The 49,484-nt window shown below is 64.5% G+C and carries 45 protein-coding genes and 1 pseudogene (1 of these 46 only partly in view); 18 read left to right on the plus strand and 28 right to left on the minus strand.

The features are described 5' to 3' along the window. The 5 genes from AC56LW_RS21815 to rsmB all read right to left on the minus strand — a co-directional run. Positions 1-143, minus strand: partial view of a GTPase gene (locus AC56LW_RS21815; protein ID WP_499637548.1) — the 5' portion only. 307 nt of this gene lie to the left of the window's left edge; only the first 143 of its 450 coding nucleotides appear in the window; its start codon is at positions 141-143; its stop codon lies beyond the left edge, outside the window. Beyond that, the gene (locus AC56LW_RS21820) at positions 143-913 is read right to left on the minus strand and encodes a response regulator (protein ID WP_332532548.1); all 771 of its coding nucleotides are present in this window, start codon (positions 911-913) and stop codon (positions 143-145) included. Before AC56LW_RS21820 ends, AC56LW_RS21815 begins: the two co-directional genes overlap by 1 nt. Before the next feature lie 196 nt (positions 914-1,109). Further along, positions 1,110-3,425 carry a sensor histidine kinase gene (locus AC56LW_RS21825; RefSeq protein ID WP_499637551.1) on the minus strand — a complete coding sequence of 772 codons (2,316 nt, stop codon included), beginning with the start codon at positions 3,423-3,425 and terminating at the stop codon, positions 1,110-1,112. Continuing rightward, positions 3,415-3,990: a DUF4390 domain-containing protein gene (locus AC56LW_RS21830; protein ID WP_332532547.1), complete on the minus strand. Its 576-nt coding sequence runs from the start codon at positions 3,988-3,990 to the stop codon at positions 3,415-3,417. The genes AC56LW_RS21825 and AC56LW_RS21830 overlap by 11 nt, the downstream gene beginning before the upstream one ends. Before the next feature lie 43 nt (positions 3,991-4,033). Further along, positions 4,034-5,623 (minus strand): 16S rRNA (cytosine(967)-C(5))-methyltransferase RsmB, encoded by a 1,590-nt coding sequence (rsmB, locus tag AC56LW_RS21835; RefSeq protein WP_499637554.1) that lies wholly within the window; start codon positions 5,621-5,623, stop codon positions 4,034-4,036. Between the two features lie 209 nt (positions 5,624-5,832). Between rsmB and argS the strand changes: the two genes are divergently transcribed. The 7 genes from argS (at position 5,833) to AC56LW_RS21870 (ending at position 12,259) form a co-directional block, all read left to right on the plus strand. Continuing rightward, on the plus strand, positions 5,833-7,545 hold the full coding sequence (gene argS, locus AC56LW_RS21840; RefSeq protein ID WP_499637557.1) for an arginine--tRNA ligase: 1,713 nt from the start codon (positions 5,833-5,835) through the stop codon (positions 7,543-7,545). A gap of 33 nt (positions 7,546-7,578) precedes the next feature. Next, a complete protein-coding gene (locus AC56LW_RS21845) occupies positions 7,579-8,259 on the plus strand; it encodes an SPOR domain-containing protein (protein ID WP_499637560.1) in 681 nt (226 codons plus the stop codon). A 6-nt stretch (positions 8,260-8,265) separates the two neighbouring features. Then, positions 8,266-9,051 carry an SDR family oxidoreductase gene (locus AC56LW_RS21850; protein ID WP_499637563.1) on the plus strand — a complete coding sequence of 262 codons (786 nt, stop codon included), beginning with the start codon at positions 8,266-8,268 and terminating at the stop codon, positions 9,049-9,051. Continuing rightward, positions 9,048-9,812: a biotin--[acetyl-CoA-carboxylase] ligase gene (locus AC56LW_RS21855; RefSeq protein WP_332532542.1), complete on the plus strand. Its 765-nt coding sequence runs from the start codon at positions 9,048-9,050 to the stop codon at positions 9,810-9,812. Before AC56LW_RS21850 ends, AC56LW_RS21855 begins: the two co-directional genes overlap by 4 nt. Continuing rightward, positions 9,809-10,546, plus strand: coding sequence for a type III pantothenate kinase (locus AC56LW_RS21860; protein WP_499637566.1), 738 nt, complete (start codon positions 9,809-9,811; stop codon positions 10,544-10,546). Before AC56LW_RS21855 ends, AC56LW_RS21860 begins: the two co-directional genes overlap by 4 nt. Then, on the plus strand, positions 10,540-11,277 hold the full coding sequence (locus AC56LW_RS21865; protein WP_499637569.1) for an SPOR domain-containing protein: 738 nt from the start codon (positions 10,540-10,542) through the stop codon (positions 11,275-11,277). Before AC56LW_RS21860 ends, AC56LW_RS21865 begins: the two co-directional genes overlap by 7 nt. Positions 11,278-11,482: 205 nt before the next feature. Then, the gene (locus AC56LW_RS21870; protein WP_499637572.1) at positions 11,483-12,259 is read left to right on the plus strand and encodes a PEP-CTERM sorting domain-containing protein; all 777 of its coding nucleotides are present in this window, start codon (positions 11,483-11,485) and stop codon (positions 12,257-12,259) included. Positions 12,260-12,286: 27 nt separating this feature from the next. On the opposite strand, the gene AC56LW_RS21875 is transcribed toward AC56LW_RS21870, so the two are convergent. The 6 genes from AC56LW_RS21875 to AC56LW_RS21900 form a co-directional block, all read right to left on the minus strand. Next, a complete protein-coding gene (locus AC56LW_RS21875; RefSeq protein ID WP_499637575.1) occupies positions 12,287-13,315 on the minus strand; it encodes a septal ring lytic transglycosylase RlpA family protein in 1,029 nt (342 codons plus the stop codon). Positions 13,316-13,333: 18 nt separating this feature from the next. Next, on the minus strand, positions 13,334-14,452 hold the full coding sequence (gene rodA, locus AC56LW_RS21880; protein WP_499637578.1) for a rod shape-determining protein RodA: 1,119 nt from the start codon (positions 14,450-14,452) through the stop codon (positions 13,334-13,336). Between the two features lie 3 nt (positions 14,453-14,455). After that, the gene (mrdA, locus tag AC56LW_RS21885) at positions 14,456-16,456 is read right to left on the minus strand and encodes a penicillin-binding protein 2 (protein ID WP_499637581.1); all 2,001 of its coding nucleotides are present in this window, start codon (positions 16,454-16,456) and stop codon (positions 14,456-14,458) included. A gap of 25 nt (positions 16,457-16,481) precedes the next feature. Continuing rightward, the gene (gene mreD, locus AC56LW_RS21890; protein WP_183556682.1) at positions 16,482-17,000 is read right to left on the minus strand and encodes a rod shape-determining protein MreD; all 519 of its coding nucleotides are present in this window, start codon (positions 16,998-17,000) and stop codon (positions 16,482-16,484) included. A 6-nt stretch (positions 17,001-17,006) separates the two neighbouring features. Next, entirely contained in the window at positions 17,007-18,086 is a 1,080-nt protein-coding gene (mreC, locus tag AC56LW_RS21895; RefSeq protein ID WP_499637584.1) for a rod shape-determining protein MreC, read from the minus strand. A gap of 99 nt (positions 18,087-18,185) precedes the next feature. Further along, positions 18,186-19,229, minus strand: a complete 1,044-nt coding sequence (locus AC56LW_RS21900) for a rod shape-determining protein (RefSeq protein ID WP_183556678.1) — start codon at positions 19,227-19,229, stop codon at positions 18,186-18,188. Positions 19,230-19,546: 317 nt separating this feature from the next. Between AC56LW_RS21900 and gatC the strand changes: the two genes are divergently transcribed. From gatC to gatB, 3 genes are read left to right on the plus strand one after another with little or no spacing between them, the layout of a single operon-like run. Beyond that, a complete protein-coding gene (gene gatC / locus AC56LW_RS21905) occupies positions 19,547-19,846 on the plus strand; it encodes an Asp-tRNA(Asn)/Glu-tRNA(Gln) amidotransferase subunit GatC (protein ID WP_499637587.1) in 300 nt (99 codons plus the stop codon). 49 nt (positions 19,847-19,895) lie between these two features. Further along, positions 19,896-21,371 carry an Asp-tRNA(Asn)/Glu-tRNA(Gln) amidotransferase subunit GatA gene (gene gatA / locus AC56LW_RS21910; protein ID WP_499637590.1) on the plus strand — a complete coding sequence of 492 codons (1,476 nt, stop codon included), beginning with the start codon at positions 19,896-19,898 and terminating at the stop codon, positions 21,369-21,371. Between the two features lie 32 nt (positions 21,372-21,403). After that, positions 21,404-22,864: an Asp-tRNA(Asn)/Glu-tRNA(Gln) amidotransferase subunit GatB gene (gene gatB / locus AC56LW_RS21915; RefSeq protein WP_183556672.1), complete on the plus strand. Its 1,461-nt coding sequence runs from the start codon at positions 21,404-21,406 to the stop codon at positions 22,862-22,864. 470 nt (positions 22,865-23,334) lie between these two features. Here gatB and pyrE read toward each other — a convergent pair whose 3' ends face one another. Genes pyrE through AC56LW_RS21930 form a run of 3 tightly spaced genes read right to left on the minus strand, consistent with a single transcriptional unit; the run spans position 23,335 to position 25,999 of the window. After that, positions 23,335-24,006, minus strand: coding sequence for an orotate phosphoribosyltransferase (gene pyrE / locus AC56LW_RS21920; protein WP_183556670.1), 672 nt, complete (start codon positions 24,004-24,006; stop codon positions 23,335-23,337). 32 nt (positions 24,007-24,038) lie between these two features. Continuing rightward, the gene (locus tag AC56LW_RS21925) at positions 24,039-25,058 is read right to left on the minus strand and encodes a hybrid sensor histidine kinase/response regulator (protein WP_499637593.1); all 1,020 of its coding nucleotides are present in this window, start codon (positions 25,056-25,058) and stop codon (positions 24,039-24,041) included. Further along, on the minus strand, positions 25,058-25,999 hold the full coding sequence (locus AC56LW_RS21930) for a PAS domain-containing protein (protein WP_499637596.1): 942 nt from the start codon (positions 25,997-25,999) through the stop codon (positions 25,058-25,060). Before AC56LW_RS21930 ends, AC56LW_RS21925 begins: the two co-directional genes overlap by 1 nt. Before the next feature lie 201 nt (positions 26,000-26,200). On the opposite strand from AC56LW_RS21930, the gene AC56LW_RS21935 reads away from it, so the two are divergent. Beyond that, positions 26,201-26,971, plus strand: a complete 771-nt coding sequence (locus tag AC56LW_RS21935) for an exodeoxyribonuclease III (protein ID WP_499637599.1) — start codon at positions 26,201-26,203, stop codon at positions 26,969-26,971. On the opposite strand, the gene AC56LW_RS21940 is transcribed toward AC56LW_RS21935, so the two are convergent. The 12 genes from AC56LW_RS21940 to AC56LW_RS21995 form a co-directional block, all read right to left on the minus strand. Further along, positions 26,972-27,910, minus strand: coding sequence for a pseudouridine synthase (locus AC56LW_RS21940; protein ID WP_499637602.1), 939 nt, complete (start codon positions 27,908-27,910; stop codon positions 26,972-26,974). 7 nt (positions 27,911-27,917) lie between these two features. Next, on the minus strand, positions 27,918-28,799 hold the full coding sequence (locus AC56LW_RS21945) for a M48 family metallopeptidase (RefSeq protein WP_332532529.1): 882 nt from the start codon (positions 28,797-28,799) through the stop codon (positions 27,918-27,920). A 148-nt stretch (positions 28,800-28,947) separates the two neighbouring features. Then, complete coding sequence (gene metW, locus AC56LW_RS21950; protein ID WP_332532528.1) at positions 28,948-29,565, minus strand: methionine biosynthesis protein MetW; 618 nt, start codon at positions 29,563-29,565, stop codon at positions 28,948-28,950. Next, entirely contained in the window at positions 29,562-30,731 is a 1,170-nt protein-coding gene (gene metX / locus AC56LW_RS21955; protein ID WP_499637605.1) for a homoserine O-succinyltransferase MetX, read from the minus strand. Before metX ends, metW begins: the two co-directional genes overlap by 4 nt. Positions 30,732-30,798: 67 nt before the next feature. Further along, positions 30,799-32,553 (minus strand): phosphoenolpyruvate--protein phosphotransferase, encoded by a 1,755-nt coding sequence (gene ptsP, locus AC56LW_RS21960; protein WP_332532526.1) that lies wholly within the window; start codon positions 32,551-32,553, stop codon positions 30,799-30,801. Between the two features lie 41 nt (positions 32,554-32,594). Beyond that, positions 32,595-32,864, minus strand: a complete 270-nt coding sequence (locus AC56LW_RS21965) for an HPr family phosphocarrier protein (protein ID WP_183556652.1) — start codon at positions 32,862-32,864, stop codon at positions 32,595-32,597. An 87-nt stretch (positions 32,865-32,951) separates the two neighbouring features. Beyond that, positions 32,952-33,353 carry a PTS sugar transporter subunit IIA gene (locus tag AC56LW_RS21970; RefSeq protein ID WP_183556650.1) on the minus strand — a complete coding sequence of 134 codons (402 nt, stop codon included), beginning with the start codon at positions 33,351-33,353 and terminating at the stop codon, positions 32,952-32,954. 4 nt (positions 33,354-33,357) lie between these two features. Next, positions 33,358-34,302 (minus strand): glutathione synthase, encoded by a 945-nt coding sequence (gene gshB / locus AC56LW_RS21975; RefSeq protein WP_183556648.1) that lies wholly within the window; start codon positions 34,300-34,302, stop codon positions 33,358-33,360. A gap of 88 nt (positions 34,303-34,390) precedes the next feature. Beyond that, the gene (gene gshA, locus AC56LW_RS21980; protein WP_332532525.1) at positions 34,391-35,692 is read right to left on the minus strand and encodes a glutamate--cysteine ligase; all 1,302 of its coding nucleotides are present in this window, start codon (positions 35,690-35,692) and stop codon (positions 34,391-34,393) included. A gap of 161 nt (positions 35,693-35,853) precedes the next feature. Next, on the minus strand, positions 35,854-37,254 hold the full coding sequence (locus tag AC56LW_RS21985; RefSeq protein WP_183556644.1) for an ammonium transporter: 1,401 nt from the start codon (positions 37,252-37,254) through the stop codon (positions 35,854-35,856). Between the two features lie 14 nt (positions 37,255-37,268). Further along, on the minus strand, positions 37,269-37,607 hold the full coding sequence (gene glnK / locus AC56LW_RS21990; protein ID WP_137171558.1) for a P-II family nitrogen regulator: 339 nt from the start codon (positions 37,605-37,607) through the stop codon (positions 37,269-37,271). Between the two features lie 19 nt (positions 37,608-37,626). Beyond that, positions 37,627-38,361 carry a TorF family putative porin gene (locus AC56LW_RS21995; RefSeq protein ID WP_332532523.1) on the minus strand — a complete coding sequence of 245 codons (735 nt, stop codon included), beginning with the start codon at positions 38,359-38,361 and terminating at the stop codon, positions 37,627-37,629. Between the two features lie 261 nt (positions 38,362-38,622). On the opposite strand from AC56LW_RS21995, the pseudogene AC56LW_RS22000 reads away from it, so the two are divergent. Both AC56LW_RS22000 and AC56LW_RS22005 read left to right on the plus strand, forming a co-directional pair. Next, positions 38,623-38,856, plus strand: a pseudogene (locus AC56LW_RS22000) (accessory factor UbiK family protein); the annotation flags it as partial. Positions 38,857-39,154: 298 nt separating this feature from the next. Further along, entirely contained in the window at positions 39,155-39,673 is a 519-nt protein-coding gene (locus AC56LW_RS22005; protein WP_499637610.1) for a DUF1579 family protein, read from the plus strand. A 31-nt stretch (positions 39,674-39,704) separates the two neighbouring features. Here the strand turns inward: AC56LW_RS22005 and AC56LW_RS22010 are convergent, their stop codons facing one another. Beyond that, on the minus strand, positions 39,705-43,286 hold the full coding sequence (locus AC56LW_RS22010) for an ABC transporter permease/M1 family aminopeptidase (RefSeq protein WP_499637612.1): 3,582 nt from the start codon (positions 43,284-43,286) through the stop codon (positions 39,705-39,707). 9 nt (positions 43,287-43,295) lie between these two features. Further along, on the minus strand, positions 43,296-44,222 hold the full coding sequence (locus AC56LW_RS22015) for an ABC transporter ATP-binding protein (protein ID WP_499637615.1): 927 nt from the start codon (positions 44,220-44,222) through the stop codon (positions 43,296-43,298). Between the two features lie 235 nt (positions 44,223-44,457). On the opposite strand from AC56LW_RS22015, the gene AC56LW_RS22020 reads away from it, so the two are divergent. From AC56LW_RS22020 to AC56LW_RS22040, 5 genes are all read left to right on the plus strand, one after another. Next, on the plus strand, positions 44,458-45,999 hold the full coding sequence (locus AC56LW_RS22020) for a YifB family Mg chelatase-like AAA ATPase (RefSeq protein ID WP_499637618.1): 1,542 nt from the start codon (positions 44,458-44,460) through the stop codon (positions 45,997-45,999). Between the two features lie 40 nt (positions 46,000-46,039). Further along, positions 46,040-46,546 (plus strand): hypothetical protein, encoded by a 507-nt coding sequence (locus tag AC56LW_RS22025; RefSeq protein ID WP_499637621.1) that lies wholly within the window; start codon positions 46,040-46,042, stop codon positions 46,544-46,546. A gap of 8 nt (positions 46,547-46,554) precedes the next feature. Further along, positions 46,555-47,289: an ABC transporter ATP-binding protein gene (locus tag AC56LW_RS22030; protein WP_332532517.1), complete on the plus strand. Its 735-nt coding sequence runs from the start codon at positions 46,555-46,557 to the stop codon at positions 47,287-47,289. Continuing rightward, the gene (locus tag AC56LW_RS22035) at positions 47,286-48,839 is read left to right on the plus strand and encodes a putative ABC transporter permease subunit (protein ID WP_499637624.1); all 1,554 of its coding nucleotides are present in this window, start codon (positions 47,286-47,288) and stop codon (positions 48,837-48,839) included. Before AC56LW_RS22030 ends, AC56LW_RS22035 begins: the two co-directional genes overlap by 4 nt. A gap of 111 nt (positions 48,840-48,950) precedes the next feature. Then, positions 48,951-49,250 (plus strand): DUF1840 family protein, encoded by a 300-nt coding sequence (locus AC56LW_RS22040; RefSeq protein ID WP_499637627.1) that lies wholly within the window; start codon positions 48,951-48,953, stop codon positions 49,248-49,250. Positions 49,251-49,484: the final 234 nt, after the last annotated feature.

Raw genomic sequence — 49,484 nt, forward strand, 5'->3', positions numbered from 1 at the left:
GTCGCTCCGCCAGCAGCGAGGCTGCTGACGGACGCAGGAGATGAAAACGCTGCATCGAATGGCGTGGCCAACAGCGCCGCAATAGCCGCTTCGCGCGCCGCCGCCGTCGAACCGGTAACGAGACTGGTGGCCGCGCGGGCCATCAGCCCCCTTTCTTGGCCAGCTTGCCCGGCTCGACGCCCAGCTGCTTGAGCTTGCGGTACAAGTGGGTGCGCTCCAGGCCCGTCTTTTCGGCCACGCGCGTCATGCTGCCGCCTTCACGGCCCAGGTGGTGCTCGAAGTACATGCGCTCGAACGCATCGCGTGCTTCGCGCAGCGGCAGGTCGAACGACAGCGTGTAGCCGGTGCCCTCGCCCTGCGACATCGCATGCACCATGCGCGCGCCGTTGCCAAGGGCCGCGCCGGCGCCCGGCTGCGTATTGGCCGACGCGAACATCGGCGCCGATGGCGAGGTCGATGCGGATGCCGCGCCACCGCCGTCAAGCGCCATGCTCGGCACGCTCGGTGCGATCGGCCGCGGTGGCGCCATCGGCGCACGCGCGACTTCCTGCGCGCGGCTCAGGCCCTGCTGCACGGCCTTGAGCAGCTTTTGCAGTGCGATCGGTTTCTCGAGGAAGTTCAGCGCACCGATGCGCGTCGCTTCGACTGCGGTGTCGATGGTCGCGTGACCCGACATCATGATGACCGGCATGGTCAACAGGCCGTCGCGCTGCCATTCCTTGAGCAGCGTGACGCCATCGGTGTCAGGCATCCAGATATCGAGCAGCACGAGATCCGGGGCGCCGGCCGCGCGCGCCTCACGCGCTTGCTGCGCGTTTTCGGCCAGGGTGATGGCATGACCTTCGTCACCGAGAATCTCGGAGAGCAGCTCCCGGATTCCCATTTCATCGTCAACTACCAGTATGTTCGCCATCTCTTCTACCTTCCTGATCTTCTACCCGACGTGTGTGCAATTTTATAAGTTTTTTGCACTGAAGGGGAGTTCGAAAAACCATTACGAGCGGAGCCACGATCGGCCGGAAAAACGCACTGTACTGACAAACGCGGCGCAGTGTACTGCCGCGCGGTGCGATTGGCAGGGCAACACGCAGCCGCTTGTTCAGTTGTCCTTAAGCCAAGCTTGCTTCGGGAGCTAACTTTAACAGTAAAATCGACACTGCTGCGCCAGTTCCATCGCTGCGGTTTCCGACATCGATCCGGCCACCGTGTTCATCGATGATTTTCTTGACCATCGGAAGGCCAAGCCCCGTGCCGCGCGCCTTGGTCGTCACGTATGGCTCGAACGCGCGCGCCAGGATGCGGGGCGCGAAACCGGGCCCGTTGTCGACGATCGCCAGGCGCACCGCAGTGCCGGCCAGGCCGCCGGCGCCCGTGTACTGGATCGCCTCGGTCGTGATGTCCACGCGTGGCGCCGGTGCGTCCGGCCCGCGCTCGACCAGCGCATCCTGCGCGTTCTGGACCAGGTTGTGAATCACCTGACGCAGCTGGGTCGCGTCGCCCATCACGCGCGGCAGGTCCGGCGCGAGGTTCGCATGAATGATGTCGCTGCCGTCGTCGGCCAGGTACAGGCTGAGGATTTCGGCGATCAGTCCATTCAGGTCGAGCTGGTCGAGCATCGCCGGCGGCGTGCGTGCATAGTCGCGGAAGTCGTCGACCATGCGCTTCATTGCATCGACCTGGTTGACGATCGTGGTCGTGCCACGCTGGAGCAGGTCGGCCTGCGCTTGCGGCAGGTGTTCGGCCAGCTTCATCTGCATGCGCTCGGCCGCCAGCTGGATCGGCGTGAGCGGGTTCTTGATTTCGTGCGCCAGGCGGCGCGCCACCTCGCCCCAGGCCACCGAGCGCTGGGCCGTGATCACGTCCGAGATATCGTCGAACACGACGATGAAGCCGCTGTCGGCGCCCACCGGCAGGCGCGAGCCGCGCGCCAGCAGCACGATGTCGTGCTCCTGTTCGTCGGCCGCGCCGGTCTTGCGCTGGGCGTCGCGCGGGATCTCGATCTGCTGCTGCCAGTGCGCGCGCTTGCGGCGCTCGGCCGCCACGTGGGCGCTTTGCGCCGAGAACGAGCGCGTGACCGTGTTCGAAAAATGCTCAAGGCCGGGGATGCGGTTCAGCGGCCCGGCCATCGCGCCCGGCTCCACCTGCAGGATGCGGTACGCCGCGTCGTTCGAATTGACCACCACGCCTTCGGCATCGAGCACGATCACGCCGGCCGACATGTTTGCCAGCACCGATTCCAGGTGAGCCTTGGCGCTTTGCAGCGCGGCGCGGTTGCGCTCCACGGCGCTCCTGGCCTCGAACAGCTGGCCCGTCATCGCATTGAAGGATCTGGTCAAGGTGCCCAGTTCATCGTTGGTCTCGACGATCGGGCGCGGCGACAGGTCGCCCTCGGCCACCGCCTGCGTGCCTTCGGCCAGCACCAGCAGTGGCTGCGCCAGATTGCCGGCGATGAGGAAGGCACTGCCGATCGCCCCGAAGATCGCCAGCAGCAGCGTCAGGGTCAGGGTCACGATGTACATCTTGCGCAGGCCCGTGCGCGCTTCGAGGCGCAGCCGGTATTCGGTGGAGGCCGAGCGCAGCACCTCGGCGTTCGACGCCAGGCCGACCGGGACTGCCTGCAGCAGTTGCAGGTAGCGCTGCTGCACGCCGGGCGGTTCGGGCACGGCCATCACCACGCGCAGACGCAGGCCGGTCACGGCGTCAAGCGCATTCGAGGCGCCGTCTGTGGCCTCGTCGCCCGCATCGGCTGGGCCGACACCGCCCTCGGCCTGGGCATACCCGCCCGGCATCCCGGCGCTGCGCAGCATGCGTTCATTGGGTGCGTCGGCCGCCAGATTGGCGCCGCGGTCTTCGGTAGCAGCCGACAGCACGGCGCCGTTGGCGTCGACCAGCATCACGCTTTGCAGACCGCTGGTGTCATGCAGCAGGCGCGCCAGCACGGGTTGCGCGGTCATGTCGCTCTGCCCTGCCAGCGTGGCGGCAGCGGTCTGCGCGGTGGCGCCCAGTTCGGACAGCGATTCGTCGAGCGCGGCGCGGCCCAGGTTCAGGCCCGATTCGATGGCCGATTCGATCTTGACGTCGAACCACGAGTCAATCGAGTGCGACACGAACTGCACCGACACGATGAAGATCACGAGACCAGGCAGGATGCCGATGCCGGCAAACAGCAGCACCAGCCGGGCCATCAGGCGCGAGCCGAACTTGCCGGCCTTGTAGCGGGAATACAGGCGCCCCAGCGCCACGACCACGACGATCAGAAGCAGGAACGCCATCGCAGCGGTCAGACCCAGGAGCCAGCTGTAGTAGCGGCCGAAGAAGCCGGAATTGTCGGATGCGCCAGCCAGCAGGAACAGCAGGATCGAGACGATGGCGCCGCCAACGATCAGCGCGTAGCGCACCCCACCGCTGATCACTTCACTCCGCACGGTAGGTGAACGTCTTGCGGCTGGAGGTCAGGCGCCAGTCCGAGTCGTTGAAGGCATTGACCTGCAACGGCTTTTGCAGGTACTCGCGGTCCATGAACATGCGCAGCGAAACTTCATAGACTTCGCCGGTCTTGAGCGCGCCCTTGGGCGCGATCAGCCAGCGCGTCGGGCGCCGGATCATGAACATCGCGTCTTCAAAGGTCTGGAAGCGCTCCTGGAACGAGCCCACCACGACCACGTAATACTGGCGCGTGAGCACGTCGTACGAAATGCGGATGGTGCGTTTTAATGAGACGGCCTTTTCGTCGCGCCAGTACCAGCGCGGGCGCGTGAGTTCGATCTCGGTCGTGAAGTGCAGCTGGACCCCATGCTGGATCGCGTCCTTCAGGCCGTGATTCAGCTCGAAGTTGTAGGCCGTGTTGAGGCGGTAGCCATCGTCGCTTGCTTCGATGGTTGCGCGGGTGATTTCGATGTCGTCGGCCGCCTGCGCCGGCGTGCCCATGGCAACGCACGCGATCGCCAGCAGCAACTGACAGGCGAGAAGGCGGAAAAATCGTAACGTCACGGGGGAGCCGGGGCCTTAAATAATGCGCGTAGTGAAAAGAACTTCACGCCGCTTTCTTCTGGAACAGGGCGTAGAACAAACCGTCATGATCCTGTCCGGCGCCACCGACGGGCAGCAGTTGGCCCGGCGCATCGAGGCGGACCGCGTCGTGGCGGGCCGCGAAGGCAGCCGCCTGCGCCTCCGATTCCTGGGGCCAGAGCGAACATGTCACGAATAGCAATTTACCATTCGGCAGCAGCATCTGCCAAAGGTTGTCGAGTATTTTGGCGGAAAGTGTTGCAAGTTGGGATGTATCCGACTTGCGGCGCAACCAGCGGATATCCGGGTGACGGCGCACGATGCCCGACGCCGTGCACGGCACGTCGGCCAGGATGCGGTCGAATTGACGGCCATCCCACCAGTCCATTGCGCCGGCATCAGCCGTGACGAGCTGCGCGGCCAGGCCCAGGCGGCCGAGGTTGTCGCCCACGCGACCGAGGCGCAGCGCATCGGTGTCGACGGCCGTGAGTTCGACATCCGCCGTCTCGAGGATATGGCCGCTCTTGCCGCCAGGGGCTGCGCACGCGTCGAGCACGCGCATGCCGTCCTGCAGGTCGAGCAGCGGCGCGGCCAGCTGGGCCCCGGCATCCTGCACCGACACCACGCCTTCGGCAAAGCCGGGAATCTGACTCACATTGATCGCCTGCGCCAGGCGCACCGCGTACGGGCCCACCTGCTCGGCGTCCAGGCCCGCATCCTGCAGCGACTGCAGGTAGGCCGCGACATCCTGCCGGCGGCGGTTCACGCGCAGCGTCAGTGGCGGATGCGCGTTGCCGGCAGCAAGCACGGCTTCCCAGTCACGCGGGTAGGCGGCGCGCGCCGTGTCGATCCACCACTGCGGATAATTCCAGCGCGCCAGCGGCGTGCGCAGCGCTTCGTCGACGAGCGATTCACGCTCGCGCAGGAAGCGGCGCAGCACCGCATTGACCATCGCCTTGGCATGCGCAAAATCGGGATGCGCCGCCGCGCCAGTGACGGCCTGGTCGACCACGGTGAACGCTTCGTACGGCGCCGGGGTGCCCTCGGGCGGGTCGAGCAGCGACAGCGCCGCGCACAGCAGAGCGCCCAGCATCGGCGGCTCGGGCGCCTTGCTCGTCATCAGGCCCAGCAGCGTTTCGCTGCGGCCCAGCTGGCGCATCGTGCGGTAGGCGATGTCCTGGATCGCGCCGCGCGTTTGCGGCGTGACGTCGTAGGCGCCGAACACGATCGACAGCGCCTGCGGCAGCGCCATGCCGCCCTGCACGCGGGCGACGGCGCTGGCTGCGCCCAGCAGCGCCAGCGCCAGCGAGTCGGATTTCAGGTCGGGCTTGTAGTCGCGCTGCGGCGCCACCTTCACTTCATGACTGGCGCGCAGGCGCGGCTCTTCACGCGGCGCGCGCACGACATGGTGCTTCAACTGATAGCCGGACGCCGATGCCGGCTGGGCCGGTGCGCGTTCGCCTTGCGCCTGACTGCCCTGCCCTTGTCCCTGTGCGCGTGGTTGCGCGCGCTCGGCGGCCTGGGCCGGCTTGCGGCCTGCTGCGCCGGCGCCGCGCCGGTCGGACGCCGGCTTGGCCTTGGGTTTCAGGGAGAGCGTTGGACGCTTGTCAGTCATGGCGAATAAAATGTTGCGAAAATGGGCTCCCATTGTAACGGTTATGCCTTTGAAGACGCTTAATATAGTGGCCGATGTGGTTATCCTGATGGTGGGTGCCACACTGGCCACTGGCGCCGCAGCCCGCCAAAGCGGCCCGTCAAGCTAGTATAATGTGCACTGTTTGCCTGACCTCCAGGCGCCGCCTCATTACATTTTCGACCATTCCCATGCTCGCCCAACAAAAACAACAAATCGTTGCCCTGTTCCAGGCCGCCCTCGCGCCGATCGTCGCCGGTACCGATCTCACCCCGAACGTGGTGCTCGAACGGCCGCGCGATCCATCGCATGGCGACATCGCCTGCAATATCGCGATGCAGCTGGCCAAGCCACTCAAGACCAACCCGCGCGAACTGGCCACGCGCCTGGTCGCCGCACTGCTGGCCGAACCTGGCGCGCAGGGGCTGATCGACGCGGCCGACATCGCCGGCCCCGGCTTCATCAACCTGCGCGTGGCCGCCAGCGCCAAGCAATCGGTCGCACGCAGCGTGCTCGAACAGGGCGCGGCATTCGGCAGCGGCGCCAGCGGCGCCGGTCACCACGTGATCATCGAATTCGTCTCGGCCAACCCGACCGGCCCGCTGCACGTCGGCCACGGCCGCCAGGCCGCGCTGGGCGACGCGATGGCCTCGCTGTTCCTGTCGCAGGGCCATGACGTCACGCGCGAGTTCTATTACAACGACGCGGGCGTGCAGATCGCCACGCTGGCCAACTCGGTGCAGGCGCGCGCGCGCGGCTTCAAGCCCGGCGACGCCGAATGGCCCGAATCCGCCTACAACGGCGACTACATCGCCGAAATCGCCGCCGACTTCCTGGCCAAAAAAACCGTCTCGGCCAGCGATGGCGAACCGGCCACCGCCAGCGGCGACGTGAACGATCTCGAATCGATCCGCCGCTTCGCCGTCACCTACCTGCGCAATGAGCAGGACCAGGATCTGCAGGCCTTTGGCGTCAAGTTCGACAACTACTACCTCGAGTCGTCGCTGTACGCCGACGGCAAGGTCGACACCGCCGTCAAGACGCTGGTCGACTCGGGCAAGACCTATGAAGACGGCGGCGCGCTGTGGCTCAAGACCACCGACTACGGCGACGACAAGGACCGCGTGATGCGCAAGTCCGACGGCACTTATACGTACTTCGTGCCGGACGTCGCGTACCACATCCAGAAATTCCGCCGCGGCTTCGACCAGGCGATCAATATCCAGGGCAGTGACCACCACGGCACGATCGCGCGCGTGCGCGCCGGCCTGCAGGCCGTGGACATCGGCATCCCGCAAGGCTATCCCGACTACGTGCTGCACAAGATGGTCACCGTGATGAAGGACGGCGAAGAGGTCAAGATTTCCAAGCGCGCCGGTTCGTACGTCACCGTGCGCGACCTGATCGACTGGTCGGGCGCAGGTGACGTCACGCGTGGCCGCGACGCCGTGCGCTTCTTCCTCATCTCGCGCAAGGCTGACACCGAGTTCGTGTTCGACGTGAACGTCGCGCTCGAAACGAGCGACGAGAACCCGGTGTACTACGTCCAGTACGCCCATGCGCGCATCTGTTCGGCGCTGGCCAACTGGGGCGGCGATGTCGCTTCGCTCGCCGGCGTCGACCTGTCGCCGCTCACTTCGCCGAAGGAATTCGAACTGCTGGCCAAGCTGGCGTCGTACCCTGAAGTGCTCGAGCGCGCCTTGGCCGAACTGGGCCCGCACCAGGTCGCGTTCTACCTGCGCGAACTGGCCGGCGACCTGCACAGCTACTACTTCGCGCACAAGTGGCTGCTGGACGACGACGAGCCGCTCAAGCTGGCCCGCCTCGCGCTGGCCGCGGCCACGCGCCAGGTGCTGCGCAACGGCCTCGCGCTGATCGGCGTGTCGGCGCCGGACAAAATGTAATCACTGCATCCCACTGCCCAACCAGAAAGCGTCATGACCGCCATTCGATCCTTCTCGCCCCTCCGCCAGCGCGGCAGCACCCTGACGGGCATCATCATCGGCCTGATCATCGGGTTGGGCATCGCAGTGGCGGTCGCACTCGTGATCACCAAGGGCGCATCGCCCTTCACTGACCGCTCCAACAAGATGGGGCGCCCGGCCGACCTCGAGCCGAGCCAGGCCAACGATCCGAACAAGCCGCTGTACGGCACCCGCACACCGGTGCGCGAGACGCCCAAGCCGGCGCCAAGTGCACCAGCTGCCGCACCGTCAGTGCCGGCCGCACCTGCCGCGCCAGCTGCAGCGCCCGCAGACGCCGATCCACTGGGCGCCGCGATCGCCGGCATGCAGGCGCCGCGCCGCGCGCCGACGCCGGCGCCATCGCAGGCACCCGTCAACACGGTCGCCGCAGCGCCGGCGGCAGCCGCCGTCACCGACGGCTACATCTATTACCTGCAAGCGGGTGCATTCCGCGAAATGTCGGACGCTGAAAACACCCGCGCCAAGCTGGCCCTGCTGGGCTTCGAGGCCGCGATCACCGACCGCACGACCGACAGCGGCGTGCTGCACCGTGTGCGCGTTGGCCCGTTCACGCAGGTCGAAGCCGTCAACCGCGCACGCGCCAAACTGCTCGACAGCGGCATCGACGTCGCCATCGTGCGCAACCAGCGCTGATCCGGCATGTCGCTGCCGGCGAAGCGCGTCTTCATCACCGGCGCCTCGAGCGGCATCGGCGCCGCGCTGGCGCGCGAATATGCCGCGCGCGGCGCGACGTTGGGCCTGCTCGGCCGGCGGCGCGACGCGCTCGACCAACTGCGTCAATCGCTCCTTGATTCATCGCGCCACCAGGTATATGCAGTCGACGTGCTCGATCGCGCGGCCCTCGCCGCTGCAGCGCAGGATTTCATCGCCGTAAACGGCGGCGCCGACATCGTCATCGCCTGCGCCGGCATCTCGCAGGGCACACTGACCGAACAGGCCGACGACCTGGCCGTGTTCGACGCCGTCTTCGCCACCAATGTGAATGCCACGGTGGCGACGTTCGCGCCGTTCATCGCCCCCATGAAAACCCAGTCAAGCCCATGCCGCCTGGTCGGCATCGGCAGCGTGGCCGGCATTCGCGGCATGCGCGGCGCCGGCGCCTACTGCGCCAGCAAGGCCGCGCTGCACAGCTATTGTGAAGCGCTGCGCGTCGAACTGCGCCCGTCGAACATTCGCGTGGTGACCATCGCGCCCGGCTACATCGATACCCCCATGACCCGCGCCAACCGCTTTCCCATGCCCTTTTTGATGCCCCCCGAACGCTTTGCCACGCGGGCTGTCGCTGCAATCGCACGCGGTGACAGTTACCGCGTGCTGCCGTGGCAGATGGGCGTCGTCGCCAAGCTGCTGCGCCTGATGCCCAACGCCCTCTTTGATCGTCTCTTTGCGCGCGCGCCGACCAAGCCGCGCCGGGAGCAACCATGAACGCCGCCGCCATTGCCGCCCTGTCACGCGCAGGCGTCGCCGTTGAAGTCGTGGCGCAGACCGGGTCGACCAACGCCGACCTGCTCGCGCGCGCCGGCACACTCGCCGCCCCGCTGCTGCTGGTGGCCGAACACCAAAGCGCCGGCCGCGGGCGCGCCGGGCGCAGCTGGCTGTCGTCGCCCGAAGGCTCGCTGACGTTTTCGCTGGCCTGGCGCTTCGACGGCGGGCCACAGGCACTGCTTGGCCTGCCGCTGGCGGTGGGCGTGGCGCTGGCCGACACGCTTGGCACGCTGGGCCAGCAGGTACAGCTGAAGTGGCCGAACGATGTCCTCAAGGATGGCGACAAATTGGCCGGCATCCTGATCGAAACCCAGTCCGCCCCTGGCGGCGGCACCTGGTGCGTGATCGGCATTGGCCTGAACCTGTTGATGCCCGACACAATGGAAGCGCAGCTGGGCCGCAGCGCGGCCGGCATGCCATGGCTGGCGCGCATGGACCGTGACGCGTTGATGGCGGCGCTCCTGGATGGCCTGGCCGACTGCCTGCGCGAATTTACCGCACGCGGGTTTGCCGCCTTCAGCGCGCGCTGGAACCTGCGCCATGCGTGGCAGGGCGAGACCGTCGTTCTGCTTGATGGCGGTGTCGTGCTGCATGAAGGCCGCGCGGCCGGTGTCGACGATAGCGGGCGCTTGCTGCTCGATACGGCCGAAGGCCGCATCACTGTGATGGCCGGCGACGTCTCGCTGCGGGTAAAAGCATGATGCTGCTGATCGATGCCGGCAATACCCGCGTCAAGTGGGCGCTGGCAGACGCCGGCGCGGCGCCTGGCGCCTGGTCGGGCACTGGTGCAGTAACGCATGCCGGGCTGGATGCATTGGCGTCCGACTGGGCCGGCGTCACGCGCGTGCTGGTCTCGAACGTGGCGGGTCCCGCGCTGGCCGCACGCATCGCCGCCCTGCTGCCGGCGCATGCGCAGGTCGAGTGGTTCGCGTCCACGCCGCAGCGCGCAGGCGTCACCAACGGCTACCGCGAGCCGGCGCGGCTCGGGTGCGATCGCTTTGCCGCCGCCATCGGCGCGCGCGCACTGGTGCCCGGCCAAAACCTGATCGTAGCCACCTGCGGCACCGCAACCACGGTCGACGCGGTACGCGCCGACGGCCACTTCATCGGCGGCATGATCCTGCCCGGCCTGGCCTTGATGGCCGCGAGCCTGGCGCGCAACACGGCGCAACTGCCGCAGGTCGATGCCGGCGCACTGCCGCCGCTGTTTGGCGACAACACGCATGATGCGATCCTGTCCGGCCTGCTCTCGGCGCAGGCGGGCGCGATCGAGCGCGCGGTGGCCGGACTGGGTGGCGCCATTTGCATCATCTCGGGCGGCGCCGCACCCCATATCGCGCCGGCCCTCAAGGTTGGGCACCAGGTGGTCGATAACATCGTACTGGTCGGCCTGCATGCAGCAGCCGCCGGCTCGACGGGAGATATGCAGTGCTGAAATTCGTGTTCTGGGCGCTGCTGGGCGCCAATGGGGTATTGCTGGCGTATGGCCAGGGCCTGCTTGGGCAGCCGGCCGATGCGGCGCGCGAGCCGGCGCGCCTGAAGAATCAACTCTCGCCCGAACGCATGCAGCAGCTCACGCCAACGCAAGCCAGGCAGGCGGCGGCGAGCGCCGCATCGGCGCCGCAAGCCGAGGTGGCCGCGCCCCTGCCCGAGCCAGCGCCCGCGCCCGCGCCAGCACTAGTGCCAGTTGCGCGGGATCTGGTCGCCTGCGTGCAGGCCGGCCCGTTCAGCACGGCCGATGCGCGCCGCTTCGAGGCCCGTGTCGCACGGCTTGGCCTGGCGCCGCGCCAGTCGCGCATCGAGATACCGTTCCAGGAAGTGACGAGCCGTCTCGTCTATCTGCCACCGAACGGCGGCCGCGAAGGCGCCCAGCGCCGCGTCGCCGAGTTGAAGGAACGCGGGGTGACCAACTTCTTCATCATGCAAAACGACACGTCGCCACTACGCTATGCGATTTCGCTCGGTGTGTTCAAGTCGGACGGTGCGGCGCAAAAGCTCGTGGCCGACCTGCAGCGCCAGGGCGTGCGCGGCGTGCGCATCTTGCCGCGCGGACCGCAAGTGACGCGCGCCGGCTACCAGTATCGCCAGATCGATGCTGCCGAGCGCGACCGCTTGACTGGCATTGCCGACAACTACAACGGCGTTACCCTCACTCGCTGTAGCTGAATCGTACTGCCGCCCATCGATGGCGCACCTGCGGGTGCGCTTTTTTTCGTCCATCCGTGTTGCGCAGACACTAAAAAGTGTCGAATTTCTTTACACTAAGTTTCTTTAAGAAAATAAGATTGTTTATAATCAATGAGTTGCCTTGCTGGCATGATGATTGCTATATAAAAATTATTGTTTCTTAAATTAAAACTTCGAACTTGCCATGAAAAAACTGATCACCACCGCTTTGCTGACCACCCTGTGCACCATCTCCGCTGCAGCATTGGCTACCCCAATCGCCATGACCGGCGCGTTCGCGTCGAGCGACCTGGCAAATAACAACTACAGCGCCGTGTTCAGTGGCAAATCGTTCCTGCCGACCGACTACACAGTCAACAGCCTGGCGTACTCGTTCTCGTTCCGTGATGATGGAAACGATATGTTCACGACGTCGGCTCCGGTCTCTACCGGCAGCAGCATGACGGGCTGGCGGCCCCATACCGCGGTGAGCTTTGCACGTTATCTGACAAAATACGCGACGGTAGAACGCACGAGCCAGCAGGAAAGCGCTGCGCTGTCGATCGGCGACGTCGTTCTCGGCACGGGCAGCACTGCACTGACCGAATCGAGCAAGACCACGTCCAGCCCACTTCATGCCAAGTATGAAGGCAAGGGTTGCTTCTACCACCACTGCTACGCCTTTTATACGAAGAGCTGGACCGACACCACGACCATCACCCGCGACTACACCGGCGCTTTCACGATCAGCGGCATTATCTCGAACCAGTCGATCATCGACGAACTGCTGCGCAGCGACCAGTTGACGCTGAACCTGAAAGTCGCGGGCGACCTGATTCTGACCAACTCGCAGCTGCTGCTGGATTACACGGAAGTCGTGGCAGCCGCTGAAGTGCCGGAGCCATCGAGCATCCTGCTGGCGCTCGCCGGTCTGGCCGGTCTGGGCGCCGTGCGTCGCCGCAGCAAGCGCGCGGCTGCATAAGACAGTTCGCAAAGAGGCGGCGAGACGTCAGCGCCGCACGACGATCGGCTTCAACCCCAACGAAGCCGGTAGTGCGTCCATCGCCTCGACCGCCTCGGCACGCGTCGGATACGGCCCGCCGTACAGGCGATTGAATGCCCCCACCTTCACCACTTCGAGCCTGCCCACGTCCACGCCGGCGCGGGTGATCTGGCCGCTGATCGCCTCGGCGGTACCAGTGCGGCCATACGCGCCAAGCTGGATGTAATACTCGCCAGTAGCGGCGCGCGCCGCCGCCGCCGCCGGTGTTGCCGGCTCCACCAGGCGCACGACGGCGCCGCTGTCCGACTGCACCCGGTCTTCGAGCATCAGCGCGGCGATGTCGGGCGGCGCCGATTGCGCCTGCGATGTCGCTTCACGCCGCGCGGCGGCAATCTGCGCGGGATTGACGATCGGGTCGCCGGGGAACAGGCGCTCGATCTCGACCTCGTGGCTACCGTTACCGAGCAGGCCCAGTTTCAGCGCGGCCGTGTACGACACATCGATGATGCGCGTGGAATGGAACGGGCCGCGATCGTTGATGCGCACGACCACCGACTGGCCGCTTTCCAGGCTGGTCACGCGCACGTACGACGGAATCGGCAGCGTCGGGTGCGCCCCCGTCATCTTGTACATGTCGTAGAGCTCACCGGAGGCCGTGCGCTGGCCATGGAATTTCTTGCCATACCAGGTGCTGATGCCGCGCTGGGTCAACCGTTCATCGTTGCCCAGTGGCGTGTAGGTCTTGCCCAGCACCGTGTAGGGACGGCTGGTGAACTTGTTGAACGGTTCGGCCACGACGACCGCGTCGGGCGTCTCGAGCAGGCCGTCGGGCGGATTCTCGCCCGGGCCGTCGTCCTTGTAGTAGCCGCCCCGCCCTGAATTGGCGGGCGGCAGCTTGGGCGCGGGGCCGTGCTTGGCGGTGGGCTTGTGCGGCCACGGGAATGGCGACAAGCGCTTGTGTTCACCGGTACTGCTGCACGCCGTGACAAGAAAGGCAACCGCTACGACCGCCGGGATGTTTTTGCGAACGCCCATTGGCAGTCCTCCTGCTAGTTAAGTCTTCACCAGTTTACGGTGTCTTTGAATACTCATCAATATGCCGGCGCCAAGGCCGAGTGTGATAAAGGCAGTGCCGCCATAGCTCATGAAGGGCAGCGGCACCCCGACCACGGGCAGGATGCCCGCCACCATGCCCATGTTGACAAAGGCATAGGTAAAGAAAATCATCGAGATCGACCCGGCCAGCAGGCGCCCGAAGGTATTGGCTGCATTAGCCGCGATCATCAGGCCGCGCCCGATCAGGAGCAGGTACACGAACAGCAGGAACAGGTTGCCGATCAGGCCGAATTCTTCCGAATACACCGAGAACACGAAGTCGGTGGTCCGCTCGGGCACGAATTCCAGGTAACCCTGCGTGCCCTTCATATAGCCTTTGCCGCTCACGCCACCGGAGCCGATCGCAATGATCGACTGGATGATGTGGAAGCCCTTGCCCAGCGGGTCGGAAGTGGGATCGATCAGCGTCATCACCCGCTCGCGCTGGTAGTCGTGCATCATCGACCAGCCCACCGGCAGGCCGGCCAGCCCCAGTACCGACACGGCGGCGATGGCCTTCCACGACAGGCCGGCCAGGAAGATCACGTACAGGCCCGACGATGCCACCAGCAGCGACGTGCCCAGGTCGGGCTGCTTCATGATGAACGCCACCGGGATCATCAGGAGCGCCCCGGCGACCAGGTAATTCTTCCAGCTCGCGACCTGCGCCCGGGTCTGGAAATACCAGGCCAGCATCAGGGGCACGCCGATCTTCATGATCTCGGACGGCTGGATGTCGATCACGCCGATGTGCAGCCAGCGCCGCGCGCCCTTCTTGATCAGGCCAAACATGGCCACTGCAAGCAGCAGCGCCACGCCGATGGTATAGATCGGCACGGCCAGACGCATCAGCGTTTGCGGCGCGATGTTCGCGGCGATCCACATCACGGCAAACGACAGCAGGAAGTTACGGATCTGGTGCTCGACCCGGTCCGGGAAGTCAGCGCCGGCCGACGACATGGTGATCATGCTGATCGTGACCAGGACCGCCAGGATCAGCGTCAGCGGCAAGTCGAACACCGTGAAATAGGGGCGCAGGCGCCGCCGCAGCGAACGCCGTTCTGGGATATGGGCCATGGTTTACTCGGTTCGGGTGACGGCGGACACGCTGGCCGTCTGGAGCGGTGCGGTCACGGGCGCTGGTGCTGGTGCTGGTGCTGGTGCTGGCGCTGGCGCGGTCTTCTTGACGGTGACGGGGCGCTCGGCCTTTTTTGGTTCAGGCGGCGGCGCCGGGCGCTTGCCCAGGATGGCGTAATCGAGCACCTTGCGCGCGATCGGCGCGGCCACGGCGCCGCCAAAGCCGGCATTTTCAACGACCATCGCCAGCGCGATGCGCGGCTGCTCGGCCGGCGCAAACACGGTAAACAGCGCATTGTCGCGGTGGCGTTCATCGATCGCGTTGGCATTGTATTTCTTGCCGCGCAGGCCGATCACCTGGGCGGTGCCGGTCTTGCCGCCAGCCGTGTACAGGGCGCCGGCAAAGGCTTTCTGGCCGGTGCCTTCGCGGATCACGCCCGCCATCGCATCCTTGATGAAGGCGATGTGCTCGGGCTTCATGGCCAGGCGCCGGGTTTCCTTCGGCACGGTCAGCGTGCGCTCGCGCGTGGCGCCATCCTCGATCATCTTGACCAGGTGCGGCTTCATCACCACGCCATTGTTGGCCAGGATCGCGGTGGCGTGCGCCAGTTGCAGCATCGTGTAGTTGTTGAAGCCCTGGCCGATCGAGACCGAAATGGTGTCGCCGCCGACCCACTTCTGGGCTGCAGGACTGCGCTTGAAGCGCTCGGCCTTCCACTCCTTCGAGGGCAGCACGCCCGTCTTTTCGTAATCGAGGTCGATCCCGGTCGGCTGGCCAAAGCCGAATTCGCGCATGAACTTCGAGATGTTATCGATGCCCATCTCGTTGGACAGCTGATAGTAATAGGTGTCGCACGAGTGGGCGATCGAGTGGTACATATTGACGATGCCATGGCCGCCCGGCTTGTCATCGTTGAAGCGGTGCCCGCCCAGCATGAAGAAACCGGGGTCGCGGATCGCATCCTGCGGCCGGCGGAACCCCAGCTCGAGCGCTGCCAGCGACATGAACGGCTTGAAGGTTGACCCGGGCGGATAGGTGCCCGACAGCGGCCGGTTCATCAAAGGCTTGTCGAGCGAGGTATTGAGTTCGTTCCAGCTCTGGGTATCGATGCCGTCGACGAACAGGTTCGGATCGAAGCCGGGGCGCGACACATAGGCCAGCACGTCGCCGGTGGCCGGTTCGATCGCCACCAGGGCGCCGCGCTGGTCACCAAACGCTTCTTCGGCGATCTTTTGCAGTTCGATGTCGATCGACAGGATCAGGTTACTGCCTGGCGTTGGCGCCGTGCGGCGCAGCGTGCGGATGGCGCGCCCGCCAGCGGAGCGCTCGACCTGCTCGTAGCCGGTCTGGCCGTGCAGCTGGCGCTCGTAGCGCTTCTCCACACCTTCCTTGCCCATGTGGTCGGTGCCGTTGTAATTGGCAGCATCGTCGCTCTCTTCCAGCGCGTCGGCTTCCTTCTGGTTGATGCGGCCGATATAGCCGATCACGTGCGAGGCCACCTCGCCCATCGGATACTGGCGAAACAGGCGCGCCTGCACTTCGACGCCGGGAAAGCGGAAGCGCTGGGCCGTGAAGCGCGCCACTTCGTCATCGGTCAGGCGCGTGCGCAGCGGAACGCTGGCAAAGCTGCGCGACTCTTCCAGCAAGCGCTTGAAGCGGCGCCGGTCGCGCGGCTCGATCTGCACCAGCTTGGCCAGTTCGTCGATCACCGATTCCATGTTCGCCTGCAGCTTGGACGGTGTCAGTTCGAGCGTGTAGGCCGAATAATTGCGCGCCAGGACCACGCCGTTGCGGTCGACGATCAGGCCGCGGTTAGGCACGATCGGCACCAGCGCGATGCGGTTGTCCTCGGCCTGGGCGGCGTACTGGTCGTGGTGCAGCACCTGCAGCCACACGACACGCGCGACCAGCAGGCCAAAGCAAATGAAAACCAGGCCGATCAGCACCGTCAGGCGCATCCGGAACTGGTGGATCTCGCGATCGCTGTCTTTGAATTCGGTCATGCGCTTATGGGTCGATTCAGGTCGGTCAGATCGGACGGGTGTGGTCGCGGTCGACCGCGCGGCGCTGGGGCGCCAGCAGCAGCCAGGTGATCACGGGCCACAGGATTACCGCCACCACGCTCTCGATGAACTGCAGCAGGCCCGGAAAGCGCCCGGAGACGATGAAATGCACGATCAGCTGGATCGCCTGCGCCATCAGGAGCAGCGGGAACACGTGCATGGCCTGGGTGAGCGTCGGGAACCACAGCACCCGGCGGTGGATCATGATGGCGAAGTACGACAGCAGCGTATAGGCCAGCGCGTTTTCGCCCAGGAGGCTCGCATCGTGCACGTCCATCAGGAGGCCCATGCAAAAGGCGACGCCGATGCCGACCTTGCGCGGCTGGTGGATGCCCCAGAAGACCAGCACCAGTGCGACGAAGTCGGGCGCGCCGAGCCAGCGGCCCCACGGCATCAGGTTGAGCATGAAGGCGCACACCAGGCTGAACGTGATGAACAGCGGGCTGACGGGCAGCAGGATGTAATGCGGGCGGTTACCTGGCATGGTGGCTTATCGGGTTGGGGTCGGTGCGGCCGGCGTCGGTGCGGCCGGCGTCGATGCGGCCGGCACCGGTGCAGTACCTGGCGCGGCGCCCGGGGTGACCGGCGCCGCCGGCGCAACCGGCGACTGCACCGCGGTTGGCGCACCAGCCGCCGGCAATGGCGACGCGGGCAACGGCGGCGTCGGCACCGGCGCCATTGCCGGCAGCTTGCGGCGGTTGCCGGTTGGCGGCGTTTCCTGCGGCGGACGCGCGGGCAAGGCGTGGTTCGACATGATCACGAGCACCTGGCGATTGCGGTCGATGCCGGCCAGCGGCAGGCCGACCACGCGGCCGAACGAACCGGTCGCTTTTTCGACCTGCGTCACACGCGCCACGGCCAGGCCGGCCGGATACATGCCGTCCAGGCCCGACGTGACCAGCACGTCGCCAACCTGGATGTCGGCATCCTGGGCCACGAAGCGCAGGTCGAGCTGGCCGGAGTGACCGCGGCCGTAGACGATGCTGCGCAAGCCGCTGCGCAGCACCTGGACGGGAATGGCCTGGTCCTTGTCGGTCAGCAGCGTGACTTCGGACGTGAACGGGAACACGCGCGTGACCTGGCCGACCACGCCGGCATGGTCGATCACCGGCAGGCCGGGCGTGACGTCGTCGCGCGAGCCGCGGTTGATGACGATGCGGCGCGTCGACGGATCGCGCGCGTCGTACAGGATTTCGGCCATCTGCGATTGCACGGGCAGTTGCTGCTTGCCGTCCATCAGGCGCCGCAGGTGGATGTTCTCGGCCATCTGGAACTGCGCCTGCTGCAGCAGGCGGGACTGGGCCAGCTCCTGGTTCTTCAGCGCCTGGACCTGTTTTTGCAGCGTGGAGACCGACGAGAAATAGACGCCCATATTGCCCACTGCATCGCGTGGCAGCATGGCGGCCATCTGCATCGGATACAGCACGGTGGCGGCGACCGTACGCACGCCGGCAAGAAGCCCCATGCGGGCATCGACCACCAGCAGAACGATCGCGATCAGCGCGAACACCGTCACCTTGACACGCGCGGGCGCGCCTTGTTTGAACAGCGGCGGAGGACTATATTCCATGAGCTCTGGTGGTGGTAACGCGGGAGTTCATATCAAGACGGGCAGATGCGCGCAGCTTGTGACCGCACGCCCTGCCCGTCCTGGAAGACCACGTGCGGCTTATTCGTACGAGAAGATGGAACCGAGTTTGTCCATCCGTTCCAGCGCCATGCCCGAGCCGCGCACCACGCAGGTCAGCGGGTCTTCGGCCACCAGCACCGGCAGGCCGGTTTCTTCCATCAGCAGGCGATCCAGGTCGCGCAGCAGCGCGCCGCCGCCGGTGAGCATCATGCCCTTTTCGGCGATGTCGGCGCCCAGTTCGGGCGGGGCCTGTTCCAGCGCGTTCTTGACGGCCGAGACAATCTGGTTCAGCGGGTCGGTCAGCGCTTCGAGGATCTCGTTGCTCGAAATGGTAAACGAGCGCGGGATGCCTTCGGACAGGTTGCGGCCCTTGACTTCCATCTCCTTGACTTCCGAACCCGGGAACGCCGAGCCGATCGCCTTCTTGATCGCTTCGGCGGTCTGTTCGCCGATCAGCATGCCGTAGTTACGGCGGATGTAGTTGACGATGGCTTCGTCGAACTTGTCGCCGCCCACGCGCACCGAGCCTTTGTAGACCATGCCGCCCAGCGAGATGATGCCCACTTCGGTGGTGCCGCCGCCGATGTCGACCACCATCGAGCCGGTTGCCTCCGACACCGGCAGGCCGGCGCCGATGGCCGCAGCCATCGGCTCTTCGATCAGGTACACCTGCGAGGCGCCGGCGCCAAGCGCCGATTCACGGATCGCGCGGCGCTCGACCTGGGTCGAACCGCACGGCACGCAGATGATGATGCGTGGCGACGGGCGGAAGAATTTGGACTCGTGCACCATGCGGATGAACTGCTTGAGCATCTGTTCGGTGACCGTAAAGTCGGCGATCACGCCATCCTTCATCGGGCGGATTGCCTCGATATTGCCCGGCACCTTGCCCAGCATCTGCTTGGCTTCCTTGCCGACCGCCTGGATCGTCTTCTTGCCATTTGGCCCGCCCTGCTGGCGGATCGCGACGACCGACGGCTCGTCCAGCACGATACCCAGGCCACGCACGTAAATCAGCGTGTTGGCGGTACCGAGGTCAATGGCGAGGTCGTTCGAGAAATAGCTGCGTAAAAAACCAAACATGGGTGTCCTGATGCGCATCAATGTGCGCCTAAACATTGATCGGGGATTCTGTGCCGCACCTGCCAACCGAGGGCACCGCGGACTTTCATTGCGCGGGAGCCATAGCTTTCGCCACGACAACGCATTAGCCCGCCATTCTACCTTATAATTTGTCGTTTACATGCCCAATACAGGTGGATTTCCCCACCGAATTGCAAGCGGTTTGCGCGATATTTGAAGGGTTTTATCAACTTTAAAATGCTGTTCGCTGACAACTTGCCAACATTCTTTATTCGCCTAATCACATTCTGCGTAGCCTTGGGCCGCGCCACCTTGCCATGTCCCTGACCCTATCTGACGTAAAACGCATTGCCAACCTGGCCCAGCTCGAGATGAGCGAGGCCGATGCCGAAATCGCCCTGACCGAGCTGAACGGCATTTTCGCGCTGGCCGAGCAGATGCAGGCGGTCGACACCACCGGCGTGGCGCCACTGGCCCAGCCGCTGTCGGCAATCCTCGCCCTGCCGCTGCGCTTGCGCGACGACGTGGTGACCGAACAGAACCACCGCGACGATTACCAGGCGCCGGCCCCGAAAGCGCAGGACGGCCTGTATCTGGTGCCGAAGGTCATCGAGTAATCTCGGCTTTTGAATCGCTCACGAATCCGCTTTTAGAATCGACACGCACATGCATAACAAGACCCTCAAGGAGCTGTCCGCGCTCCTGCACTCGAAGCAGATCTCGAGCACCGAACTGACGCGCCACTACCTCGGCCGCATCGACGCCAGCGAGCATAACGCCTTCCTGCACGTGGACCACGCGCGCTCGCTGGCCCAGGCCGCCGAGGCCGACGTGCGCTTCGCCGCCGGCACGGCCGGCCCGCTGACCGGCGTGCCGATCGCGCACAAGGACATCTTCGTCACGCGCGACTGGCGCACGACGGCCGGCTCGAAGATGCTCGAGGGCTACGTCAGCCCGTTCGATGCGACCGTGGTCGAGCGCTTCCGCAATGCTGGCATGGTCACGCTGGGCAAGGTGAACCTCGACGAATTCGCGATGGGCTCGGCCAATGAAAACTCGGCCTACGGCGCAGTGAAGAATCCATGGGACACGACGGCAGTGCCGGGCGGCTCGTCGGGCGGCTCGGCGGCGGCGATCGCTGCGCGCCTGGCGCCGGCGGCCACCGCCACCGACACCGGCGGCTCGATCCGCCAGCCGGCCGCGTTCTGCGGCGTCACCGGCATCAAGCCGACCTACGGGCGTGTATCGCGCTTCGGCATGATCGCGTTTGCTTCGTCGCTCGACCAGGGCGGCCCGATCGCCAAGAGCGCCGAGGATTGCGCGCTGCTGCTGAATGAAATGATCGGCTTCGACGAGCGCGATTCGACCAGCCTGACGGTCGACCAGGGCAACGTCGCGGAAGACTACACGCGCGCGCTGGATCACCCGTTGACCGGGCTGCGCATCGGCGTGCCGGCCGAGTATTTCGGCGAAGGCCTGGCGAGCGACGTCGAAGCTGCCGTGCGCGCGGCGCTCGAACAGTTCGTGAAACTGGGTGCGACGCTGGTGGACATCTCGCTGCCGAAGACCGCGCTGTCGATCCCGACCTATTACATCATCGCGCCGGCCGAAGCCTCGTCGAACCTGTCGCGCTTTGACGGTGTACGTTACGGCCACCGCGCCAGCGAGTACAAGGATTTGCAGGACATGTACCGCAAAACCCGCGCCGAAGGTTTCGGCACCGAGGTCAAGCGCCGCATCCTGGTGGGCACCTATGTACTGTGCCACGGCTATTACGACGCATACTACGTGCAGGCGCAGAAGATCCGGCGCCTGATCGCCGACGACTTCCAGGCGGCGTTCGCCGACAAGTGCGACGTGATCATGGGCCCGGTCGCGCCGACCGTGGCGTGGGACCTGGGCGCCAAGTCGAACGACCCGGTGGCGAACTACCTGGCCGACATCTACACGCTCTCGACCAGCCTGGCGGGCCTGCCCGGCATGTCGATCCCGTGCGGCTTCGGCGCCGGCGAGAAGAACGGCAAGCGGCCGGTCGGCCTGCAAATCATCGGCAACTACTTCGCCGAAGCCAAGCTGCTCAACATCGCACACCAGTACCAGCTCGCGACCGATTGGCATACGCGCACGCCGGACGGCGTTTGATTCGCGCCGACACAGAACAAAGAGAGAACACTATGCAATGGGAAGTCGTCATCGGTCTTGAGAACCACGTGCAGCTCACGACCCAATCGAAAATCTTCAGCGGCAGCGCGATCCGTTTCGGCGCCGAGCCGAACACGCAAGCCAGCCCGGTCGACCTGGCGCTGCCGGGCGTGCTGCCGGTGCTGAACCGCGGCGCGGTCGAACGCGCGATCCGTTTCGGCCTGGCGGTCGGCGGCACCATCGCGCCGGAGTCGGTCTTCGCGCGCAAGAACTACTTTTATCCTGACCTGCCGAAGGGTTACCAGATCAGCCAGTTCGCCGATCCGGTGGTCCAGGGTGGCACGCTGACCTTCGCCTACGAAAAAGACGGCAAGCTCGAAATGAAGACGGTCAACCTGACCCGCGCCCACCTCGAGGAAGACGCGGGCAAGTCGCTGCACGAAGACTATGCGGGCATGAGCGGGATCGACCTGAATCGCGCCGGCACACCGCTGCTGGAAATCGTGTCCGAGCCCGAAATGCGCAGCGCCGCCGAAGCGGTGGCGTATGCCAAGGCGATGCACTCGCTGGTGATGTGGCTGGGTGTTTGCGACGGCAATATGCAAGAGGGCTCGTTCCGCTGCGACGTCAACGTCTCGGTGCGCCCGGTCGGCCAGCAGGAATTCGGCACGCGCTGCGAAATCAAGAACCTGAATTCGTTCCGCTTCATGGAAGAAGCGATCCACTACGAAGTGCGGCGCCAGATCGAGCTGATCGAAGACGGCGGCAAGGTCATTCAGGCCACGCGCCTGTGGGACCCGGACCGCAAAGAAACGCGCTCGATGCGCACGAAAGAAGACGCGCAGGATTACCGCTACTTCCCCGACCCCGACCTGCCGCCGCTGGCAATCGGCCAGGACTGGATCGAGCGCGTGAAAGCGGAGATGCCGGAACTGCCAGGCGCCATGCGCGCACGCTTCACGGGTGAGTACGGCCTGCCCGAATACGACAGCCTGGTGCTGACGTCGTCGCAGACGATGGCGACGTACTACGAAGCGGTGGTGGCGAAAGCCGGGAAAGAAAACGCGAAGTCGGCTGCCAACTGGATGATGGGCGACGTCTCGTCGACGCTGAACCGCGAAGGCGTCGAGCTGCAGGCTTCGCCAGTGAGCGCCGCGCAACTGGCGCTGCTGCTCAAGCGCATCGCCGACGGCACGATCTCGAACAAGGCCGCAAAAGAAGTCTTCGCAGCAATGTGGGATGCGAAATCGGACGACGAAGCGCTGGCCGACACCGTCATCGACCAGAAAGGCCTGAAACAGATCTCCGACACGGGCGCACTGGAAGCCATTGTCGACGAAGTCCTGGCCGCCAACGCCAAATCCGTCGAACAATACCGCGCCGGCAAAGAAGCAGCGATCAATGCACTGATCGGCCAGGCCATGAAAGCCTCCAAAGGCAAAGCCAACCCAGCGCAAGTGACTGAACTACTGAAGAAAAAGCTGACCAGCTAACCCGCCCCACCTCAATCAGGGTCAGAGTCGAATTATTGAGCAATTGCCCACAATTGCCAGCAATCCGGCGCTGACCCTGATTCATTTTTACCCACAGCAATTGCCCAGCCTAGGGACTCTGTCCCCACTTATCGGGCGACCGCGAGCAATTGCCCAACAATTCGACTCTGACCCTATTTGTTTGGATGGCCCAAACTGTCCGCAAAGCAGGAAAGCTGATTCGATTCCTGGTCAAATCATTAAACTGACAAGCGATATTCCAAGCGGAAAATAAATCGATTCCTATAAGCACATAAACAATGAGGGTCAGAGTCGAATTGTTTGACAACTCTAGAAAATTGCCCAATAAGTCGACTCTGACCCTAATTAATTTGCAAGAGTTTCCGCCAATCTAAATTAGGGTCAGAGTCGAATTGTTTGACAACTTTGGGTAATTGCCCAACAAATCTACTCTGACCCTCATTGTTGGGCTATTGCTTTTGGATGCCGTAGCGGGTGCGGTAGGCGGAGACGGCGTCTTTGTGTTGCGACAGGCGGGGGTCGGCGGTGTGGGTGTCGAGGTAGGTGAAGAGGTCGGCAAGGTTGGCGATCGAGATCACCGGGATGTTGAATTCGCGCGAGACTTCTTGTACGGCTGACTGCTCGGAGAGTGCGTCGTCGGCGCCCGAGCGCTCCATGCGGTCCAGTGCGATCAGGACGGCGGCTGGCTCGGCGCCGGCGGCGCGGATCATGGCGACCGATTCGCGCACCGAGGTGCCGGCGCTGATCACGTCGTCGATGATCACGACCTTGCCCTGCAGCTTGGCGCCGACGATCGTGCCGCCTTCGCCGTGGTCTTTCGCTTCCTTGCGGTTGTAGGCGTACGACGTGTCGCGGCCTTTCGCGGCCAGGGCCACTGCCGTGGCGGAGGCCAGCGTGATGCCCTTGTAGGCCGGGCCGAACAGCATATCGAATTCGACGCCCGAGTCGAGCAGCGTCTGCGCGTAGAACTGGGCCAGCTTGCCCAGCGTGGCGCCGTCGTGGAACAGGCCGGCGTTGAAGAAGTATGGCGACAGGCGCCCGGCCTTGGTCGTGAATTGGCCGAACTTCAATACTTCGGCCTCGACCGAAAACCCGATGAATTGCTGGCGCAGATCAGTCATGTACTTCTCCCTGGATGTCGAAAGCGGCTATTTTAATCGCTCACGGCCCTGCCGGCGACGACCCGTAGTGCTTCGGCCCCGCTGATCGGCTTGACCATGTGCGCCGCGAAGCCGCTGGCCTGGCTGCGCGCACGGTCCATGGCCTGGCCGTACCCGGTCAGCGCGACCAGCCGGCACAGGCGTCCCGCCGGCAGCGCGTGGATGCGCGCGGCGAGCTGGTAGCCGTCGAGCACCGGCAGGCCGATGTCGAGCAGCGCGACGTCGGGCCGGAAGCGCTCGATCGCCGCCAGCGCGGCTACCGGATCGTGATACACCTCGACCGTGTGCCCATGCGCCGTCAGCAGGCGCGCCAGCGTATTGGCGCCGTCGGCATTGTCGTCCACCACCAGCACCCGCTGCGGCGCGCTGTCGGTGGCCGGCGCGGCCACAACGGTCACCGGTGCTGACAGCCCCGCCACGCCGTGCAGCGGCAGGCGCACCACGAACTCGCTGCCCAGGCCCCGCCCTTCGCTGCGCGCTTCGACTGTGCCGCCATGCAGTTCGACGATGTTCCTGACCAGCGCCAGCCCGATTCCGAGCCCGCCTTCCGCGCGGTCGATGCTGCGTTTGCCCTGGAAGAACAGCTCGAACACCTGCTCGCGCATGTCCGGTGCCAGGCCGATGCCCGTGTCGCGCACGCTGATCTCGACCATGTCCGCGTCGTCGCGCCGTGCGCACAGCCAGATCCGGCCGCCCGGCTCGGTGTAGCGTGCGGCATTGGTCAAGAGGTTCGACACCACCTGCACCAGCCGCGCCGGATCGCCTTCCCACGCCAGGCCCGCTTCGACATCGACCTCGAGATGGTGACCGCGCTGCTCGACCAGCAGGCTCGCCATCTCGAGCGCGCGGCCCGTCACCTGCGCCATCTCGACCTGCTCGAACTTCAGTTCGATCTTGCCGCGCGTGACGCGCGAGACGTCGAGCAGGTCGTCCACCAGCCGCACCAGATGGTCGACCTGGCGCTGGATGATCTCGCCCTCGCGGCCGTACGCGCCATCACCCCGCATGCGCATCAGTTCAGCGCGGTGACGATCGGCGACAGCGGATTGCGCAGCTCGTGGCCCAGCATCGCCAGGAATTCATCCTTGGCCTGGCTGGCCGCGCCCAGGTCGACCAGCAGCTGCTCGCGCTCGCGGGCTGCATGCTCGATCGCCAGGCGGTTGCGCACGTGCTCGGTCACGTCGACCGCCACCACGATCACGCCTTCCGGCCGGCCGTCCAGATCCAGCAGCGGCTCCAGGCTGAACTTGAAGAAGCGCTCGACCGGTTGACCCTCTGCATCCAGGCGCGTGACTGACAGCTCCTCCGCCTGGTACGACATGCCGCTGGCGTAGACGCGCGCGACCGCGTCGGCCACGCCGGCACCGCCCAGATGCGGGAACGCTTCGTCGAAGGTCTGGCCCAGCATGCTGCTGGTGTCGATCAGATCGCGGTAGCGGTTGTTCACCAGCCGGAAGCGCAGCTCGGGCCCCATCAACAGTGCCGCCGCCACCGGCGCGGCCATCAGCATGGCATCGCGCTGCGCCAGCGCCTGGTCGCGCTCATGACGTTCGGACGCATCGCGCGTGAAGCAGCGCGTGTAGCGCAGCTGGCCGTCGACGAAATGCCCGTTCGAGTGGATCAGCACGTGCCTGATCGAGCCATCCTTGCAGCGCAGGCGCGCCGGCTGGTCGTACAGCGCCTCGCCCGCGAGCAGCGTGCGCAGGATGAAGTCGATCGTGGCCGGGTCTTCGTGGAAGTCGGCGATATGCCGACCGACGTAGTCTTCCCAGCCGTAGCCGAGCATCTGCAATTCGGCGCGATTCGCCCACAGGATGGTGCCGTCGGGGCCGACGCGGTGCAGCCCTTCGACGGCGTTCTCCACGAAATCGTAGAGTTCAGCGGCCGTGGCGTCATCGTGCGCGCGCACGGGAATAGCGACGACGTCCGCAGGGAGCGGTTTGTCAGTGTTCATGGGATCGGGAAGGGAAAATGCGGCGTGCCATCGACGCGCAGGGGACTGACAGTGTAGCAGATCGTTGCCATTCATCACCGCCAGTCCCCATAAAGCAACAGGCTCAAGGCATGACGGGAAGCATCAAAACACGCTACACTTGCCGGCTATCGGCGTGCCTCCGGGTGCGCCCTGCCCTCTTTCATCTGCCTGACCATCTTCATGCCACGAATCATCTCCGCAAACCTCAACGGTATCCGCTCCGCCCACAAGAAGGGCTTCTTTGACTGGCTGGCGACGCAGGATGCCGACTACATCTGCGTCCAGGAACTCAAGGCCCAGGAAGCCGACATGACCGAGGACTTCCTGCGCCCGCACGGCTACCACGGGCGTTTCCACTACGCCGAGAAAAAGGGGTACTCGGGCACCGGCGTCTACAGCCGCACCGAACCCGACCAGCACCGCATCGGTTTCGGCTGCCTCGAGTTCGATGCCGAAGGCCGCTACACGCGCTGCGACTTCGGCAACCTGACCGTCATCTCGGTCTACTGCCCGTCCGGCTCCTCGTCGCCCGAGCGCCAGCTGGCCAAGTTCCGCTTCATGGAAGTCTTCCTGCCGCATCTGCAGGCACTGCAGGCCGAAGGCCGCGAAGTCGTCATCTGCGGCGACTGGAACATCGCGCACAAGGAGATCGACCTTAAGAACTGGAAGGGCAACCTGAAGAATTCAGGCTTCCTGCCCGAAGAACGGGCCTGGATGACGCGCATTTTCGACGAGCTGGGGATGGTCGACGTGCACCGCGGCCTGGATGCGCGCCCTGACCAGTACACATGGTGGAGCAACCGCGGCCAGGCCTACGCGAAGAACGTCGGCTGGCGCATCGACTATCACGTCGCCACGCCCGGCATCGCGGCGCGCGCCAAAACCGTCTCGGTCTACAAGGACGTGAAGTTCTCGGACCACGCCCCGCTCATCATCGACTACGACCTGTAATCACGCCGGCCAGCGCAAATCGAAGCGGCTGGCAAAGCTGCGCGCCTGGCGCGTGAGCGGATCGTCGAACGCGATGGCGCGCGCCAGCAACTGCAGCGGCGCGCTGAAATCGTCGCTGCCGCAGGGCCGCGCTACTGGATAAAAACTGTCGCCGACAATCGGCGCACCCAGCGACGCCAGGTGCAGGCGCAGCTGGTGCTTGCGCCCCGTGTGCGGATGCAGCCGGTACCGTGCCAGCGGCCCGCGCTGCTCGATCAATTCGATCAGGGTTTCCGAATTGGGTTCGCCCGCCACTTCTTCGCTGAGAAAGAACTGCGCCGCATCCTGCATGCGGCTGCGGTACGTAAACGGCAAGCTGCGCCCCTGCAGCAGCGGCGCGATCGCTTCATAGGTTTTGGTGACCACGCGCTTCTGGAACATCGACTGGTAGGCGCCACGCGACGCGGGATTGTGCGAAAAGATCACCACGCCCGCCGTCTCGCGATCGAGCCGGTGGATCGGCACCAGGTGCGGCAAATCGTACGTGCGCTTCAGGCGCACCAGCAGCGTCTCCCTCAGGAAGCGCCCGCTCGGAATCGTTGGTAAAAAATGCGGCTTGTCGGCGACCAGGATGTGATCATCCTGGAACAGCACCGCCTCCTGGAACGGGATCGGCACCTCAGGCACGTCGAGCTCGCGGTAGTACCAGATGCGCATGCCCTGGCGCACCGGCGTATCGAACGCCACCCGCGCGCCCTTCGCGTCGACGACTTCACCCCGTTCCAGCCGCGCTGCCCAGGATTGCATCGGCACGTCGGGAAAGCGCTCGCATAAAAAGCGCAGCATGCCGCCGGCGCGCGTCTCGGTCAGCCACAGATAGCTGGGCGCGACGCCGTCACGCAGGGGCAGCGGGACGACCGCATTGGCTTCGGCCTGACGGCCCCTGGCGCTACTGCCCATCAACGCCTCAATTCAGCGCAGTGCTCTTGTAGGCCGGCAGCTTGGCGACCGTCGTCTTCTTGGCACGCGCATACAGCGGCAGCAAGACGTTCATGTGCGCTTCCATGTCCTTGATGCGGGTGTCGCCGCCCGGGTGGGTCGACAGGATTTCCATCGGCGCGCTCTGGTTCAGCGTGGCCATCTTGCGCCACAGGACGATGCCGGCGCGCGGATCGTAACCGGCGCGCGACGAGATATCCAGGCCCACCAGGTCGGCCTCGCGTTCTTCGTCGCGCGAGAATTTCAGCACCAGCATGCTGCCCAGGCCATTGGCCGCGGTAGCAGTCAGGTTGGGATCGACGCCGAAAATGCCCGACAACAGCGCGCCGCCGACACGCGCGCCCAGCGCGGTGACGTTGGACTTGGCCAGGCGCTCGCGCCCGTGCTCGCGCAGTGCGTGGGCGATCTCGTGGCCCATGATGGCCGCGGCTTCGTCGTCGGTCAGCTGCAGCTTGGTGAGGATGCCGGTGTAGAAGCCAATGCGGCCACCCGGCATGCAGAACGCGTTGACCTCGTCGGCCTGGATCAGGTTGACCTGCCAGTCCCACTTGCTGGCCACCGGATTCCAGCGCGGCGTGAACGGGATGATGCGCTGGGCGATCGTGCGCAGACGCTTGAGCTGCGGGTCGGTGGCCGGGGCCAGCAAGCCTTTCTCCTTGGCCTGGCTCATCATCTCGGTGTACTGCAGGCGCGCGGCTTCGTTGACCTGCTCTTCGGGCGCCAGCACGCGCATGCGCGACAGTGGCTTGACCTCGATGCCATCCTGGACGACGACGCCGGCCTCCTGCGCCGTGGCCAGGCCGGTCGCGGCGAACAGGGTCAGACAAACGGCGAGTTGTTTCAGTTTCATCATCATGGCTCCGGCAGGCTGTTGTTGGCAGCCGGCCTCTCAAAATTGGTTATAAATGGGCAGCGCCCGCGCAGAATCGACGTGATCATGCCGTATGTACCGGCCCCGCTCAAGCCGCCAACGCACATAAGTCGCAACCTGCCCCGCGTTACGCTGCCGGCGGCGCTTTTTTACGCAGGCGGAAGACCGCCATGCTGCCGCGCAGGTTCGGCAGGAACTTGACCACCTTGCCGTCGGCCAGCGCCACGCATTCCAGCACTTCCAGGCCGCATTCGACCGCCAGTTCCTGGAAATCGTAGATCGTGGCGCAGCGCACGTTTGGCGTGTCATACCACTGGTACGGCAGCGCACGCGAAACCGGCATGCGCCCGCGCAGCAGCGCCAGGCGGTGCGGCCAGTGCGCGAAGTTCGGGAACGAGACGATCGCTTCGTGGCCGACGCGCACGATGTCGCGCAGCAGGCCTTCGACATGCTGCATCATCTGCAGCGAATTCAGACACAGCACGGTGTCGAACGTGTTGTCGCCAAAAAGGCCCAGGCCCTTTTCCATATCGTGCTGGATCACGTTGATCCCACGCGCGGTGCTTTCCAGGACTTTGTCGTCGGCGATCTCGATGCCGTAGCCCGAGCAGCGCTTGCCGGATTCGAGGTAGCGCAGCATGGCGCCGTCGCCGCAACCAACGTCGAGCACGTGGGCGCGCTCGCCCACCCAGTGCGCGATGAAAGCGAGGTCGGGCCGCAGCGTATTGAGGTCGGCGAAATTCATGCGGCCTCCGTGGCGGTGGTGATGGCGCCCGGGGCCAGTTCAAGGGCGATGCGGTTGTAATACGCGCGCACCACGTTCATGTAGCGCGCATCGTCGAGCAGGAAGGCATCGTGGCCGTGCGGCGCGTCGATTTCGGCGTAGGTCACGCGGCGCCGGTTGCTGATCAGGGCTTCGACGATCTCGCGGCTGCGCTCGGGCGAGAAGCGCCAGTCGGTCGTAAACGACGCGATCAGGAACTGCGCCTTGGTGCCGGCGAGCGCCTTTTCGAGATCGCCGTCGTACTCGCGCGCCGGATCGAAGTAGTCGAGCGCCTTGGTAATCAACAGGTAGGTATTGGCGTCGAAGTATTCCGAGAACTTGTCGCCCTGGTAGCGCAGGTAGGATTCGATCTCGAAGTCCACGCCAAAGTCGAAGTTGTAGTCATTGGTTTCCGCCGCGTTGCGCAGCTTGCGCCCGAACTTCTCGGCCATGTCGTCGTTCGACAGATACGTGATGTGGCCGATCATGCGCGCCACTTTCAGGCCGTTCTTCGGCACCACGCCATGCTCGTAGAAGTCGCCGCCGTGGTAATCGGGGTCGGTCAGGATCGCCTGGCGCGCGACGTCGTTGAAAGCGATGTTCTGGGCCGACAGCTTCGGCGTGGACGCGATCACGATGCAGTGGCGCAGGCGCTCGGGGAACTTGATGCTCCACGACAGGGCCTGCATGCCGCCCAGCGAGCCGCCCATCACGGCGGCAAAGCGGTCGATGCCGAGACGGTCGGCCAGCAGCGCCTGCGCGGTCACCCAGTCTTCCACGGTCACCAGCGGAAAGCTCGCGCCATATGGCTTGCCGGTTTCTGCGTTGACATGCATCGGACCGGTCGAGCCGAAGCACGAGCCCAGATTGTTCACGCCAATGACGAAGAAACGGTCGGTGTCCACGGGTTTGCCCGGGCCGACCATATTGTCCCACCAGCCGGCGCTCTTGGGCGAATCGTACTGGCCGGCGACGTGGTGCGAGGCGTTCAGGGCGTGGCAGACCAGCACCGCATTGGACCTGTCGGCGTTGAGCGTGCCATAGGTTTCATACATCAGCGTGTAGTTGCTGAGCTGGGCGCCGCTTTGCAGGCGCAGCGGCTCGGCGAAGTGCATCGCCTGCGGTGTGACTATTCCTAGAGATCCCATGGGACTGTGTGCTTTGATTGATGATGCGGTGGTGGCGCCGTTGCCGGGCATGGCAACGGCGCGCGACTCACAGGGTCTGCAACTGCTCGACGGCGCTGGCGATTTCACCCGGCTCCATCGCGCGCAGGATGCGCCGGGTACGGGTCGTGACCACGCCAAGGTCGGTATTCAAAATTTCCTGTTTCACCGCCAGCAGCTGCGCCGGGTGCATCGAAAACTCGCGCAGGCCCATGCCCAGCAACAGGCGCGTGAGCTTGACGTCGCCGGCCATCTCGCCGCACACCGCCACATCCAGCCCGGCCTTGTGGCCCGTGGCGATGGTCGAGGCGATCAGTTGCAGCACCGCCGGGTGCAGCGGATTATACAGGTGCGCCACTTCGTAATCGACGCGGTCGATCGCCAGCAGATACTGGATCAGGTCATTGGTACCGATCGATAAAAAATCCATGCGGCGCACGAACAGCGGCAGCGCCAGCGCGGCAGCCGGGATCTCGATCATGGCGCCGACCTCGATGCCTTCGTCGAAGCGGATCTTCTCGTCGCGCAGCTGGATCTTGGCCTGCTCGATCATGCCCAGCGTCTGGTCGATCTCGAATGCATGCGCGAGCATCGGGATCAGGATGCGCACCTTGCCGAAGGCCGACGCGCGCAGGATCGCGCGCAGCTGCACCAAAAACATCTGCGGCTCGGCCAGGCAATAGCGGATCGCGCGCAGGCCGAGCGCCGGATTGAGCGCCGTGTGGTCGGTCTGGTCGAGCGGCTTGTCGGCGCCCACGTCGAGCGTGCGGATCGTGACCGGGCGGCCCTTCATCGCCAGCACCGCCTTTCGGTACTGCTCGAACTGTTCTTCTTCGTCCGGGATGCGCAGCGCCTGCGCGCCGCGGCCCATGAACAGGAATTCGGAGCGGAACAGGCCCACGCCATTGGCGCCGGCTTCCAGAGCCGCTGGACAATCGTCGGGCAGTTCGATATTGGCCAGCAGCGTGATCGTGGTGCCGTCGCGCGTGATGGCCGGCGTTTTCTTGAGCTTGAGCAGACGCTTGCGTGCCTTGGCCATCGTGATCTGGCGCGCGCGGTACTGCTCGAGCACCAGCTGGCTCGGATTGCAGATGACGACGCCGGCGTCGCCATCGACGATCAGCCAGTCGTCCTGCTCCACCAGGCGCGAGGCCTGGTCCATGCCGACGACCGCCGGGATATCCAGGCTGCGCGCGACGATGGCCGTGTGCGAATTCTGGCCGCCGACGTCGGTGACGAAGCCGATGAACGATCGGTCGCGAAATGCCAGCATGTCGGCCGGCGAGATGTCGTGGGCCACGACGATCATCTGTGGCGGTGGCTGGTCTTCGTCGGCAAACACCGGCGCGACGCTCAGCGCGGTGCCGGTCAAGACCTTCAGCACGCGCTCGGCGACCTGCTGGATGTCGTACTTGCGCTCGCGCAGGTAGGGGTCTTCGATCTCGTCGAACTGCGCCGAGAGTTCATCGATCTGTGTCACCAGCGCCCACTCGGCGTTGTAGTGGCGCGCACGGATGATGTCCAGCGGAGCCTCGGAGATCATCGGGTCGGACAGGATCAGCGCATGCACGTCGATGAAGGCGCCCAGTTCGGTCGGGGCATCCTTCGGCAGGCCGGTCCAGAGTTCCTGCAGATTGTGGTGGACGGCGGCGATCGCATCCTGCAGGCGCTGCACCTCGGCCTCGACCTGTTCTTCAGGGACCAGGTAATGCTTGACGTCGAGTGCGGCTGGCGTAAGCAGGTGCGCGCGGCCGATCGCGATGCCGCGCGAAACCGGAATGCCGTGAAGGAGAAAGGAAGCCATGGAAGAATCCGTTGAACGTGAGGGGACCGCTTCACGCGGCATTATTCACCTTCACCGAACTTGTCGTTGACGAGCGCCGTCAGGGCGGCCAGCGCGGCTTCTTCGTCGGCGCCATCGGCTTCGAGCGTGACCTTCGCGCCCTTGCCGGCGGCGAGCATCATGACACCCATGATCGACTTGGCATTGATGCGCCGGCCGTTGCGGGTGAGCCAGACGTCGCTCTTGTACCTGGCGGCCAGTTGCGTGAACTTGGCGGAGGCCCGTGCGTGCAGGCCCAGCTTGTTGATGATCTCGAGTTCTTGTTGAATCATAGTCGCTTTATCGTTTTTGTAATGTGTCTGACTGCGCCCGGTATCTCCTCGCACGCATCGCCATTGCCAACGCCATCGCCGCCTGCCCTAGCCCACCCGGATCCGGTTATCCACCCGCACTGCCCCGTTCTGCGCACCGGCCAGCGCCATCTCGACGACCACGTCGAGCGAGTCGCGCCGGTAGGTGATCGCGCGCAGCAGCATCGGCAGGCTGATGCCGGCGATGACTTCCACGTGGCCAGCGTCGGCCAGCGAATTGCAGCAGTTCGACGGCGTGCCGCCCTTGACGTCGGTGATCACCAGAACGCCGTCGCCATCGTCAAGACGCGCGATGGCTTCCTTGGCCAGGCAGTTGATCTGGCCGATATCCTGGTCAGCCGTCACGTCGATTGCCTCGACGCGCTCGGTGGGGCCGCGAAATACGTGCGTTGCCGCGGCGATGAATGCCTGGCCCAAAGGTGCGTGGGTCAGGAGCAGAATGCCTACCATGTCGTTATCCAAGTACTTTCTGTTCGACCGCGTCGATGAACATCGCGGCCACGTCAAAACCGGTCTGGTCGAAGATCTCCTGGAAGCAGGTCGGGCTGGTCACGTTCACTTCGGTCAGGTTCTCGCCGATCACGTCCAATCCTACCAGTAACAGGCCACGCTCGGCCAGCAACGGGCCGAGGGCTTCGGCGATCTCGCGATCGCGCTCGCTGATCGGCTGCGCCACGCCGATGCCGCCGGCGGCCAGGTTGCCGCGCACTTCGCCGTTTTGCGGAATCCGCGCCAGCACGAACGGCACCGGCTTGCCGCCGATGACCAGCACGCGCTTGTCGCCCTTGTCGATCGCCGGGATGAATTTCTGGGCCATGATCGTGTGGCGGCCGTTGGCGGTCAGCGTCTCGATGATCGACCCCAGATTGAGCGCATCGCTCTTCACGCGGAAGATGCCGGCGCCGCCCATGCCGTCGAGCGGCTTGAAGATCACGTCGCCGTGCTTGGCGTGGAAGGCGCGCAGGCGCGCTTCGTCCGAAGTGACCATCGTCGGCGAGGTGTATTGGCTGAACTGGCCGATCGCCAGTTTCTCGTTGTGGTCGCGGATCGCCGACGGGCTGTTGATCACGCAGGCGCCCTGGCGCACGGCCAGTTCGAGCAGGTAGGTGCCGTAGACGTATTCCATGTCGAACGGCGGATCCTTGCGCTCGATGATCGCGTCGAATTCGGACAGCTTCACATCGACTGCGGCATCGGCCGTGTACCAGACATCCGGCTCGCCCGTCAGGTGGATCTGCATCACGCGCGCGCTGACGATGCCCTCTTCAAGCACCATGTCGCGCTGTTCGAAGAAGTACAGAGCATGACCGCGCCGGGCCGCCTCGCGCATCATGGCGAAGGTCGAATCCTTGTAAATCTTGAATCCGGACAGCGGGTCGGCGAGAAAAGCGATTTTCATGGGGCGTCCAATCGATGTAATACCTTGATTTTAGCCCGAATCGGCAAACCTCGCGGGCGAGGCCCCGAGGTTTGCCGGACGCAGTGCGTCAGTACACTTCCGGATTCGGATCGGTGCGTTCGAGTTCCAGCGATGCGGCCAGCATGCCCAGGCGCGCGACCACGCCATACACGTAAAAGCGGTTGGGCGCGGCGGTGCCCGGCTTGGCCTTCGGATCGGGCATCGCATGCTGCTGCGCGAACGCCAGCGGCACGAACTGCGAACCGGGGGCATTGAGGTTCTGGTCGATGCCGCGCTCGGCGTGCACGCGGTAGAAGCCACCCACGACATAGCGGTCGATCATGTAGACGACCGGTTCGGCGACGGCGTCGTCGATCGATTCGAAGGTGGGCACGCCTTCCTGGATGATCAGATCGGTCACGGCCACGCCATCCTTGACCACCGACATGCGCGCGCGCTGGGCCGGTGTCAGGTCGCGCACTTCGCTCGCGTCCTTGATGGTCATGATGCCCATGCCATAGGTGCCGGCGTCGGGCTTGAGGATCACGAAGGGCTTGCGCTCCTTCATGCCGTATTCCTTGTACTTCTTCTTGATCTTCGAGAACAGCGCCGAGACGTCGTCGGCCAGCGCTTCGGTGCCAACGTTCTCGCGCAGGTCAACTTCGGCGCAGGTGCTGTGCAGCGGGTTGACCAGCCACGGATCGATGTCGATCAGCTTGCCGAACTTCTTGGCCACTTCGTCCAGCGCCTTGAGGTGATTGCTCTTGCGGCGCAGCGCCCAGCCGGCGTGCAGTGGCGGCAGCAAAGCTTGCTCGTGGACGTTCTCCAGGATCGACGGAATGCCGCCCGACAGGTCATTGTTGAGTAGGATGGTGCACGGATCGAAGTCGGGCAGGCCGACCCGGCGGCCATTGGCCGAGCGCACGAGCGGCTCGAGCACGAGCATATTGCCGTCCGGCAGCGCCAGCGGCGTCGGCTCGGTGATGTCGGGCGAGAACGTGCCAAGACGGACATGCAAGCCGGTCTGGCGGAAGATCTGCATCAGGCGCGCGACGTTCTGCAGATAGATCGGGCTGCGGCGGTCGGCGTCCGGCACCAGCAGCAGGTTGCGCGCGTCCGGGCAATACTTGTCGACGGCGGCCATGGCCGCCTGCACCGTCAGCGGCAGCATCTCGCTGGCCAGGTTATTGAAGCCGCCCGGGAACAGGTTGGTGTCCACCGGCGCGAGCTTGTAGCCGGCATTGCGCAGATCGACCGAGCAATAAAATGGCGGCGTGTGCTCCTGCCACTCGAGGCGGAACCAGCGCTCGATGGCAGGCGTGGCTTCGAGGATTTTCTTTTCCAGGTCCAGCAAAGGACCGGTCTGGGCGGTGGCGAGGTGCGGAACCATTGATTGGACGTCCTTGTTGTGCGCTTCTTGTTGTTAATTAAGGTGGGAATCGCATATGGGGTTGGTCCGGGTATTTTAAAGGGCAATGCGAAGAATGCAAAAAACGCCGTCCCCGCTTGTGCGGAGACGACGTTTTCAGGGACAACCGACGACTGAGCGGATCAATAACGGTAGGCCGACTCGCCGTGGCTCGTGATGTCCAGGCCTTCGCGTTCCTCTTCTTCCGGCACACGCAGACCGATCACGATATCGACCAGCTTGAAGGCGATGAAGGCGACCACCGCCGACCAGATGACGGTCACGCCGATCGCATGGGCCTGGATCCACAGCTGGCCGACGATCGAGTAGCTCGTGTTCATGGCATTGGTCGTGTAATCCCACACGCCCTGCCCGCCCAGTGCCGGCGACGCAAACACGCCGGTCAGCATCGCGCCCAGGATACCGCCCACGCCGTGCACGCCGAACACGTCGAGCGAATCGTCGGCGCGCAGCAGGCGCTTCAGACCCGTCACGCCCCACAGGCAGACGATACCGGCCAGCAGGCCGATGACCAGCGCGCCCATCGGACCGACGAAGCCGGCGCCCGGGGTGATGGCCACCAGGCCCGACACGGCGCCCGATGCGGCGCCCAGCATCGATGGCTTGTGCTTGAAGATCCACTCGCCCAGCACCCAGGTGAGGGTCGCACCAGCGGTGGCCAGCAGCGTGTTCAGGAACGCCAGTGCCGCCACGTCGCCTGCTTCGAGTGCCGAGCCGGCATTGAAGCCGAACCAGCCGACCCACAGCAGCGATGCGCCAACCATCGTCATCGGCAGCGAGTGTGGCGCCATCGATTCACGGCCGTAACCGATCCGCTTGCCGATCACATAGGCACCCACCAGGCCGGCCACGGCCGAATTGATGTGCACCACGGTGCCGCCCGCGAAGTCGAGCGCGCCCTGCTGCCACAGGTAGCCGGCAGCTGCGGTAACGGTTTGCAGCGAGGCGGCGTCGGTGATGGCGTCAGGACCGGCCCAGAACCAGACCATGTGCGCGACCGGCAGGTAGCCGAACGTGAACCACAGCACGACGAACACCAGCACGGCCGCGAACTTGGCGCGTTCGGCAAAGGCGCCGACGATCAGCGCGCAGGTAATCGCTGCGAAGGTGCCCTGGAAGGCGACGAAGATGAATTCGGGGATCATCGTCTCTTTGCTGAAGGTCGCGGCCATCGCAAACTTGCCGGCAACCGGATCCCAGATGCCTTGCAGGAAGGCGCGGTCGAAGCCGCCGATGAACGCGTTGCCCTGCGTGAAGGCCAGCGAGTAGCCGTACAGGCACCACAGCACGATGACGAGGGCAAATACCATCATCACCTGCATCAGCACCGACAGCATGTTCTTGGCGCGCACGAGGCCGCCGTAGAACAGCGCCAGGCCGGGAATGGTCATCAGGATCACCAGCAGCGTGGCGACGAACATCCAGGCCGTATCCCCCTTGTTGATGGACGGCGCCGCCATGGCCGGCAGGGCAACGCCCAGGCCCAGCAAGGCGGTCAGTATCGTTGTAGTTATACGCTTCATGAAAACATTCCTTCTTACAGTGCGTCGTTGCCGGTCTCGCCGGTACGGATACGGATGACCTGGTTCAGGTCGGCCACGAAGATCTTGCCGTCACCGATCTTGCCGGTGCGGGCAGCGCCCTGGATCGCATCGATGACCTGGTCGACGATGGCGTCGTCGACCGCGGCTTCGATCTTGATCTTGGGCAGGAAGTCGACGACGTACTCGGCACCACGGTACAGCTCGGTGTGGCCCTTCTGGCGACCGAAACCCTTCACTTCGGTCACCGTCATGCCTTGCACGTTGATTTCCGACAGTGCCTCTCGCACCTCGTCGAGCTTGAAGGGCTTGATGATGGCGGTGATCATTTTCATGGTATTGCCTCTTTTGCAATCAAAAAGTTTTTGAGACGGACAGCACGGCGGCGGACTTGCCGAGATTCTTGCCTTCCGGGCTCAGGTAGGCGTCGGTATTCGCCTTGTGCCACGCCAGCGCCACGGTGGCGACGCCGAAGTCTTTGGTGACGCCGACCTTGTAGTCGGTGTACGAAAACGCGCTGTTGTTCTTCAGTTTCTGGCGCCCGACGTGCAGGTTCAGGATGAAGCCGTTGCTGACGTCGATGTCGGCGCCCACGTCCAGGTAGCCGCTGCGCTTGCTGTCTGCGGTGCCGAACAGATTGGTCGTCGAGTGCGAGTACTTGATATAGGCCGGGCCGTAGCCGAGTTTGCCGTACAGCTCGAACGTGTTCGCGCTTGGGTTCAACCCGTTGTCCGGATAGTAGTAATACAGGCCGCCGATGTCATAGCTGATCGCGTCGCTCAACTGACCGCGCTTGCCGCCATAGACGTCCCATTCGATATTGCCGTCGCCGCCCAGGTCTTTCGTCCATTTGATGGTGGAAAGCCAGGTACCCACGTAGAAGCCGGATGGGCCATGTACGTAGTCGACGCCGCCCTGGAGGGCCGGGTCGAGGGCTGTTTGCGACAGGCCGCGGTAACGGTAGTCGCTGGTGATGCTCGCGTTGTAGCTCACCTGGTGTTCGGCGGGTTGTTCCTGTGCCATGCCCGGAGCGCTGGTAAGCGCCAACACTGCCAGGACAACTGCGCTGAATTTTGCTTTGCACTTCATGACAAACCCCCTTGATGAACAACATGAAAAATGACTGCTTGTGGATCCTTGTGATGTTCTTTATCTATGTTTTATTTAGCAGGATGCGTGCCAGCTCATAAAGAGGAAAAAGGTCCTTGTTTTTTTGGTAAACACGCCCCACATCGGTTTTGCTACAACACAACGGACCGCATACGGCACCCAGACGGCCGTTCGGCGCACCACATCAGGTCACATTGCACCATCATGGAGCGTGCGGCCTCGGCAGAAAGGGAAATGGATATGAGTAATAGCAACTTCTTCAGCGACTTGCAGGGCAAGATCAACCAGGCGCTCGAGAGCGGTCCGGCCAAGGACATTGAACGCAATGTGAAGGCAGCCATGACGTCGGGCTTTTCCAAGCTCGATCTGGTCACGCGCGAGGAATTCGATATCCAGGCCCAGGTGCTGGCCAAGACCCGCAGCAAGCTCGAGGCGCTCGAGCTGCGCGTGAGCGAGCTCGAAGCCAAACTGGGTGCAGGCAGCGCCACGACGCCGTCGGCAACGTCGGCGACAGCGGCCTCGGCATCGGCCGCTTTCCCAACCTCGGGCAGCTCGGCGATTCCGATGCCAGGCGCTGCGCCATCGGCCACCGCGCCATTCCCGGCTGCACCGGAAGACCCGACGATCGTCGTGCCGCCAGCGCTGGACAAGCATTAAACAGTCCACGGGCCAGCCCGCCTCGCGCGGGTGGCCTCAGCACCAGCGGCACGCCCGTGTCGCCATCTTTTGACGCGCATCCCGGCTTATACTGGTTGTCTTTACGGAGACCACGATGACCCGACAGTTTGCCGCGCTGATCACCACCTGTACCCTGCTGGCCATGCCAGCCGCGATCCACGCGCAGGCAACCGCTGCCGGTGGTGACGTACGTCCCGAGATCCTGCGCCAGCTTGATGGCGCCTGGACCATGACGGGTGATGTGCGGGGCAAACCGGTCACCTACCGCATGGTGGCCAAGCCGGCCTTGCACGGCACATTCACCGAACTGCGCATGCAGGACGTGCAGGTGCCCGCGCAGTACGAAGCGGCCGTCTTCGTCGGCTATGACGCCGCCAGCAAGACCATCATCGCGCACTGGATGGACAGCTTCGGCGCAAAGTATTCGGTCCCGCACGGCAGTGGCGACATCGCCGGCAACGTCGTCACATTCACCATTCCCTACCCGAGCGGCCCGTTTCGCAATACCTGGCGTTTCGATCCGGCCAGCGCGACGTGGCAATTCGCGCTCGAGGCGGCGCAGCCGGACGGCTCGTGGAAGCACTTCGCCGGCTACGCCCTCAGGCGCGACTGAGCGCGACTGAGCGCGCCCGGGCCGGCGGGCTTCAATCGATACTGACCTCCTTGCGGTTGTCACGCGCCACGCGGTCGATCAGCTTGTTGTACGGGTCAATGCCAACGTCGAACGGCTGCTCCTTGACGGTCACCGTCACGGTCGGATTCTCGCCCCGCAGTACGCGCTTCTCCAATAACAGCACCCGCTCGTCCGATTCCTTGGCATCGTTCGCGCGTGCGAACACGCCGATTTCCACCGCCTCATCGTAGGTGCGCGGCGTTTCCTGCCCCTTGCCGTCGGCCTGCATCTTCGCCAGATGCAGTCTCATCGTCACATCCCACTGTCCGTCCGGGCGCTTGACGGCTTTTGCTTCGGTCACGCGGTTATCGTAGAAGACGATGCGTTCGAACAGGTCGGCGATCAGCGCGTGCTTGCCGACCGGGGCTTCGGCGCGAATGTAGTCCACCAGTTCGGCGGAGGTCGCAAACGGCGCCTCCTGATAGCCCTTGTCCTGCAGGAAGCGCTTGAGGGCGCGGTTGAGCGCCGCTTCGCCGATCTCGTCGCGCAGCCGGTAGAACACCAGGCTGCCCTTGCGGTAGTGGATGTAGTCCTGGTTTTCCACGCGCACCAGCGGCAGTTCCTCGATCTTTTCGGCGCCGCGCGAACTGAGATAGCGGTCCAGCTCATAGCGCAGGAAACGGCGCATCTTGTGCGGGCCGTATTCCTTCTCCATCACCATCAGCGCCGAGTACTGCGCCAGCGATTCGATCAGCATGCTCGCGCCCTGCACATTCGCGGCCGTGACCTGGTGGCCCCACCACTGGTGCGCCATCTCGTGCGCCGTCACGTAGAAGACGTAGTCGATGTCCTCCTTGTTGCGCAGGTCGGCGATAAAGCCGATCGATTCCGAGAACGGGATCGTGTTGGCGAACGATTGCGCAAAGCGCTGGTAGTTCGGAAATTCCAGGATGCGCACCTGCTTGTGCTGGTAGGGCGTGAACTGGGTCGTGAAGTAGTCGAGCGACTTTTGCGTGCCCGCGATCATCCGGTCCACGTTGTAGGCGTGCTTTGGATCGTGATAGATCTCGATAGGAATGCCGTGCCAGTCGCCCTTCTTCACCTGCCAGTTGGCTGATAAGTAGGCGAAGAACGGCATCATCTTCTGGTCCATCTTGTAGCGATAGTAGTTGCGGCCGTTTTCCTTCCACGCCTTTTGCAGGTAGCCCGGCGCCAGCGCAATCTGGTCACCACTCGTGGAAACGGTGGTGTCGAAACTGATCCAGTCGGCGTCGTCCCCGAACATCGTGTTGGCGCGGGCCGCCTGGTTTTCGAGCTTGGCCATGCGCTCCGGTTCACCCAGGCCGCGCTTGCGGCGCTCGTTGCGGTCCAGCAGTTCGAACTCGCTCTGGTAGCCGACCAGCGGGAAGAACTCGCGGTTGTTGAAGAACGTGCCGTTCAGGTTGAGCGTGTCGCCCCTGCCCGCGTTGGAAAAACCGGGACGGCGCACGTCCACCGTGAAGTCCAGCGCCAGGCGGGCGCCCGGCGCCGTTGGCTGCGCGAGCTTGAGTATCCGGAAGCCTGCCACCTGGTCGTCCAGGACGACCGTGTGCGCGGGCAGACCAGCAAACGTGGTCACGACGTCCGGATTGACCTGCAGGCGCAGCGTGTCGAGCGGCTGGCTCGTCTTGTTCTCGAAGACGTAGCGGCCCTTGACCATCACGCGTCGCTCGGCCGGGTAAATGTCCACCGCGGCACGCACGTCGACGATCTTCACGTGCGGCAGGTCCTTGTACTTGCGGTAGGTCTTTTCGTATCTGGCCTGCTTGTCCATCGCCACGTTCTGCGCTTCGTAGCGGCCCAGCGTGACGGTATTGTGGAAGATCCAGCCGCCCACCAGCGCGAACGCGATCGTGCAGGCAGCCAGCGCAACGCCCGATGCACTCTTGAGGCGCCGCGTGGCTTCACGCGTGCGGGTGCGCCACTCGACCGACAGGCCGCGCACCCAGAACGCCTGGGCCACGATCAGGCCCGCCACGACAAACAGGGTCCAGTACAGCGCGAACCACGACCAGCCTGCGACGAAGTGGCCGAAGCCGTTCATGTCCGAGTACGGCGTCTCGGGTAGCAGACCGATGTTGTACAGGTTGTGATCGAAGTGCAGGACCGACAGGACAATCTGCGCCACGATCAGTACGATCATGAACAGGTAACCCAGAAACTTGTTGTTCGTGACCACCTGCAGCGCCACCGCGATCAGCGCCATCAGGATGTACGGCGTGCCGGCCATGAACACGCCCTGCAGATACACCATCGGTTCGATCGGCGCGCCGCCCTTGTACAACTGGATGGCGATCGCGGTCAGGATGCCGGCAAACAGGAAGGCCAGCACCACGCCAACGAGGGCCAGACTTTTCGCCACCAGCGGCGCCCAGTTCGGCATTGGCATTGCGTCGCTCACGTCGGCGATGCCGGCCTGGCGCTCCTTGAAGATCAGTTCACCGGCATAAAAGATCACGATGATCAGCAGCAGGAAGTTGTAGCTGCCCTTGAGCAGCTCGATCATCAGGTAGGTGCGCGGATAGACATCGGTGCCGAACATCTGGTGCAGTTGACTCGAGCTGCCCACCATATTGAGCACGCCGAACAGCAGCATGACCAGGAACGGCACGCTCTTGAAGACGGCGACCGCATCGAAGACGAAGATGTGCCAGCACTGGGTCCAGCGCGTGGCGCGTGTGAAGCGCGGGGCGATGCGTGGCAGCGCGACGTGCGCCGGCGTGCCGGCGGCCGGCGCTGCAGCTTTGGCCCTGCCGAACAGGCGCTTGCCGGTGCCGGCGCGCTGCGGCTTGAACAGCGCCAGCGTCAGGCCAAGCAGCGCCAGGCCGACCACGCTCCACAACAGCCGGTTGGCCAGCATATAGCCCCCGATGGCCGGCAGGCCGGCATTCGATTCGGCGGTGGAGAAGTAACGCGTGGCGCGGCCCAGGGCGCGCAGGCCGAACGGGTCGGCCAGCACGGCGAACCACTCATTGTCGATATTGCTGGTGAATTTGCCGGCCAGGATCCACAGCACGAAGAACGCCATCACGCCCACATACACCATCATGATCGAGCGTGTGGTTGAAGCCAGCAGCATCAGCAAGGCGCCGATGAACAGCAGGTTCGGCACCACCAGCACGCACAGCGCCCACAGGTAGGCGGCGCCGGGGAACGGTCCCACGCGCTCGGCGTCGATCCACGGCATCAGAGGGCCGAGCATCATGCCCGCCACGATCACCGCGAAAATCACCATGCAGGCCAGCAGGCCCGCCAGGAAACGGCCGACGAGGTAATCGTGCTTTTTCATCGGCGTGGCAAACAGCATGTCGGAGATGCCGACGTCGCCATCGCGCAGCACCGAGCCGGCGATGAAGATGGTGACGACGAACATCGACATCAGGCTGAAGACGCCGAGCAGTTGCGCGACGACGACCGGCGCATTGCGATTGACGTTGCCGATGCTGCCGCCGATCTGAATCGCATCGGTGGTGGTCGCGCCAAAGGCCAGCGCGCCGAAGATCAGCGCGCACACCCACAACAGCGGCTGGCGCAGCTGGATGCCCAGCTCGAACTTGAAGAATTCCCGTAGCATGCCGGCTCCTTACGCCACGACTGGTGCGGTGGATGCCGGCGCCGCATCGGTCGTTGAAACGCCCGCGCGGTTGGCATTGCGGATCTGGAGGAAGTAGACGTCTTCCAGGTCTGGCTCGACGCTGACGAAGCCGTCGTCCGGCTGCGACTCGGCAAACACGTTGATCTGCGGGCGCCCCGCCACCAGGCGCGTGGAGAGCACATTGAAATTGCGCTGGTAATCGGCCAGCGCTTCCTGGCTGACGGTGCGGCGCCACACGCGGCTCCTGAGCGTATCGATCGCGGCTTGTGGCTCGCCCTGCAGCAGCACGGTGCCCTTCGCGATCATCGCCATGCGCGGGCACAGATCGGTGACGTCTTCGACGATGTGGGTCGACAGAATCACGACCACCTGCTCGCCGATCTTGGCCAGCAGGTTCAGGAAGCGGTTGCGTTCATCGGGATCGAGACCCGCGGTCGGTTCGTCGACGATCACCAGGCGCGGCGCGCCAAGCAGCGCCTGCGCGATGCCGAAGCGCTGGCGCATGCCCCCCGAAAAGGTACCCAGGCCACGCGAACGCGCTTCCCACAGATTGGTCTGGTGCAGCAGCGCTTCGACCATCTCCTTGCGCTCCCCCTTGGACGTCAGGCCCTTGAGGACGGCGAAGTGGTTCAGCAGTTTTTCGGCGCTCACCTTCGGGTAGACGCCGAAGTCCTGCGGCAGGTAGCCGAGCTGGCGGCGCAAGCCTTCCTTGTCCTTCAACACATCCAGGCCATTGAAATCGATGCTGCCGCTGTCTGGGTCCTGCAGCGTGGCGATCGTGCGCATCAGCGACGACTTGCCGGCACCGTTGGGCCCGAGCAGGCCGAACATGCCGTTCGGGATCTCGAGACTGACGTTGTTGATCGCCTTGACGCCGTTGGCATAGGTCTTGTTGAGCTGCTTGATCGATAGCATGGACTGATTCTCCGGGGACGGTTGCGGTTGTGGTGCTGTTCACGATCAATGTAACGTTAACAAAAAGCAATGTCAGCATTTTGTGACAGACGGTATGAATTGCGGCATGAACGACGAGATGACCGGTATATGCACCTGTCATGAACGGGCAAGCGCGCACGCCTGTTCGCTCTCAAACGGTGGCGCGGTGCCCGCTTTAGGATGGGGCACCCTGGCGTCATGCGGAAGGAATCCAATGAGTCTTGCCGTCCTCAAAAGCCGCGCGCTGGCCGGCATGGCCGCGCCGCCCGTCAATGTCGAAGTGCATCTGGCCAACGGTCTTCCGGGCTGGACGATCGTGGGCTTGCCAGACACCGAAGTGCGCGAAGCGAAAGACCGCGTGCGCGCGGCGTTGCAGAATTCGGGCTTCGATATCCCGCCGCGCCGCATCACGATCAATCTCGCGCCGGCTGATCTGCCCAAGGAATCCGGCCGCTTCGATCTGCCGATCGCACTGGGTATCCTGGCTGCATCGCATCAGATACGGGGCGATACACTGGCGCGCTACGAGTTTGCTGGCGAATTGTCGCTGTCGGGCGAGCTGCGGCCGATTCGTGGTGCATTGGCGATGGCGTTTGCGATGGTATGTGCGGGTTCTTCAGAATCTGCTTCACAGACCGACCTGCAGGACCGGGCTTTCATCCTGCCGCTGGCCAATGCCGACGAAGCGGCGCTGGTCGACGCAGCCGAGATCCTGCCGGCGCGCACGCTGCTCGAAGTCTGCGCGCACTTCGCCAACGCACCCGATGCGCCCAAGCTGGTGCGGCATGTGGGGCCGCCCCTTGCGCAGGCGGTGTACTACCCTGATTTCGCCGACGTCAAGGGTCAGCAGCATGCCAAGCGCGCGCTCGAGGTGGCGGCGGCCGGCGCGCATTCATGTTTGCTGGTCGGCCCGCCCGGCGCGGGCAAGAGCATGCTGGCGGCGCGCCTGCCTGGCTTGCTGCCATTGATGAGCGATGCCGAGGCCCTCGAATCGGCTGCCGTGCAATCGCTGGCAGGGGGCTTCTCGCCACAGCGCTGGCGTCAGCGGCCGTTTCGCAGCCCGCATCACACGACGTCCGGCGTAGCGCTGGTGGGCGGTGGCAGCGTGCCGCGGCCTGGTGAAGTCTCGCTCGCGCATCATGGGGTATTGTTTCTGGACGAGCTGCCCGAGTTCGACCGGCGTGTCCTCGAGGTGCTGCGCGAGCCGCTCGAATCGGGCCAGATCACGATTTCGCGCGCGGCGCACCAGGCCGATTTTCCGGCACGCTTTCAGCTCATCGCGGCGATGAACCCGTGTCCGTGCGGCTGGCTCGGTCATGCCAGCGGCAAGTGCCGCTGCCTTGAGGCCTCCGTGCGGCGTTACCAGAGCCGCATCTCGGGACCTCTGCTCGATCGCATCGATATCCAGTTGCCGGTCGCGGCGCTGGGGCCGGAGAGCATGGGCGCAGGCGCCGACGGGGAACCGAGCAGCGTGATTGCAGTGCGTGTGGCGCAGGCGCGCGCACTGCAGATGGCGCGCCAGGGCTGGCCCAACAGCCACCTCGGCCCGCGCGACATCGACCGTTATTGCGCGCCTGACGACGCCGGTGGGCGCCTGTTGCATGCCACGGCCCGGCATCTGCACTGGTCGGCGCGCGCGTATCACCGCGTTCTTAAAGTGGCGCGCACGGTGGCCGACCTGGCCGGCAGCGAACACGTGGCAGCCACGCACGTGGCCGAGGCGATCGGGTACCGGCGCGCGTTGCAGGGCGATTAGCAGGTCTTGCGTTCTGCGGCGCTGCTGTTACCATCGACGCATGCGACCCTCTACCGTGCGTGCCTTGCAGATTGTCCCGATCCTCCTGGCCGGCGCGCTGCTGGCCGGCTGCAGTCCGGCGTATAACTGGCGTGACTACACGAGCGAGGACGGTCGCTTCAAGGCGCTGTTTCCAGCCAAGCCCGCGACCCTGACCCGCACGGTGGACCTGAACGGTTTGCAGGTCGAGATGACAATGACGGCGGCCAAGGTCGACAACACGACGTTCGCCGTGGGTACTGCAGTCGCACCCGATGCGGCGCGCGCGCAGGCGGCGCTGCCGGCCATGCGCCTGGCGCTGCTGCGCAATATCGGCGCGCCCGACGCTGCGGCCACCAATGACCTGAGCGTCGATGTCACGGGCGCCGGCCAGGGTACGCCAATGCACCTGAGCGGGCGCTTCGCCGCGAAGGGCAACCGCGTCTACCAGGTCATCGTGCTTGGCCCTGCAGGCAAGACGCCGCCGGAACAGGTCGAGCAGTTTCTCACATCCTTCACGAGCTTCTGAGGTCTTCCATGGATGACCAGCTCCCCGCCCTGCGCCTGGTCGGCCTGCGCAAGCAGTTCGGCCGCCCTGCCGTCGATGGCCTCGACCTGCTGGTCCGGCGCGGCGAGTTCTATGCATTGCTCGGGCCGAACGGCGCCGGCAAGACGACAACGCTGCGCCTGGTCACGGGCCTGCTGGCGCCCGACGCCGGCACGATCGAGGTGCTCGGCGTGGACATGACTGCGGCGCCGGCAGCGGCCAAAGCCAAGCTGGCCTACCTGCCGGACGAGCCAATGTTGTACGGGAAGCTCAAGCCGTTCGAGTATCTCGAATTCGTCGCGGGCCTGTGGGGCGTGCCGGCGCAGGATGCTGAACCGCGCGCACGCGAACTACTCGACTGGCTTGACCTGAGCCAGCATGCGCACGAGCTGACCGAAGGTTTTTCGCGCGGGATGAAGCAGAAGCTCGCGCTGGCCGGCGCCCTGATCCACGACCCGGAACTCTTGATCCTCGACGAACCGCTCACTGGCCTGGATGCAGCGGCAGCGCGCCAGGTGAAAGACCTGCTGCTGGCGCACGTGGCCAAGGGCGGCACCGTCATCCTGACAACGCACATACTCGAAGTGGCCGAGCGCCTGGCGCACCGCATCGGCATCATCCGCCAGGGCCGGCTGATCGCCGAAGGCACGCTGGACGCGCTGCGCGAGCGTACGCAGGGCGGCAGCCTCGAAGACATGTTCCTGCACCTGATGGCGGCGCCATGAGGCTGGCGCCGGGCAGCGTCGGCTGGCTGCTGCGGCACGAGCTGCGGCTTGCCTGGTTCAATGCGGCGGGCGGCAAAGCGGCGGACGGGCGGCGCCGGCCAGGCAATCTGGCGCTCGGTCTGGCGGCTGCTGGCTGTATCGTCATGCATGTCGCAAGCTGGTTTGTCGTGCGCCAGCTGGCCGGCATGCCGGGGGACGATCCGCGCATCCTGCTGGCGGTGTCCGCGCTGCTGATCGTGGCCACGACCTTCATGCTGTCATCGGCGATCAAGGCATGCGTCGTCGTGATGTTCGAGCGCAGCGACCTCGATTTGCTGCTGTCGTCACCCCTGCCCTCGCGCAGCATTTTCACGGTGCGGCTGTTGGGCGTGTGCGCGGGTACGGCGGCGCTGTACCTGTTTTTGCTGGCGCCGTTCGCGCATGCGGGGCTGCTGCAGGGCCAATTTCGCTGGCTCGGGATCTATCCGGGCGTGATCGCCCTTGCGGTGCTGTGCAGCTGTGGCGCCATGCTGCTCACGCTTGGCCTCGTGCGCGTGCTCGGTGCGCGCCGTACACGCGTCGTGGCGCAGATCGTGGGGGCGCTGGCTGGCGCGCTGCTGGTCATCGCGTCGCAGCTGCATGCGCTCACATCCAGGCAAACACAGGACGGCATTCGCGATACCGTGCTGGGGATGGTGCAGGCCGAGAATGCGCGGGATAACCTTCTCTGGCTGCCGGCGCGGGCGATGCTGGGTGAGCCGTTGCCGGTGCTGCTGCTCGGCGCCCTCGCATGCGGCATGTTCGTGCTGACCACCTGGCGCACGCATCGCTTCTTTGCGCGCGGACTGCAAATGGCTGCGTCGACGCCTTCGATCGCTGCGGGCAAGGCGTCATCGACAACGCCGCAGCCCCGCTTCGGGCGTAGCCTGTTTCGCACGGTCGTCATCAAGGAATGGCGCCTGATCGTGCGCGATCCGCAGTTGCTGTCGCAGGTGATGCTGCAAATACTGTTTTTGCTGCCGTTGTTCTTCCTGATTTTCAAGCGCGCCGATGTGCAGGTGCAAGCCATCGGCGCGGGCCTGGCGTTGCTGTGCAGTTCGCTAACTGGTGCGTTGGCATGGATTGCGTTGTCGGCCGAGGATGCGCCGGATCTGCTGCTGGTATCGCCTGCATCGCAGCGCACTGTACGGCGCGCCAAGCTGGCAGCGGCCATGATGCCGGTGCTGGGGTTGGTGGCTGTTCCTCTGCTATGGCTGACAGTGCGGATGCCGACCGCCGGGCTGGTCGGACTCCTGGTCGTGTGCGGCGCTGTCGTGGGCGCCGGCCTGGTGGTGTTCTGGTGCGGGCGGCCTGGCGTGCGCAGCAATTTTAAAGGGCGTGGCAAAGGAGGCCTGGTGATGAACGTGCTTGAATTGTTCAACAGCCTGGCGTGGGGCGCGTTGGGATGGCTGCTGTCGGCTGCCGCGCTTGGGCCTTTGGACCACATGGGCATCCTCGTCGCAGCGGGGGCTGCGTCGTTCGCCATTGCTGTACCTGGCATTGCCTGGATGTTGCGGCGTCGGACGGTGTGAGCGCGACCGCACTGTGAAGGGGCGCGAGTCGTGCTATCGTTTAATTACTAACAAAACCAAGAGATAGCTATGTTGATTACATTTAAATGCAAAACGTATCCAGAAGTTCTGATGTATCAGGAACATGCCAAACGTATCCTTGACCTGCTGCACAAGGAGCCGGAACGCGGCGTGATCACGTCGGCGGAGGCCACCCAAGTGATTTCGCTGATCGAGGACGAGATCGAAGAGTCCCGCAAGCATCAGGTGTCGGATCAGGTGGCGCACGATGTGCATGCGCATCACCGCGATGAAGACGACCATGAGCATCAGGCGATCGAGGTCGTCAGTTTCTCGACCCGCATGTATCCGCTGCTGGAAATGCTGCGCTCGGCGCGTGATAACAAGACCGATATCCTTTGGGGTGTGTAAGCAGGCTTTGGTTTATCCTTGTCTGCAGGTAAAAAGCCCGCTGATGTGAGTCAGCGGGCTTTTTTGCGTCACATCGGTCGATTGGCACTGGTTATCTGATCACGTGAATATCGTCGCCCAAAGCGAAAAGCCCCACTCAGATCACTGAGTGGGGCTTTTCTATATAACTAGCCTGACGATAACCTACTTTCACACTGGTTGCAGCACTATCATCGGCGCAAAGTCGTTTCACGG

Source organism: Telluria sp. LT2P80, assembly GCF_059685955.1.

What these genes read in the sequence shown, in the direction of transcription:
- AC56LW_RS21820 (WP_332532548.1), bottom strand. Translation starts at nt 913, where the DNA reads ATGGCGAACATACTGGTAGTTGACGATGAAATGGGAATCCGGGAGCTG.
- rsmB (WP_499637554.1), bottom strand. Translation starts at nt 5,623, where the DNA reads ATGACTGACAAGCGTCCAACGCTCTCCCTGAAACCCAAGGCCAAGCCG.
- argS (WP_499637557.1), top strand. Translation starts at nt 5,833, where the DNA reads ATGCTCGCCCAACAAAAACAACAAATCGTTGCCCTGTTCCAGGCCGCC.
- AC56LW_RS21845 (WP_499637560.1), top strand. Translation starts at nt 7,579, where the DNA reads ATGACCGCCATTCGATCCTTCTCGCCCCTCCGCCAGCGCGGCAGCACC.
- AC56LW_RS21850 (WP_499637563.1), top strand. Translation starts at nt 8,266, where the DNA reads ATGTCGCTGCCGGCGAAGCGCGTCTTCATCACCGGCGCCTCGAGCGGC.
- AC56LW_RS21855 (WP_332532542.1), top strand. Translation starts at nt 9,048, where the DNA reads ATGAACGCCGCCGCCATTGCCGCCCTGTCACGCGCAGGCGTCGCCGTT.
- AC56LW_RS21860 (WP_499637566.1), top strand. Translation starts at nt 9,809, where the DNA reads ATGATGCTGCTGATCGATGCCGGCAATACCCGCGTCAAGTGGGCGCTG.
- AC56LW_RS21870 (WP_499637572.1), top strand. Translation starts at nt 11,483, where the DNA reads ATGAAAAAACTGATCACCACCGCTTTGCTGACCACCCTGTGCACCATC.
- AC56LW_RS21875 (WP_499637575.1), bottom strand. Translation starts at nt 13,315, where the DNA reads ATGGGCGTTCGCAAAAACATCCCGGCGGTCGTAGCGGTTGCCTTTCTT.
- rodA (WP_499637578.1), bottom strand. Translation starts at nt 14,452, where the DNA reads ATGGCCCATATCCCAGAACGGCGTTCGCTGCGGCGGCGCCTGCGCCCC.
- mrdA (WP_499637581.1), bottom strand. Translation starts at nt 16,456, where the DNA reads ATGACCGAATTCAAAGACAGCGATCGCGAGATCCACCAGTTCCGGATG.
- mreD (WP_183556682.1), bottom strand. Translation starts at nt 17,000, where the DNA reads ATGCCAGGTAACCGCCCGCATTACATCCTGCTGCCCGTCAGCCCGCTG.
- mreC (WP_499637584.1), bottom strand. Translation starts at nt 18,086, where the DNA reads ATGGAATATAGTCCTCCGCCGCTGTTCAAACAAGGCGCGCCCGCGCGT.
- AC56LW_RS21900 (WP_183556678.1), bottom strand. Translation starts at nt 19,229, where the DNA reads ATGTTTGGTTTTTTACGCAGCTATTTCTCGAACGACCTCGCCATTGAC.
- gatC (WP_499637587.1), top strand. Translation starts at nt 19,547, where the DNA reads ATGTCCCTGACCCTATCTGACGTAAAACGCATTGCCAACCTGGCCCAG.
- gatA (WP_499637590.1), top strand. Translation starts at nt 19,896, where the DNA reads ATGCATAACAAGACCCTCAAGGAGCTGTCCGCGCTCCTGCACTCGAAG.
- gatB (WP_183556672.1), top strand. Translation starts at nt 21,404, where the DNA reads ATGCAATGGGAAGTCGTCATCGGTCTTGAGAACCACGTGCAGCTCACG.
- pyrE (WP_183556670.1), bottom strand. Translation starts at nt 24,006, where the DNA reads ATGACTGATCTGCGCCAGCAATTCATCGGGTTTTCGGTCGAGGCCGAA.
- AC56LW_RS21925 (WP_499637593.1), bottom strand. Translation starts at nt 25,058, where the DNA reads ATGCGCATGCGGGGTGATGGCGCGTACGGCCGCGAGGGCGAGATCATC.
- AC56LW_RS21930 (WP_499637596.1), bottom strand. Translation starts at nt 25,999, where the DNA reads ATGAACACTGACAAACCGCTCCCTGCGGACGTCGTCGCTATTCCCGTG.
- AC56LW_RS21935 (WP_499637599.1), top strand. Translation starts at nt 26,201, where the DNA reads ATGCCACGAATCATCTCCGCAAACCTCAACGGTATCCGCTCCGCCCAC.
- AC56LW_RS21940 (WP_499637602.1), bottom strand. Translation starts at nt 27,910, where the DNA reads ATGGGCAGTAGCGCCAGGGGCCGTCAGGCCGAAGCCAATGCGGTCGTC.
- AC56LW_RS21945 (WP_332532529.1), bottom strand. Translation starts at nt 28,799, where the DNA reads ATGAAACTGAAACAACTCGCCGTTTGTCTGACCCTGTTCGCCGCGACC.
- metW (WP_332532528.1), bottom strand. Translation starts at nt 29,565, where the DNA reads ATGAATTTCGCCGACCTCAATACGCTGCGGCCCGACCTCGCTTTCATC.
- metX (WP_499637605.1), bottom strand. Translation starts at nt 30,731, where the DNA reads ATGGGATCTCTAGGAATAGTCACACCGCAGGCGATGCACTTCGCCGAG.
- ptsP (WP_332532526.1), bottom strand. Translation starts at nt 32,553, where the DNA reads ATGGCTTCCTTTCTCCTTCACGGCATTCCGGTTTCGCGCGGCATCGCG.
- AC56LW_RS21965 (WP_183556652.1), bottom strand. Translation starts at nt 32,864, where the DNA reads ATGATTCAACAAGAACTCGAGATCATCAACAAGCTGGGCCTGCACGCA.
- AC56LW_RS21970 (WP_183556650.1), bottom strand. Translation starts at nt 33,353, where the DNA reads ATGGTAGGCATTCTGCTCCTGACCCACGCACCTTTGGGCCAGGCATTC.
- gshB (WP_183556648.1), bottom strand. Translation starts at nt 34,302, where the DNA reads ATGAAAATCGCTTTTCTCGCCGACCCGCTGTCCGGATTCAAGATTTAC.
- gshA (WP_332532525.1), bottom strand. Translation starts at nt 35,692, where the DNA reads ATGGTTCCGCACCTCGCCACCGCCCAGACCGGTCCTTTGCTGGACCTG.
- AC56LW_RS21985 (WP_183556644.1), bottom strand. Translation starts at nt 37,254, where the DNA reads ATGAAGCGTATAACTACAACGATACTGACCGCCTTGCTGGGCCTGGGC.
- glnK (WP_137171558.1), bottom strand. Translation starts at nt 37,607, where the DNA reads ATGAAAATGATCACCGCCATCATCAAGCCCTTCAAGCTCGACGAGGTG.
- AC56LW_RS21995 (WP_332532523.1), bottom strand. Translation starts at nt 38,361, where the DNA reads ATGAAGTGCAAAGCAAAATTCAGCGCAGTTGTCCTGGCAGTGTTGGCG.
- AC56LW_RS22005 (WP_499637610.1), top strand. Translation starts at nt 39,155, where the DNA reads ATGACCCGACAGTTTGCCGCGCTGATCACCACCTGTACCCTGCTGGCC.
- AC56LW_RS22010 (WP_499637612.1), bottom strand. Translation starts at nt 43,286, where the DNA reads ATGCTACGGGAATTCTTCAAGTTCGAGCTGGGCATCCAGCTGCGCCAG.
- AC56LW_RS22015 (WP_499637615.1), bottom strand. Translation starts at nt 44,222, where the DNA reads ATGCTATCGATCAAGCAGCTCAACAAGACCTATGCCAACGGCGTCAAG.
- AC56LW_RS22020 (WP_499637618.1), top strand. Translation starts at nt 44,458, where the DNA reads ATGAGTCTTGCCGTCCTCAAAAGCCGCGCGCTGGCCGGCATGGCCGCG.
- AC56LW_RS22025 (WP_499637621.1), top strand. Translation starts at nt 46,040, where the DNA reads ATGCGACCCTCTACCGTGCGTGCCTTGCAGATTGTCCCGATCCTCCTG.
- AC56LW_RS22030 (WP_332532517.1), top strand. Translation starts at nt 46,555, where the DNA reads ATGGATGACCAGCTCCCCGCCCTGCGCCTGGTCGGCCTGCGCAAGCAG.
- AC56LW_RS22035 (WP_499637624.1), top strand. Translation starts at nt 47,286, where the DNA reads ATGAGGCTGGCGCCGGGCAGCGTCGGCTGGCTGCTGCGGCACGAGCTG.
- AC56LW_RS22040 (WP_499637627.1), top strand. Translation starts at nt 48,951, where the DNA reads ATGTATCAGGAACATGCCAAACGTATCCTTGACCTGCTGCACAAGGAG.